The following is a 47,540-nucleotide window of genomic DNA, read 5'->3' on the forward strand; positions in this document are numbered from 1 at the left end:
GGGGGAGGGGGGGGGGGGGGGAGGGGGGGGGGGGGGGGGGGGGGGGGTGGGGGAATTAGGGCTGGTTGCGGCGATCGAGGTAGTCCTTGAGGGAGAGGGAAGGGGCTGGGTTAGGGCGACGGCGGAGTGGAGGTGGGGTGTTTTTGGGGGTAGTGCGGATGTCGATGCGGCCGATGGTGACGGTAATGGGAGACGGGAGAGTAGGGGCAGACCCGTGTGTCTGCCCTAGCGAGGAGGATGGGGAGATGAGGGGATGTGGAGTGATGGGGTGGGGGAGTGGGGGAGTCGGAGAGACCGTAGGGTGGGCACTGCCCACCGACCTTCCACTGCCCACCGGCCTCACCCTAGGGCTGGATGATGGGGGGGAGGAGGAGATGACGGGGGGGAGGGTAGCTTCAGGAGAAGGAAACTGAGGGGCCGACGGAGGAGCTACCCTCGGGGAGGCGGTGTCCAGTGGCTTCACACTAGAGGTGGCTTGATCTACCGTAGGGTGGGCACTGCCCACTGGCTTACCGTCGGGGCTGGAGGGTTGGGGGAGCGGGGGAGATGGGGAGGTGGGGGAGTGGGGAGATGGGGAGGTATCGGCTGGAGAGTTGAGCTGGGGAGATGGGGAAGGCGGAGGCGTAAGAGAGTGGGGGAGTGGGGGAGTAGGAGAGACCGTAGGGGGGGTAGTGCTCACTGGCTTCGCGCCAGAGTTGGCCGTTGGGGCAGCCGGGGAGAACAAGTCCTGCGATCGCGCTGCAGCCTCTGAAGGAACCGAGTGAGTCACCGCTGGGGTGATAGAACTTATGACATTCGAGGCAGGGGGTAGGACCTGGGTTGGAGCCTGGGCTGCGAGGGAGGCCGCTGGTTCAGTTTTGTCCTGGTGGGGCTGATCTGCGGTGGGAACATCACTAGGGGCATCACGGGTGGACTCTGCCGGTGATGCGATCGCAGAAGACAGGGATGGTGGATTTACCCTTGGTAGCAATGGGGAAACAGAAGGGGGTGGGGTGGGGGCTATCACTGGCGGCGATTCTCCATCGGAGCTAGGTACGGCCTCTAGGGGTGGAGCTGCCTTTGGTTGGAGGAGGTGGGGAGTGGGGGAGTGGGGGAGTGGGGGAGATGGGGGAGATGGGGGAGATGGGGAGGTATCGGCTGGAGAGTTGAGTTGGGGGGAGAGGGAGAGCGGACTGGCAAGCGATCGCGCGGTAGTTTCGGTGATTTCTGCGATCGCGCCTTGGGGGCGATCATCCACAGCAATAAAGGGATTCTGGGCTAGGGATACCAGCGGCCATTCCGAAGATTGCAACGCTAAGGGCTGGTCCTGGGCTACTGGCTCTGGGATCCATTGACGGCCTCGCACCCCCTGCAATGAGTGGGGTTGCCACAGGGAAACCCCAGCGATGTCCTGGGGCAACCCCGGCTCAGGACCAAAGCGAGTAACGGTTTGGGGCCGCACCTGGGATGCCGCTTGGGGTGTTTGCCATCGCTGGATCAGCCGTTCAACCATTAGCCCACCAGTCCTAAATAATACTGTCGTCGCTGGTTCGACATGGCCAGAATGTCAGCCTCGGCCCAGCCATAAACCCTGGCCAGTTGGTGGGTATCCAGCAGCAGCCGTTGGGCATAGGCGGTGATTTCCGCCCAGAGAAATGCTCCAATGTCAAAGGCCACCTGCCAGTTATGGCCACAGGCCGGGCAGGTGAGGTCGAGGGTAATGTCAGCTTGGGGATCGGCAGCGGCGATCGCCCCCTCCACCTGGGCCAAAACCGACGAAGCCAAATTCCCCACTGCTATCGGCTGATCTCCCTGGCTAGCGGCCAGCACACAGCGCTCTAGCAACTGCTGCCGAGCCGCCGCAGAATCGCCCAGGCCCACCGTCGCGGCTAGATCCAGACTATTAGGCAGCCGAAACTTTAGACGGATCCCATCGGTTTCCCACTCCACCGGGTCTACCAACGGCACTGAGGGATCCCCGGTGCGAATATCCCCCACTTTCAGGGCAAACTCCAGGGTTTCCTGGCAGCTAGGGCAGGTCGCTACGCTGTCTAGGGTTGGGCCAAAGGTGAGCTCTCGCAGGGTCAGCAGATAGCCATCCCGCCGACCAATACTTAGACTGGCCAGAATGTCTAGGGGCTGGTCAGGTAGCGCAAACGCCAGGCAAGTCAAGACCCGATCAAGGGGGTGCTGCCCTTGACCTAGTTCCCAAATCTGGACGATATGCGCGGCTGTCAGTGATTCCATAGATTGATTAGGCTGGTTCTAAGAAGCTGGGTTCAGAGGGTTCCGTTACCTCGGTATCCCGTTCCCAACCTTCGTTTTGCAACTGAATGCTCTGAATGGCCACCTCATTGGCGCTGGCGTCTAAATCAGGCATAGCCGTGAATTCGGACACCCAACAGCGGTAAATGCGATAGGCGATCGCCACCTGCCCGGCCTCATTCATCAGCTCTAAAATCAGATCTTTACGAAAGTCCTGGAGGGAAACTTCAGCCCCAAGGCCAGAGCCAAAGTTCCAGACTTTGTTCGCCCACTGCTCAAATTCTTTGTCGTGGGTTACCCCCCGCTCTAGGGTAATGGGCTCGTATTTAGATTGCCCTGGCGAATGGCGAGGGCTGCTCGGGTCGCCCCCTTCCCGGTGGGTGACCACTTCGGTGGTGCGCTTCAGGGCACCGACCTTGCTGATACCAGCTACATAGCGACCATCCCACTTAACGCGGAATTTGTAGTTTTTGTAGGGATCAAATCGTTGGGCATTAACACTGAACTGGGCCATGGTTTTCTCCTAAGGTTATATGTGGAGGGGGTTTAGAGGGTGGTGGGCGATGCCCACCCTACGAGGCTGCTTTCTGCCTTTAAGTTTCGAGCTGTCCAGCGATTTGTTGGAATTTCAGGATCACAAACTCGGCTGGTTTCAGGGGGGCAAAGCCAATCAGAATATTGACAATGCCACGATCAATGTCGTTTTGGGTGGTGGTTTCACTGTCGCACTTGACGAAATAAGCATCTTTAGGGGTGGTACCCTGAAACGCCCCCTGGCGGAACAGATTGTTCATAAACGCCCCAACATTCAGGCGAATTTGCGCCCACAGGGGCTCGTCGTTGGGCTCAAATACCACCCACTGGGTGCCGCGATAGAGGCTTTCTTGCAGGAAAAGGGCCAGGCGACGCACCGGAACATATTTCCATTCTGACGCTAGGCGATCGTCACCATCCAGGGTTCGAGAGCCCCAGGCTACATTTCCATAGACTGGAAAGTTACGTAAGCAGTTGACCCCCAAAGGATTGAGTTCGCCATTTTCACCATCGGTCAAATTTACTGTTAACTCTCGAACACCGTTCAAAGTGGCTTCTGTTCCCGCTGGCGCTTTCCAAACGCCACGGCTACTGTCAGTCCTGGCAAACAGACCAGCCATAATCGGGCTGGGTACAAAAGTTTCTAAACGATTTTCCTTTAATGGATCAGCTAGCTTTACCCTAGGAAAAAATACGGCTGCATTTTGTTTAGCATCTCCGGCTGCTCCACGGATTTCATCAACTCCATCAACAGCAAGGCTATGACTAATCCAATCCATGGGAGGATCAATCAGCAACATAGCCCGTCGCTCCAGGCAATACTGAGCAGCTGCTGTCCATGTAGTCAGAGAAATATCAACATCTGACCTGACTGGGGGAATACAAAGAATGTTGAATAAATCAGCTTTCTCCAAGGAAAAGAGACCAGTTTTGTCTCTTTGACTGCCAATATACTGATTATCATTTCTAGGATCAGTTCCGTTAGATCCCTCAGTGGAAGGGGTATTTATAGAACTTGGCTTTCCTTCTTCATCTCTAGTCTCATTAGGTCTAGGGCTACTGTCGCCACCAAGTATTGCCTTGACGCGCACAAGGGATGACTGGCTTTCTATCACGTCGGAGACAAACCGACTTGCCATTGGATCCATCGATAAATTCCGAATGGTTTCGCTAGCGATTTCTTCTCTATTTTCGATGAATTTCACTGTTAGGTTAAAAGTCTCTTCAGGAGTGGCAGTGGCGTAATCTACACTTATTTCCAGATTGTTTCCCCAAGCTCCTTCACTCGCTGCGCTGAGAACAACTGGGCTATCATCTAGGGAAGTAGGCAAACTATACTCGGCAGTTTTAGCAGAGTTATCTTCGTCAACAACATCATCACTCTCAGGATCATCTGGATCAGACTTTTTCATAACTGTGTTAGAAAGACGCACAATAATGGCATCATTTCCCCCATTCAAGAAAAAATGCTGAACAGCATAACTCATGGTGCTAGTGCGTGACAGTCCACCAAATATACGCTCATAGGAACCAAAGTTCTTAATGCGGACCGGAGAATTGGTTAAACCTCTTGGAGCATAGCCAATAAAGGCTGTAATGGATGTAGCGACGCCGGTTATGGTGCGGACACCGCTGGGAATTTCTTGGACGTAGACACCGGGATAGGTGGGGGTAATGGCCATGGTTTGAGTCCTTATTTTCAGAGTGTTAGAAATACCGGAGATCTTTAATGCCTAGATAAGTAATTTAGTTGGCATTCATGAATCTGGGGGAATGATATTACTCAGGGTCTGTTTAAGCTGGGCAATCTCTTGATCCTGTTTTTTGACCTTGGCGGACAGTTGCTTAACCACATGACGATGCTCCTGAACGGCTTTCGTTAACAGCGCGATGACATCCATCAACTTGACTTTCTGATGATCATCGCTCGCCAACAAGTCGGGCACTTCTTCAGCGATAAAGCCTGCATGCGTGTTGCTACTGCGATCGCTCTTATAGTTAAATTTTACTGGATGTAACTTACTAAGATTTTCAGCTACTTCTTGGCTTGTAAACTCACTAATATTGTCTTTTAGTAAACCAGAGGAAATTTGATAATAGTTGGAGCTGGTTAAACCATGTCTTACCAAAACATCATGGCCATCAATTGTAGTAGTGACTAAGTTCATCGATTCAAGTCGGTCAGCCTGTAGAGTTTTAACTCTAAAGTCTTCATTGGAATCACCATTGAGACTAGCTTTTTGGCTAAGCGTATCATTCACCTCAGCTGCTCTGCCGTCAACGTAGGCGGTGAGGGCCTGTTCAGTGACCAGAACATCATCTCGACCGACTTCAGGGATATCATCCCCTGAAATCTCATTGATTATGGCTGAGTTGAGATTAAGCGACATACAACTCAGCGTTTTCGCACTAAAATCGATACTGTTGCTACCGGTTTGATCCGCTTTCCCATCCAGACTATTGGTCAACTGTTCTACTTCACTGTCAACATAAGTTTTAACAGCTCCCTCAGTGGGTAACGTATCATGGCGTAAGTCTTGCAGTATTCCATCCTCTGAAATGGCATTAATCTGAGCCATGTTCAAGTTCAGGGAGAGGCAACTCAGGTTCTGAGCCTTGAAATCAACATTTTCATCGCCATTTTGATCGGCTTTGTCATTCAGACTATTATTTAAAGACTCTACTTGACCAATAACATAGCCTTTTACAGCACCTTCAGTAGGTAACGCATTATTGCGGGCATCCCCCAATGACTCGTCATTGGAAATTGCATCCACCGCAAAAGCATTCAGTTCTAGGGTGCGGCAACTGAGGGTTTGAGCCCTGAAGTCAACATTATCATCACCATTAAGGTTTGCTTTGTTGGCTAGCTTGTCATCAAAGTCACTAATTTGATGATCCACATAGGTTTTAACAGCCTTCTCAGTTGGTACAGCGTCGTCACTCCTATCGTGCAATGTGTCATCGGTAGAGAACTCATTGATCGCTGTGCCCAATTCTAGTTTTGTGGCTCCATTAATCTCTAGCGGATACTGGGGATCATCAAGCCCAATACCCACAGGGCCGTTGAGAAAGACAAAGCTCGTTTCGGGCTCGGCTACAAATTGAATTTGCTTTGGATCAGAAGGCTGACCATCTGGGGTCGTACTGGCTTGCATCACCCCATAACGAACCGGTTCCTGCGTCCCTGATTCATCATTGTCCGGCTGCAGTAACACTTCAAACCTTTGTCCCTGAAAGGTTTCCGCGAAAAACTCACCTGTAATATCTAAGTCGGTTGTTCTAATTGTGCCTTCTACATCCAAGGCGCTTTGTGGGTCGGTTTTGCCTACGCCCACATTGCCGTTTTTCAGGACGATGAGACGAGCAGCCTGGGTATCGGCCTTTTGTTCAGTTTCAGGATCAGCCTCTAAGCCCATGACAGAAAACTGACCACGAATTTCAAGGTCTCCAGCAATTTCGCCCCCTTCTCGGTCCAAGGCTCGCAAGAGAGGGGGAAACAGAATGCGCTGATCGTAGACCTTAGGTATGGAGTCCTCACTGGTAAAATCAACGACGGCCAATAGGGCGTACTGGTGTTCGATGCCATGGGGGGGCTGGGGTATCGGGCGGGAAATGGAGACCCCCTGGTTGCTGACATCGTCATCGGCGCGATCGCTGGGCCACTCAATATCATTAGTGGCGGCCCGAGCTGGAATCAGCCAATAATCGCCAGTCCGGTAAATGATGGGTACTGTTTTCGCTGCCTGATCGCTGGCGGTGTCGCCATCGGATTCAGCAGGCTCAGAGGCCTCTGTCACAGCAAACTGGACTTTGATGCCGTTCTCTAGCTCGATCCAATTCGACGAAATGGCCAGAACCCCCTGACGGGTGTCGGTGACCGTGTGATCCCAGCGGCGCACCTTCGACACATTTTTGGGGATACTGCCGCCGACAATTAGGGCATCATCAAACTCCAGCTTGGTGTCAGTGGCACTTCTCAGGGGCACCAGCAAGCCAGGTTCACCCCTGAGTTCTTGGGCGGCGGTCAGCAGCTCTAGCCACTGCCCTGGAGTAGAGTCAGCCCAGGCATCTTGGCTGGATTTGCTAATGCGAATTACATTGCCTTCGATCGCCTTCACTGGACTGACCACGCTGCCGTTATTGCGCGACCATTTGAAGGTAACGGCCTGGTTGCCATTGCCATTGCCATTGCCATTGGAAGTAACTGGGTCATTGCCATGGTGAATTTCCACCCGGTAAAGGTAGTTACCCAGGCGGCCATTAGACCCAGTTGTACCATCGGGGCAGAGTCGGGCACAGGCATTCATCCGGGGGGCGCGATCGCGCTCAGCCTGCTCAAAATCTCGCCAGGGCTGGGGCCAATCGGTGGCGATCGCCGCTGGTACCTGCAGTTGATTAACTTGAATGGTCTCGTCAGGTTGCCTCAGCTTTAACTGCCACACGGTTTTGGTGCGGGTGGTGGTGTCAGGCACATTCAGGGCCACGTCCCGCAGGGTGGGGTCATCCACCGCTGTCACCGGGCGTTCCCACACGTCGAGGTAGGCAAAGTAGCGTTGCTCAGACAAGCGGTCAAACCCCTCGGATTCCTCGTCCAGGAGGTAATCCGGTTGAGAGGTATAGGTAACGATACGCCTCATTTGAGTCACGGTCACGTCATCCAAAGCGCCATCCACCTGGATTTCGCGATTGCCTTGATCGATAATTTTTTTGATCCGCCAGCCGATCAAAGAGGCCGAGGGTTCGGTCGAATTCGTTCCGTGAGTCCCTTCATCGCCAGCTAACATCAGCCAGTCCCCAACTCGCAGTCGGCGGCCATCAATGGTCAAGCTAGGGGAAACCTGTAACCGCTGATTGTCTAGCTTCCTGACCGTAAAGCTGGATTCGGGGGCCAGTTCACACAGCACCCCCCGGGTATAGAAGTGCCCCGGCAGTAGAGCAATGTCGGTGGCAGATGGATTGCTAAGGGGAGGCGTAGCGATCGCCCGCAGCTGGAAACTGGTATCACTGGGATCGCCCGTAAACGGGTCTACCTTGGAGGCCCCACTACCCGCCCCAATCATGTCAGTGACGTAGGCGCGGCGCAGGTGATTTTGAATGTCGGCCTGCTCGTTCCAGTCGGCATCGAGCTGGAGACGACCCTGCTGCATGCGGACACTGGTGTAACCTTTCTTGGGGTCAAATGTAGACCGAGTGATATCGCCTGCCATGGGGTTCCCTCCTTACGTCATGTAGAAAATGCCAGCGGCTAACCCAAACCGCAGATACTCATCGAGGCTGGCGAGTAGGTTAGCTTCTCGCTGGGCTTGTTTCAGGGCATTAAATACCCCCATTTCAGCACCGTCTTCGGCCCCAGTGCGAATGACGCTAGGGCAGGTTTGGCGCAGCTGCATATAGCCCGGTTCGCCATAGCGGGTTGAGGTAAAACTGGGCTGGAGCTGGTTGAGAATATGTAGTTTGGTAGCCAGGTCCAGCCGTCCCTGCTGGATGGATTGCCAGATCAGGGCCGGGGAATCGGCCTCTGAGTCCACCCACCCCCGCAGTAAAGCCCCCGCCGCTGTCCCCAGCCAAATCTCGCCAGTGGCGTCATCGATGGTCAGGGCCGTGATATCAGTTCCCCGAAAGTCGAGGCCCATCCTCTCCCAGCTTTGGCCTTCGTCCTGGGAGCTAAACAGTTTGCCATCTCGGCTGCCAGCCAGCAGGGTAGGTGGCACACCGTTGGCTGGGGCAGCGTTAGCGTCCTGAGCATCATCATCCTGGGAGTGGCGAGCGGCCAGAACGGTGATATCTAGGCTGGTGAGGCCGGTGCTGAGGTTCTCCCAGGCATCGCGATCGCGCTCCAAGCCAAAAATCCCCCTGGGGGTAGCCGCCAGCAGCCTGCCGCCGGGGGTGACGACTAAGGCACTGATCAGCTTCTGGGGCATACCTTGATTGACTGGCTGCCAGCGGTTGTCGCTCCCTAGGCGAAACATGCCGCCCCCAGCGGTACCCAGCCAGAGCTGCCGCTGCGATCGCACAATGGCCGTGAGCCGGGGGGTGGTGAGCCCCATACTCAAGGGCTGCCACTGTTGCCCATCCACAGTGCCCCGCCACAGGCCGCTGCCATCGCTGGTCACCCATAACCGCAGAATGGTGAAGGACTCGGGGGGTTGCTCGCTGTCGGCATCCCCAGCCTCTACGGGGTCTGTTTGATCGGGTCGCTCATTGTCCTCAGCGGCAGCCGCTGTAACCACAAGTTCCGTGTCAATGTTGATCACAACGGGTTGAGCCTGGTCCACCCCCATCACCTCACCAAAGGGGGCATTGACGGTGACGGTGGCATCACCCGGATTGAGGGCAACAATGGTCCGGGTTTGGCCAATGGTCTGGCGGCTGGCCCCGGTGGTGAGTGCCCGTTCCACGGTCAGGGTATCCCCCACTTGCAAGGGGGCTAGGGCGGTAGGGGACTGAAGGGTGACCTGTCGCCCCCGGGCCGTGAGGGTGGTGCCTGACGGGAGCTGCCGCCCCAGGGATTCTACCCGCCAGGGTAAATCTTGGATAGTGATTACATCCCCCGGCTGCAGGGTTTGGGAAAAGCGGGTACCGATGCCCACCAGGGCGATCGCGGTGTCGGGCCCAGCCCCCAACCCTGTCGCCGGGAAGCGCACCTGCCCCTGACCGAGATGGGGATCGAAATAGAGGGCGGTGATCGCTCCGTTGAGGCTAGGCAGGGGCAGCGGCCGCCAGTCAAAGACCGGTTCGGTTTCTGGGCCTGCGGTCCAGGGATCGCCCAACACCCGGAATACCCGACCGGTGGTGGTGCCGACTAAGGTCTGCCGTTGATCCGTAGGGATAGCGGCTTGGGGATCGGGCCAGGGGTAGGTGGTCAGGGCGGTGAGGGACAGCTCCGGCAAATCGCCGTTCATCTCCTCCCAGCTAAAGTCTTCTGTCCCAGGGGATCGTCCCAAACGAAACAGGCCGTCCTTGGCCGTTCCCACTAACACCTGACCCTGGGAGGGAACCATCCCCAAAGCGACAATACCGCCAGGAATATTGTCTAACGCTTCCGCCAAGGCTAAATCTGGCTGGCACCGGTAGCGGCTGGGGGTACTGGAGGCCACCGGTACATAGCAGAACCGCAAACAGCCCACCTGGTGCCGCCCCACGGTGACTTTCTCGGTGAACAGGCTATCACTGGCCTCCAGCTCCCGAGCACTGGTGCGGCCCAGCACCGTCGAGGCTTGCACTGCCAGGGCGGTGCCGGGGGCGGCAATGGCACCTTGGCTAGACCCTGCACCAGCATCAACCACACTTTCGGCAATGTGCAGCCGGGCTACCGTAGCCGCCAGGGTAATGGGGCCACAGATGGTGCGCTCTAGGTAGATTTCTAAGCGATCGTTGTCCACGGACTCCAGCCGGATCTCCCCCCAGTAGTGGGGACTGTCATGCCCTGCCACGGCAAACATCTCGGCCAACCCCGCCATCAATTGGTGCCAACTGGTCTGCAAAAACTGGGTCATGGTCAACGATGGCCCCTGCCGCTTTAGCCCCAAGTCCTGGGCAATCAGCTGCCACACCATAGCCAGGGCATAGGCCACAAAGGCCAACAGGGAAAAATCTCCCAGGTCACAGTCTCCCTCGGGATTAGCGGTGGATGCCACCTGCAATCCACCCAACTGGGGCACCAGGGTACAGTGCTGGAGGGTTAATCGGCCGAGACTGCCGGGCAAAATCTGGAGTTTGCCCTCCACCAGCAGCCCATTGAGGCTGATTTCAGCCGGAGCCAGGTCAGCTTGGCTCCAGCCCTGGATCGCGATCGCCCCTTGCACGTGTGGCCGCACCCCATCGGCCGCTAGCAGCTTTAGGCGGGCACTGGGGGGCACCGCCAGGGTTAAATCACCGACGTAGGTGGCACTGTCGCGAATCACGATCCAGCCGGTATCTACCCCTTGCAGCCTGAGGGGATCGGCGCTGTTGGCCTGGGGAGGATCTACTGGAATCAGTCCCCCATGGGCGTTGGTCTCCGAACGGGCGGTGGAACCAGTCCCTAGGGGCCAGCCCTGGTTGGCCTGGGCCGCCAGAAACACCAACAGAGTCCGGCCCGCGAAGGGAGCCAAATCCAGGAACTGGGGCTGGTCCAGGGTGAGGGGATCGTGATCAGGAATCTGCAATGCCCCTGGGGACACCTGCAACGTGGTGCCGCTGATGGATACGGTTAAATCGGTACGGCTGATGGCAGGATCGCGCCCCACCCGTTCGGCCTCGGTCTGGATGGATTCCACCGTCACCGACGGCACATCGAGCCGAGCCAGGGGAATGTGGGTAGCTCGCAATGCTTCTGCATCAAAGGTCAACAGCAGTTGAACTCGCCGCCCACCCCGCTCCGAGGGCACCATCACTACCCAGGGCTGGCTGCCCTGGTAAGGGGCCAAATCCAGAGGGTAGGGTGCAGTCAACATAAACGGATTCCCCTGGGTATCCACCGCCGTGCCGGGGGTGATCACCGTTTCTAGAGTGCCGGGGCGAGTCTGGAGGTCTAGCCCCTGTAAAATCCCTGGGCGCAGGGGCTGGGTCTTCACTGGTGATACGACCCCTTGCAACTGAAGTTGATCTGTAAACGTCAGTTCCGCTAGAGGGAAAACCGTGTCTGGGGGATAGCCCTTTAGGGCGGTTTTGGGCCAAAGCCCCAGTTCCACTGGGTTCCCCTGGGGGGTGGGCTGGTAAAACAGCACCAGCACCCACCGCTGGTCTGGCTGCTCACGGATCACCGACTCGAATCGCGCCACCACATCTAGCCGCCAAGGGCAAGCCAGGCGCAGGGGCCGCCCCTCTCGGTCCACCGCTAGGCCAGGGCCAATGGTCAGGTCGTTGGGGCACAGGCCTCGGCTCACCCCTAGCCCTCGTACCCAGCCGGGACGAAATTCTGGAGGGCGATCGCGCTCTGACTCCCGCACCTGCACCACCTGTACCGGCGGCACCGCCACCAGGGCCAGGGGAATATGGGTGCCCCGGCGCAGGCCATAGCGCACCGTTACCGTGCGGTTCCAGGCATCGATGGCGGTGGCCAGGGGGTTCGGATCGGCGCTGGTGGCCCGCTGTACGGACCAGTGCCAGAGGGAAAGAGGGATTTGGGCCGGGTCCAGTGCGTCCGGCAACGCCCCAATGCGGTTATAGGGACCGCCCCCCAGGTCATCGCTAAAGCCATAGAAATAGCTGGCCTCCACCCGCTCCGGTTCCAGGCCGGGGCGGAAGACCAGGTGTCCCCGTTCCGGGTCCACCGCCACCAGGTAGGCGGGCGGCTCGCCCTCCCCCCAGGGGATAGCTTTAGCTCCGATATCCCCCAAATCCGCCATCAGCATAGTTTCTGGGACCAAGGGCTGGGGCTGACCATTGATGAAAATCTGGAACACTGGGTCACGGTCGAAGTAGCTCCCTCCAGCCAGGGGGGCCTCTCCCCGGTTCAGCCTTTGACGCCGCTGGGCCAGCTCATCGGCTAGCACCGGTCGCCGCAGGGGAGCCGGCACATTAATCTCCTGAGCCAGGGTGACGATGTCGGTTTTGGTTTGGGGCTGGTTAAACAGGGGCATCGGGGGCAAGCCCACCGGGTTAACGTTGTAATAGGTATCCCCCTGGTCGGTGGCGATCGCCCTCCCCTGCACCCGCCCTAGGGGATAGCTCTGAAGTCGCCAGACATACAGCCCCACATTGGGTACGTTGTAGCGGCCCCCCACCTGGGGCGATCGCACGTCCACGGAATAGGCCGCCTGCTGCTCGAAGGGGGTGCCGATTTGCTCTAGGCGATCGTTGGCCCGTAGGTTGACGGTGGTGCTTTCGGGCCGCAGGCGGGCTAGGGTTTGGCTGGTGTTGACTAAACGGCTAAACTCTACCGCCCGCGATCGCCAGCCAGTTACATCCTGGGTCAGCTGCTCCAGAATCGGTGTGGTGCCCTTGCGCCGCCGGTAGGCCAGGGTATTGGCCACATAGGCCCGCCGCTCCTGCTGACCATAGGCCCCGCTGCCATCGGCATACAGTTCTCCCACATCCAGCAGGTCGCCAATGTAGGGCACCACCCACTGGGCACAGGTTTCAATAAACCAGTCGTCATAGAGCTGGTCGATGTCCTGCTCCAGGGCCTGAAATTCCTGCTGGGCGATCGCTAACAACGCCCGCAGGGGTTCCCCCTGGGCCCCATCGCGAATGCGATAGATGGCCGGTAGCAAGCGATAGAGCCTATCGTCAGTGAAGGGAGGCAGGGTCATAGGGTGGAGACAACGGAAAATTGCAAACCAACCGGGCTAAGCAAAAACAACTGGGCAGGCTGAATGGTTTCGGTATCGGGGTCATAAACGGCGGTGCGAGCATCGAGACTGACATTCAGGGTGCGGCTGCGGCCCACTCGATAGAGGGCTTCTAAATCCACCGCAATCACCCCCTCCACCGACTGCAGGGCCGTGATTACCTCTGCCGAGGTCACGGCCTGACCAAAGCCTCGGCCCTGGAAAGCAAATCGGTCCACCAGCCTCTGAATCATCTGGGGCTCCACCGCTTCTACCAGGTAGCGAGTATCCAACAGCACCCGGGCCTCGACATTGAAAAATAAACGCTGGTACGAGGCCACTTGCACCTGCTGGGTGGGGTCGCGGGCCTGGTCAATGGCCGCTAGCAACGACTGGTACAGGGCCGAGGTTTCCGGCACCGGGTCACCGTCAGCCCCGGCAATGGTGATGTGCACCACCGGAGCGCTGCCATCCCACAGGGCCACAGCCTGGGCCTTGGCAATGCCCACAAATCCCTGGGCAAAGTCTTGAAAGTCTTGAAGGGAGACAATTCGTCCCAGGGTACGGGCGGTGGGGGGCGCATTGGTGCGGGCCGCATCTAGGGATTCGCGATCCGCTGCTCCGCTGGCGGCCAGGGGGTTAATCACCTCGGCAATGCCCTGGGGTCGGGTCTTGAGAATACTGAGCTGCCCCGCCTGAACGTTACCCTCTCGACCAATGCCGCTGCGGTAGCGGGCGGTGATATTTTCCTGGCCACTGGGGGGCCGGGAACCGCGCACCCCATCCCCAAAGGTGACGGTGGTGGTGCCATCGTCCTGAATGCGAATGATATAGGCCTGGGCCTGGGGTTGCAGGGAATACAGGGCGCTGACCTCCTGCCACAGCACCCCGTCCACCCGCACCTCCAGGGTGCTGTCCGAGCCTCGGGCATTGGTGGCGGCCACATAGGTCAGAGGTGGCTTTTTCAGGACAAAGGTGGGGTTGCTGGTGGTGCCATCGCCGCTGCCCAACACCTCCAGGGCCGTTTCCCCATGGGTAGCCGGGACCACATTGGCGGCCACGGTGACGGTGATCGGGTCGTAGCTGTAGGTCAGGGGTGCTTGCAGGATCACCACCGGCTGCTGCTGCTCCGTCGGCGGGTGTTTGATCTGAGCCTGTTCGCTGACCAGGGGAGCGTCCTCCTCGGCGGGCAGCAGGGGGAAGATCTGCTCGGCGGTGGTGTCGAGGCTGCCGAGGAAGCCGTCTTTATCCCGCAGCTGCCAGCGTTGCTCGCTATCGGGCTGGGCGGCAATCGGCTGGGGAGCCTGCACCACCTGCATCCGGTCATGGCGCTGCACCGGCTTCACCGTTAGCTCATCGGTGGAACGCAAAAAGCCAATGCCCCCCACCAGCAGGGTGGACTGGCTAGGCCGCAGCAGGGCGCGCACGTCCGTATTGGTTAGGTTGAGGCTGGCGCTGGTCCACAGGTCCCCCTGGTTGATGGAGCGAAATACTCCACGGGTGGCGGTACCAGCCCAGAGAGTGCCAGGGTCTTCGTCCATGTCTTCGTAGAGCAAACAGCGAATGTTGAGGTCGTCGAGGTTGGCGATCACCGGCTGCCAGCGATCGCCCCCGTCTTTAGAGCGAAACATCCCACTACCGGCGGTACCGGCGTAGAGAGTGAGGGTGCCCCCCGCTTCCTGGTAGGCCAGGGCGGTAATCTCCAGATTGGTCAACCCCGTTGCTATGGTGAAGCGGGTATTGGGGGATAGATCAGGGCGGAAAGGGGCATCCACCGTGAACGGAACATCAAGAGCGATGGGATTTGAACTGGTAATGGTGCGGGTTTGTCCCGCCGCTGTAATCACATCCCCCGATCGCAACATTCCCCCAAACTGAGTCCCACTCCAGGTGACTTGGGTGCCATCACTGGCTAACGTCCCTCGCCCCTGGCGAGTTTGGGTGATCTGCTCCCAGGTGTTGCCCTGGTCCGTGGAGCGAAAGATCCCGTCCCCGATGGTACCGGCATAGATGCCCTCATCCACCACGGCGATCGCATCCACATCGGTATTGTTTAGCCCCGTCGGCTGCCAGCGCTGGGCTATGGGTTGACCCTGGGGGCCGTCAAAGTTCAGGGAGGTCAGGTTGAGCTTAAACAGGCCGCCATTCACCGTCCCGGCCAGCAGCCAGGACCCTTGCAGAGCCAGGGCCAAAATGTTGGGGTAGGTCAGGGTGTCGCGCCCCACCACCTGCCAAGCCGTTCCCCCATCGGGATCATCAGCCACTGGCCCATGGACAAACAGCCCTGCTGGGGTGCCCACCAGCCAGTGCCCCCCCTCCGTTCTGAGGATCGCCTGAATCGGCAACCTGTCCGGGCCATTGGGTTGATCCAGCCCGTCATCAAAGGGTACCCAGGTGCGGCCACCACTGGCAGAACGGTACAGCCCCGCCAGGGTGCCCGCCAGGAGGGTGGTGCCATCGGCACTGCTGGCCAGGGTGGTGACCTGGGAATTGACGAGGCCAGTGTTGCTGCGGCTCCAGTTGGTCGGCTGTAACCTTTGCCCTGCGGTGGGGGTGGCGAAGAGACCGGCTTCGGTGCCGACTAGGAGGTGGGGGGTGGAAGAGTGGGGGAGGTGGGGGAGGGACAGGAGGACTCGACCGGTGACGGGGGCTAGGCCGGGGTCGAGGGCGTCCCAGGTTTCGCCCTGGTCAGGGGAACGGTAGATGCCCTGGTCGGTGCCAGCGTAGAGGATGCCGTCCTCAATGGTGAGGGAGAGGATAGCGCGATCGCAGAGTCCATCCAGCTTCTGAATCTCTTCTCCGGTAACTTGAAATATTCCCCGACCCGTACCTACAAACACAACATTGTCCCGTTCGGCCAGGGCGTAGACCGCCGGATGAATCTGCTGTTCCCAAAGTGCTGCCAGCAAATTCCAGCTCTGACCACTATCTTGTGAGTAGTAAAGCCCCTGATCTGTCCCGGCAAAAATCTCAATGATGGACTGGCTTTTTCTGGAGAATAGACAATAAATTTGTCGATCTTGATGGTCTTTCAAATACTCCCAGGTTGTTCCGGAATCCGTAGAGCGGAGAAAACCCCGATCTGTGCCAGCCAGCCAGACGGTACCGCCAATATTAAAAGTGGTCGGCATTGCTTGATTAGGAAATTGGTTGAGAGCAAAGATCTCGTTAATCAAGAAAGTCTGCTGGCTTGGTTCTTGGATAACAATCCGGGTTTGTGATACAGATTGATTTTCTGAATTTTCTTCTTCGTCTGCTGGCGGAGCTTCTACTGTTGCAGTGATCACCGTCCCTACCGGCAAATCCTCTGGCTGAATTGCATCAGCAGTCCTGATCGTGATACCGCTAATATTGCTGATGTTGATGGGCGCTTCAGCATCGACGGTGCAGGCGGTGAAGCTCAAAACCGTGACCCCGGTCGGCAGGGTAACCTTGACCAGATTGCCACCGGGTAGCTCAGCCCGGTACAGATCCAGATCCGCCCCTACCAGCAGGAGGTTAGGCTCCGAAAAAATGCTGTGAACAGCTTTGAACCGCAAGGGCGATACAGATTCCCAGGTGGTTCCATCGAAAGAGCGATAGAGCCCTTCGTTGGTGGCGGCTAGCAGGTCTTCCTGTATATTTGCCAGGGCGTTGATGGTGAGATTGTTGAGGCCGGTGTTTCGAGGTTGCCAGTGGTGGCGCGATCGCAACACACCCCCCACATCACTCAGCCCCATGCCCATGGGCTGACCACTAACCATCACCACCTGCTTGGGTTGCAGGTTGGCCACAAAGTCTTGCAGATACAGGGTGTTCTCCACCAGCGGGTCGGCAAAAATTTCGTGCTGCCGTTCCTCCACGGTTAAGGGTTCTAGGGCCAGGGGCAGCTCGGTACTGCGACCCAGCACCCGCGCACTGCGCAGGCCAAAGGCGGCAGGGTCAAGGGCGGGGGTAACGGCTAGACGGGTAAGTTTGCCCGCGAGGCCAAAGTCCTGGCGATCTACCGTGGCGATCGCCTCAATCTGTCGCACTGCATAGCGAGGCTCTGCCCGCTGTTCGGGATTGTTGGGGTTGCGATCGTCCACCAGTACCACCCAACTGCCTTCTAACCACTGGGGATACAGGGTGTCGAGATCCATCCGGCGCGGTTCTTGGATAACAAAATTGGGCCATTCCAGCTTTTGCAATACCGGGGTAGCTAACTCATGATCATTGGTCAACCCTGAATTGGGTTCATCAGCGGTGTTGCCAGCTCCGGAGTCAGTCTCTTCAGTAACAAAAAAGCCAACAAACTGACTACCTACATAAATATTCGCCTGATCGTCAGCCTCAACGGTTATAACACGCAGAGAAACAATGGCACCTTTCTGCTGTTTACTCCAATTTCCTGATGCATCTGCCCAATTAACAGGATCCTCATCTGAGGATTCTACAACTGTCCTATAGAGCCCATGATTAGTTGCAGCGAAGACATAGACTGCATTTCTTCGCTTAGAAGCAGCAAGAGAATAAATAACAGCATTCTCATCAGGGAATCCAATATCAAAATCAGCACTTAAATCCTCAGATTCAAAATCAAAATAAAGTGAAGACAAGAAGTATAGTCCTACATTTGTGCCAACCCAGACATATGCACCATCATCTTGAGAATCGCCATTAGCCAGGAGCGAGAAAACGCTCGAAGAATCTGATAAGCCTTCTCGAATCAATGGCAGTTGACGCCATGGAGAAGCATGCGAAAAAGTATTAATCAAATCAAACTTAGAATAATAGGCACCAGCTTCGGTGCCAGCAAACACATAATAGTCATATTCCCCTGGAGGATTTTCAATTAACTTCGTCGAATAAGCCAAGGAGAAAATAACTTTGTTCCTGACATCTCCTTCACTACCTAGGACATGCCAACTTTGGGCATAATCTCTAGAAAAGTAGAGGCCATCATCAGTCCCAGCAAAAATATGCTTTCGTCTAAATAACTTCTTGTCCCGATTGTCATTTGCAAACACGTAATAAGAGACGGGAGAAGAAATCTCCTTAGAGAAAGCTGACTCAAGAGTGAGTTCAAAATCGTCCTCAACTGAAACCACTTTCTTCTCTATTTCTTGCTCTACATTGGCTTTCAGAGTGGCCGACCAGGAGCCCCGATCAATACTTGGCCAAGTGTAGATAATGTTATCTGGCAGCAGATCAGTGAATTTTGAGCCTTTGCCAATCACTGTTTTACCTACAGCTTTGATAGTGCCAACTTGACTCTCTCTAGAGATTAATGGGTTTAATGTGCCTAAATCTTCTAAATCTATGCCGTCAATAGCTATACTTTCAATAAATTTGCGAATTTTTGTCTGAGCAATTAAAGGTGATATCTCTGCTACTGGCACTTCTAAGAGTGATAGAGTGGTAAAACTCGGAAGCGGTTGAGTTAGGGTCGTTCTTTCTGTAACCGTTATCTCCATACCATTGATCGAAAAGTTCGACTGAATCGTATGGTTTATAGTCAAAGAAACTGGCTCTGCATCTGACCTTGAGTCAGGAATTCTTATATCGAAAGGTGGATCAAATTCAACACTAGAGTTGTCATCATCAGTCCTGCCCATAGATCGAGCTTCAGAGCTTTCGCCAACTTGAATGACTAGCTCAAGTCCTGTATTCATCTCTTCTAGATCTACTGCTGTATTGGGAAAAAGGCTAAAGCTATTTAGGATATCCTTGATTTGTTTACACTGCGGAATTTTAACTACTGTACCATCAGCCTCAATCTCAAGCCACGGGAAAAGAACAACTGGGCTGCCCGAGATTTTTAGATCAAACCATCCATTCCCATCATCGGGTAGAATTTCCCTAGGAAGATTGATTTCATCTGGAGTGATATTAATCGCAAGGGTATTGGATTCCTGAAGTTCTACATGGGTTGTAAACTTTGCCATTGGCTCTAGATCGAGGAAAATAAGGTTGGAAACTCGTTCCTGAAGATCTTGAATAAAATCCTCTACCCCTGCTATACCTTGAGCTTCCTCAAAGCTATATGAGTTTTCCAATAAAACACTGATGGTGGGACTAAATAGAGTTTGGGCTGTTTCTTTAATTGGCCCTGTAAGTTGAATAAGAGATCTAATGAGACTCCCAACCGATCTGTCAACACTAACTACATCTTCTGACGAAGCCGCAGCAGCTATACTCAATAAATCTTCAATGGTCAGAGTCGATATGACGCTAGCTTTTGCACTATAGGAAGTGCCTCCTGGCAAAAATTTGATCGCCTTTTTGACTTTAAGTTCGAAGTCATTTGTAACATCATCAACTTCGACGGCACCAGCCCCAGAGCGAGCAGGTGAAATATAGTCGCCCACCGAGATATCTGCTTTGAACGCTGTTCCCAGGCCAGTGATTGTTTTACCACTGTTGCTAATTGCTCCTAGACCCTGGTGGGTTGTGATGGAATAAGTTAACAGCGATCGTACGACTGTATCTGGAATGCTGGTATTGACAGGTTCCCATAGTTCAGTTTCATCGGCAGGAGTCGGCTCAACCTTGCGGGAGCTAATTTTTCCAATGTTAATTGCGACCCAATTCTCACCATCATCTTTTGAACGAAACACGCCACCATTAGGGGTTCCTGCATAGATGGGATCCCCTTCACTGTCAACGTGTAGGGTTTGAATCCGTTGATTGGTAAGTCCACTATTGACCGCTTGCCAGCTTTGACCGTTATCTTTGGAGCGAAAAATACCTTTCTCTGGAGTGCCAGCAAAAATAATGATCTCTCCGTCTGGGCCATATTTTGTGGCCAGGCAGGTAACATCCTGATCAGGCAAACCCTGACTGGCCGCTGTCCAGGTCAGCCCATCGCTGTCAGAGCGAAACACACCCCCTGCGATCGCGCCGCCGCTTTTTTCCACCGCCGCCAGCTTGATCGCCGCTGGCATTTGCTCCCAGGGGGGCGCATTAAAGCCAAACAGACGGGCCTGCTGCCGAAAGGCCAACACCTGGGGTCGTCGCAGCGGGGTGGTGATTGGGGGCAGGGACTGGTGCCACCGCACCCGGGTATAGCCTGCGCTGGTGTCCGGTTCCACCGCTTGCAGGGGTAGCAAAAAGGCTTGGGGATCTGGCCCCCGATCCACCAGTAGCAGCAACTCGCCAGGTTGTAGCTGGGTGCTGGCCCCCTCTAGGTAAAGCTGTCGGGTGTGGGGCAGCACTTGCTGGGGTCGAGCCGGGCGGGGGCGCAGGTTATTCCAGGCCAGGCGAGCGGTAAAGTCGGCTGTGGTTTCAAAAATTTGGGGCAGTTCATCTTTGACCGGCACACTCATAATTTGGGTGTAGGCCGGGATCGGCACCACCGTGGGCGAACCGGGGGCATCTTCCACCACAAAGCTGAGGTAGGTGCTGGCGGCGACACCGGGGTCTAGTTCGTAGGCGATCGCCCGGGCCAGTTCCAACACCGATCGCCGTTCCGTGGCGGTGCGCAAAAAGCCCTCATTGGCGATCCGTTCTTGGTAAAAGGTGAGTACGTCGGCCACCACTGCCCAGGCATCCAGCAGGGCAATGGCCGGATCGCTGGAGTCGCGGGTGGTGAGCTTAGCCAGGGGAGCCTCCCGCTCCACCGTCTTCAGGGCCTGGGGCAGGGCCGCCAGTAAGCGCTGGCGAAAGCTGTGGTAGTCGCCAATCCGGTAGCTTAGCTGCGACAGGCCGGGGCGGTTGTGGGTAGTGCGATCGCGGGTCATAGGCCCCCCTCTAAGGTCAGGGTCAAGCGACCGTTTTCAGGCAGACTGGGCAGATTATCCAGTTGGGCAATTTCCAGCCGGTCAAACCGCAGTACCCCCGTAATCAAGCCGTCCTGACCCGAGCCATCCCAGCGGCGAAACCGGGTCACCGTCGCCGCCTGCACCCCCTCGACCGCCATGGCCCGGGCCACCACCTGACTGAGGTACACTGGCTGACCAAAGGTAAAACGATTGGGGTGGAAAAAGCCCACCTGCTCGTTAGCCAGCACCCGGTTGCTGAAGCTATCCAGCAGGGCGGTCTGCACCGTACTCCGGAAATAGTCGGGCTGAAGTTGCACGGCGATTTCAATGTCCAGGGGCACAAACTGGGGGCTTTCAATCGCCACATCGTGGCCAGTGAGGCGAAATTCTTCCAGGTAGGTTAGCAGTCCCTGGCGAAAGTCATCGTCTAGGGGGCGACCATCGCTGCGATCGACAGCAAGGAAAATGGTGGGCCAACTGCCGGTCCAGCGGCGACTGGCCACGGCCCGTTGGACCCCAGAATATTGCTCGGCCAGGGCTTCGTAGTCAGCCTCAGTCACCGCCCGTCGCCGCACCTCTCGAAACGCCTGGGGCGCATCCAGCCGCACCTGTTCTAGGGGTTCGGGGTCTTCCCCGCCCTGGGCCGGTAGGGGATTGGTGGGGGATAGGACCGCTGCCAAGGCAGTGAGCTTCGACCGATCGTCAAACCCCAGATTCTCAGACCGCAGGACAATATTCACCAGGGTATCGGCCCCCACATTGCCCCCCTTGCCATTGCCGGTGCGGTAGCGGGCATAGAGGGCTACCTCGGGCTCAGGCTCCCGGCCCAGTTCCCCGTCCCCAAACCGCAAGAAGGCCCGACCGTCTTCCTCGGTTTCCACCACAAAGTCCCGGGCAAAGCGATCGCTAATTAACAAATCCTGCTGGGGCTGCCACTGGGGGCCACCGGGTTGGTCATCGCTGGGTGCTTGCTTTTCCCATAGCGCGATCGCCGGTTTGACCTGGCGCAGCGACCACTGCATAGCCGACTGGGCCGGGGCCTCTGGGTCAAAGGGCTGCCACTGATCCCGGGCGGTTTGCACCTGCCCCTGGCGGGTGAGGGGATGTTCCGCCAAGCGAGGCCGCTGGTGGGGAAACCAGCCCCGATTGCCTCGAATATCCTCATTATTTTGTAGGTGGCGCGATCGCCCAGCATCGGCCAGCACCACATTGCCATAGGCCACACTCAGGGGCTGCTCAAACGGTACCCCCTGGGGATTGACGCCAGAAATCGGCAGCTCAAAGGGCAGGGCATCAGCATCGGCCCACTCGATAGTGAGCAGGGATTCCCTGGTCAGAGGGTCGCGGCTGCGCTGCACCCGGGTCAGCCTGACGGCATGGCGATGCTCGCGGTTGGCGTCTCGGGCCTCACCGCTGGTGGCACCTCGCACTTCTTGCAAGATCAAAACCCGGCCCACCGCCAGCAGACTATCGGTATCCTCCAGACCGTTAGCATCATGGGGAGGATCGGGATCCTTCAGGGTGGCCCGGGTGGCCCCCCGGGGTAGCCCACATTGCTCATCCCCCCAGGTGTACAGGTGTAGTTCATCCAGGGCCGGGTGCAGGGTGAGGTCGTGCAGGGTTTCAAACACCTGAGAGCCTTGGCTCATGGCCCGCAGGTAAGCTTCACTGTTAGGCTCAACGGCCCCCGCTGGCAACACCGTTTTACTCAGAAATTGCACCCCCGGCCGCCCTTGCTGTGGATCGGGACCTAGCAGGGTAATGCCCGGCTTGATGGTCTCAGGCACCACTCCCTTCAGGCGTAGCACCACCCAGGCTCGGGCATTGCAGCCATCGTGCATAAGATAGTCCAGCAGGCGGCTATGGCGGCGCATGGAGACCCGGCGGCGGCAGGTACCCAGGTAAGCTTCCGTGGCGGCGGCATCCTGGTAATAGCTCAGGTGGTCGGCGGCATAGGCCAGCAGCTCCACCACCACCATGCCCGTGTCGGCCGGGTTGTCGGCGGGCCAGTCCGGCAGGGTCACCGACAGCCGATCCAACATAAGTTGACGAAAACTGCCATAGTCTTTTGCCAGGTAGTCAATCACCGGGGTCGGCAGGGCCGGATCCCCTGGCGGCGGCGGCGGCTGACAGTCGAACTCGCTGACATCATCGACCCAAAAGCAAAAGTCAACGGCCGCCAACTGCGGGTCAATGCCGGTTGGTGGCTCTGGGCGTGAGGGGGACTGCACCAGGGTTAGGGTATAGGGGGAATAGTCACCGGGCTGGCTGAGGCGCACCCGCAGTTCGTGACCAACGCTGCTGACCGCTTCAATCCCGAGGCTTTGCAGCCGGGTGCCACCGCTAATTAGCACATTGTCGGCGGTGAGGGGGGCCAGGTCCGGGGGCACCCCTTGGGGACGGTTGGACCCAGCCAGATCATGCAGAAACGTCACTACCAGGGTGCGCTGGTCGCGGTCCACCTCCAGGTAGTCGATACCGTTCACCGGCGGGGGTCCCGGCTCCCCCCCCTGGCGCACCAGGGCACGGCGGCGTTGATTTTTGCAGCGGTATTGGACGCTCATATCACACCTCCCGGGTAAACTCAGCCAGCTGCCGTTCCTGGGTGCGCCGCTTGATATACTGCACCGTCACCGTCAGCCGCGAGTCATCACTCTCCACTTCCACCGCTTCCACCTGAATCACATCCTCCAGCCACTGCTCCAAAGCTCCCTGCACCATAAACTGGGTGGCCGCCGCCAGTTCTGGACTGTTGGGGGCAAATAGCAACTGCTGAATTTCGCTGCCAAAGGTGGGTCGGTTCACCCGCTCCCCTGGCCCCGTAAACAGCACCTGCTCAATCAGCTGGCGAATGTGGTCATCCAAGTCGGCCTCGGCCACCCGGCCGCGACCATCGATCGAAAAGGGATAGCGAATGTTTAAGGACATAGGGGCAGTTCTCACATCGCTTTGACACGGGCATTGGCCACAATCACCGTTAGGGGGGTGCCGGTCGGCACGCAGATGGCCTGGCTACTCTGCAACAACACCGGCATCCCCATCACCTTGACCCGCAGGGCACCCATGATCCAATTGCCGACAATACAGGGGCCGACATTGGCCGGAGGCGGAGGGTTGGCACAGCCCGCTACCACATAGGGTGGCCCTTGGGTCGTCACCGGCATGCCCATCACCCGCACCCGGGGATTGGGTACCGGGGGCTTGGCCTGGCCGCCATGGGCGCAGATGACGGTGGAACTGGCATTGAGCAAAAAACCTGGCATGGTACCCTCTGGCTACAAATGTGAATGGAGATACGTCGGACAGGTTAGATCACCTCCAGGGCACCGTTGTTGACATTGACACTGGCTGGGGAAAGTTTGACGTTGGCCGCACCATTGCTGAGTTCGATGGCAGCAGGGGATAGCTTGACTGTCGCCGGAGTGCTACTGAGCTCGATGCCGGAGGAGGACAGCTTCGCGGTAGCGGGGGAATTGGCCAGCTCAATCCCGGAGGCGGTACTGAGTTTGACGGTGGCGGGGTTACAGGTGAGGTCAATGCTGTTACTGGTGAGTACGGCCTCGATGGCACTCTGCTTCAGTTGAATCTTGTCGGCGGTCAAGGTCACCGTGGAGGTATCGCCATGTTTCAACTCCAGGGTTTGCCCGTCGGTAATGAACCTGGCGGTCATCTTATTGTTGTGGTTGAGCTCGATGCCAGCCGGGTTGTAAATCAGCTTCAGGGGCTTGTCTACCACTGGTTTATCCACCTCCAGGGTGACACCTTCTTTGTTTTTTTCACGGCTAACGGTGAGGGTGACCCCTGCCGTCCTAAACACCTGTACCTCCTCAGGTTGTTCCACCTGGGCGGCCTTCGGTAGTTCCCCCTCGCCCCAAAAGCAGCCACTCCAAATCGGGTAGTCAGGATCGCCCCCTTCAAACTCCACCCAGATGTTGGTGTTTACGGGGGGCACCATAAACAGGCCAATGTCTTGACCGGCGTAGGGGGTGCAGGGCATGGCCCAGCTGTGCCGCCCTTCCCCAAAGATGGCGGGTACTTGTACCTGCACCCGACCCAGGTGCAGGGGGTCTTTGGTGGCAGTCACTTTGCCGCGATATTTGCCAAAGAACTGTTTCATATCGCCACTCGCTCCACAGTGCTACCCAACCCGTCCCGGGTAATGGTGAATTTTTGTTTGTATTGGCCAGAGCTGAGGGTATGGGTGACGCTTTTGACGTAGTACAGGCCGTCGTAGCTGTAGCCCACCCCCCGCAACCCCACCAGGCCCCGCAGCTGCAACACATCTCCATAGCGAATGGTGTCCAATTCGCCGCTGACGGTGACCACATCATCCACAGAGCGATCGACAACCGCCTGCACCAGGGCATCGGCCTGGGCAGAGTCACGCCCGGTTTCCCGAAACTGGGTGGTGCGCCGGAGGCGATTGTCCTCTAGGGCTGGGTTGGCAGACAGGGTGGGGCGATCGCTGCGGGTTTCCTGGGCTGGTCGCACTTGGTTGGTGTGGCGGTCTTGCACCTGCCCTTCCACCTCGGTGGCGGCCATGGCATCGTTCTGAAAATTGACCGACGTCAGGTTGGTGTAGGAACCCATGGTCATGGTCAGGGCCTTTTGGGGACGAGTCTGCCGCTGGGGTGGCCCCCAATAGGCGGTGCTGCTGCCCGCCACCGGCCCCGGCACCATATAAAACACATGGGCGAAACGCTGGCCAATCTGCTGCAAATAGGCCAGGTCAGTACCCTGCTGGGATGGAATCCGCTCATTTTGGGTGGGGCGATCGATAAAGCGAGGGGTGATTACCCGGGGTATAACCCCGTAGGTGGCGTAGCGTTTCAAAATCATCCGAGCAATGGTGGCTTCGTCCTGGGCCGCGTGTTCTTCGGAGCGTTCTTCGAGATCCATCAGGGCACTGACGTCTTCGCCGGTTAGGGTGAAGGTGGACTGCCCCGGCTCTGGACTGGGCGAGAGCTGCTGGTTGGTAATCACCCCATCCATCAGCACCTGGGCCGCATGGCCAAAGCTGACCACCAAGCTCACCCGGTTAAACACCTGAAATAGGGGATTTTTCACCAGCTGGTAGTCTTTGATGTCATTGCGATCGCGCCGCCCGATGCCAAAGACCATTTGAAACCCCGATCGCCCCTCGTCGGTGTGGGTTACCTCCACACTTTTCAGCGCCTCCACCACCTGCCGAGGCACTGGCTTAGGGACTGATTTACCCATCAAGACTGTCAGGTTAATGCCTAAGGCCATGACTCCCCCTACACCTGTGGCCGGGGAATCCGCAACACCCGCCCAGTTTCTGCCGTCAGATCAGCGGGGTTCAGGGCATCGTTGGCGTCGCACACCTGCCAAAACTGCTCGGGATCCCCCAGGCCAGCATAGGTGATCAAATCCAGGCGATCGCCGTCAATTACCGTCACCTCTTGCAGTAGAGGTACGGTCTTACCCTGGGGGACAAACCGCCGCCGTTTATAGGCAATGGTGCGTCCGTCGGTGGTCTTATACTCAGCGGTGTCGATGGGGTAGTAGCGGCTGGTATGGTCAAACACAGTGAAATCCTTGGAAAAGGCAATCAACATCAAATCAACGGCGGTAAACGTCAGGGTCACAATCGAATCGTCATAACCGCACCCCCGTCACCGCCGACGGATTCGTCAAACGACCCTTGCGGGCCATAGATTCCAGATTTTCGTGGTGGCCCAAGAACAAGCGAGCTCCCCGCTCATTCCAGGACAAATCACTGTAGTTAAGCACCCGCAGCCCTAGGGCCACCTTGGCCCGAATTGGGTTGAGGTTGACATCGTAGGCCTGCTCTTCGATGCTGAAATCGGTCAGCCGCACCGGCAGAACTCGCTTTTTACCCCACACCAGCAGCGTAAGCGGGGCCTGCACTGGAATAATTTCCAGTCCGCCCTGATCAGCCAGCTTCATATTGGCCTTGACAGCATTAACACTGGGGTAAATCAAGGTTTCTAAAGCCGCTAGTTGAGGGTAGATCCCCAGTTCTACAGCGTCGGAATCAGCCTGCTCTAGCTTGTCAGTTGCATCAAATTCAATCTCCAACTTCAGGGTCTCAATTGGAGCACCTTCCAAGCGCAGCCCTTCTTCCCTGGCGGCATCATCTCCCTCGGCCATTTGCACCTGCAATGTCCGGCTGAGAGATTCAGGGTTGTATTGAAACGCGATCGTACTAACAATTTGATTTGTGGCCGGATTCAGGGCAACAATCGCACCCTTCGGCAACTTAGGGGAACCAGGAAAAGTGGTCACGGGGGCAGTGTCCTTTCCTAAGAATATTCTCGTGCGATCGCGTCAAATTAGTACGACAGTCCAATCAAGAACTGCCCTGGAAGGCGATCGCAGCTACGGTAGCGTCGGATACAGGAAACACTTGTTAGGCGGGTGGTCTAAAAAACTAGGTTTAGCCACCTACCAGGCGATATGGCCCTAAACTTAACTCCATTTGCCCGAACAACAGTTGAATTGTTGAGATATCGTTACCAAAGCTGATAATCGTTTATTTTTTTAGGGCAAATTTGTTTGCGTAAACACATATTCAGTGGGGTGAGCCATAGGCCGTCCATTCACACCACCAAGGCTGCCAACCGCTTCAGGATTTGCAGCACTTGCTCTAAGTCGTCATTTTGACCTAGCACAAATTGTTTAGACTTGGCATAGTAGGGCGTTTTTTGGCGCAGTAGTTTGGTAAAGAGAAAATCTGTACCGTTGGTAACAAGGCCGTATAGAGGCAGATCCTGGGTAGGAGCGGCTAGCATGTCAGACAATACCTGAGGAATACCAACCTTCAGAGAAAATTCAGCCCGCTTCGACTCAATCACCAAAACCCAAAGTCGCTCTTTAATGACCAGGATGTCGATGCGACCACGTACTGCTAAGTCGCCATCAATGGCTTCGATTTCCACAGCGTCTTCAGTGCTGACGTAAAACGGCGGCAAAAAGAGACCAGCCAAGTCCAGCAACGGTGCCACAATCGCTAGCTTGACCGTATTTTCTAAAACCGATCGCCGCTCTAAATTGGCGGCAATGGCTTTGACCCGCTGGAGTCTTTCTTGTTCGGCTGTAGTTAGGGCAGGCAGCCCCCGCTGCCATTCTGGGAAAAAGTCAGGGGCGAAGGACTGCTGTAGCTGAAACTGTTGCTCTAGGTCGTAGAGGGTGATTTTATCGGCGGCAATGGTTTGGGTCACCAGCTTTCTCCCCGAGACGGCCTGATGCTGATCTTAACGCTAAATAAAGAGCCGACCATTTTGCAAGGCTTCTAGGGTTCTACAGCCGCGATCGCTTCCTCTGATGAGCTCACCCCTTCTATCACCGCTAGAATAATATCGTCAACCCGTTCTGTGATAACGGTTAGAGGGGTTTCCATAGCCCAAATTCAACCCAATTCGCTGACCTTACTCAAAAATGAGCGAACCGGGAGTTTTAGCTTTAATTTCTGAGTGTGACACTTTGACGTGCGGAGAGTGGGGTCCGGTTGAACACCTCGACTTCTGAAAAAGGAATTACGTTGACCAAACAAGAGATGGTCAGTATTGAAGACCGACTGGAACAAAATCCGTTGTTACCGAAGTACAACATTCTGATCCGTCCGGCTTAACTGGTAATTTCTTTTCTTGCGATCACCTTGGGTGGTTGTAACTCTTAAACCACATGGGTTACGCTGCACTAAACCCATATTACAAGATCAGCGATCGCACTGACTATATATCGCCACCAGCCCAAGAAGCCTTCGATTGCACTGATCCACAACCTACTGCCTTCGATTTAATCTAAACTCACGTTACTTTAGAGTGATGCGAGAAGGGTAAGCGTACCTTCCATGAGAGATGACAGTTCTTTCTTACCTAAAGCGGTTACGCCAATACCTTCGCCGAATGTTGTTATAGATGTAACCCAGAGTCCTAATTCGCCCATAGTAAAAAGCTGGCTCATTGCGCCAAGACGCATAGCCAGGATCGTCAGTATACGGATGATACTCAGGATCGTCATGAACACTGCGATGGAATCCTGCGCTCATTTCATCAAGACGACTGAAGAAATCTTGATCAACGTGATGAAGCTCTACTCGCTCACCGCTAAGTAGGACAGCAGAAAGACCTGCTTTTGACCGCTCTCTATTTGTCCGACCTTGTGGGTCGTTAGGCGGTCTGAAACCGGGAGGGAGCATTCGTTCTGGAAACTGAGGCCCAAATGTATTCCTAAACTGAGTTAGATTGAGAACTTGCCCCTGTTCAATTCGTTGTAGATCCTGCCCATCCAATCTTGGTGGAATTGGTGTGCTCGAGGGTGTTTCTTCAGCAACTTCGCCATGCCGCTCGTCAGTTGTTCCAAAAGGAGGTCCTTCTTCAATACGCATTGCTCCAGCATGAGGACCTTCACCGAAACGTTCTTCTACTTCGTTTTGTTCTGTTCCCTGCACAGTGAAATCCACTGGATCGCTCATGGCGGCTCGGACATACCAATCCTCGTCACGTCGCTCGATATCTAAGCGGGAGAATCGATAGCGACTTCTCAAGCTGCTGATGGCGCTAGTAAATTGGGCTTCGGTCAGGGGTTGACCTTGAGAGCGGTCTACCAGTTGGGCGAGCGCTTCCATACCTCCCATGCGATTTTGGGCTTCTTGTGGGCTGGCAGGGACGGGTTCATCCCCCAGTCGGCGAGGGCTGGCCGGATCATCAGACGGAGAGGTTGTCTGGGCTGTTACGGTGGGGTCGGCGGCAGCACCCTCGGCTTGATCTTCCTGCCATTCTCCAGCGGTCTCCTGTTCACCCTGACTCTTGGGGGGTACATGATCATTCATCAGATCAGTCATAAACTTGCTGGAGTCAAAGTTCACTTCACCGAACTGAATTTCGGGCAGTTCTCCAGACCCAATCACGTAGTCCACATCAGCCCCAATGCCAAATTCACCCGGCAAGGGATATTCAAGGTCAAACAACGGCCAGGTCCATTTCTTGTTGGGAGCAGGCGACCACCAGGGACTATCGAGTTCCACAAATAGGTCGCCGCCTAACCCAAGGAAGGGCTGAGCCGCGATTTCCATGTGTCCCTTAATAAAGTATTCTCCCTGGCGGCCCTCCTGAGGGTCGGCGGTTTCGCGATAGCCAATGGTGGGAGTTGCTTCGACATAGCCCTGAACACCTGCTAGCCCATCTAGTCCAACACCAGTCTTAATGTCGTGCTTCATGAGCTGAACCCCGACCCCCCCTTCAGCTCGCATCCGTAGACCAGCAAACGCAGAAATATTGAGGGTAGCTTCCATCTCAAAGTTCTGCAAGACATCAGGGTCAGTGGAGTAGCGACCTATGATGGCAATGTTGTAGATTTTACCCGGTCCTAGCTTTGCCAGAGCCTGCATGCCGACGTTGGCAAACACAAAGACGTTGCCGACTAAGGGCACCCCATACAAAGTACGAACTTCAATACTAAAGATGTCGTAGATGTAGTCCCGCTGGGGGAATAGCTCGATTTCGGCTGGAGGGGCAATTTCGCCCACAACGGTGATGTGCCCTTCATTGTCAATAATCACCTGGGCTTGGCCGGTCATCCATTCGGTGAAGGCAAAGTTGAGGTTGCCAAATCCGGCAATCGCTCTGGGACCTGGTTGGGGATCTGCCGTTACGCCAGAGGCTTGGGCGGCGGAGTCAGTGATGGCATCTGGCGACAATTCATTTTTGGCGACATTGCGGGCCGTTTCTCGATCTGTGACCAGTAGGGTGACTTCGCCGCTGAATTTTTCGGCCTGGTAGCCGACCGTGCCCCGGATATCGAGAGTGCCGTTGTGGAACTGGGCAATGACTTGGCCGGAGAAGTTAGCAATTTGAACCGGAATATCGGTATTACCATTAAGATTGCCTGCTGCATCTTGTTCAATGCTGATCTGGGTATCTGTGAGATGGGGAACACTAATGTTGCCGCTGGCAGAAAAGGTAGTAGTTTCATTACTCAGCCCAAAGCTGGCTGTGCCATTGATGAAGCCGCCGACGCGCACGGGGAAATCTGTCATTTGTAACGAAAGGGCGCCAGCTTGCAGCTTGTTTTCGACTCGGGGAATGCGGCTGATGTCAAACCCTAGCCAGCCCATTTCCTGAGCATGATCTTTAACCCAGTTAGGTAGAGCAGCCTGGTTGCCCGCTACCGTTTGATTGCGAGCAAGGGTAATGTAGCCGTCAATAGCATTATTTTGTACGCGGACGGCAAGAACAGGCTCAACCCCAGCCGATCGCAAGGGCTGCAATGCCCGATGCATTAGGGGAACGGGTTTGTATGCCGCATTCCCACGCCCAGGAGTTTGATAGGTTTCTCCTGATTTTCTGACGGGAATGGTACCTGCGGCTAGATTACCCAGTTGCACGTTGACAGCCCCTCCATGTCGCCCTTGGGTTTCAAGGTAGTCTGAGATCGCAGCGCTAGGCTCAAAGGTCGCTGTCACTAGCGAAATGCGATCGCTCGGTGCCTTTTTGGAAATGTCTGAGGGTGTAGCTGGAATATCTGCTGCTGCTCTGCGGGCAATGAGGTGAGAATTGGTCGTTCCTATGCTTGATAGGGCGTTTGGGGAGAGGGAGTGTCCTGTGACAACCCGGTTAGCGACTGTTTCAGCCTCTTGTTCTGAGGCATCGGTGGGTTGGCTCACTGGCACACTGGAGCTTGGCTTGCTTTGAGAGATATGAGTTTTGCTTGCACCCTGCTGAATCGTATGAGCCAGTTCATGAGCGAGGAGGTGCTGTCCTTTGGCGCTATGCGGTTGATATTGGCCTGCACCGAAATAAATATGTTGACCGCTGGTAAACGCCTGGGCCTTCAGGTTTTGGCTCATCTGCATCGCATCGGCATCGGTATGTGCTTGCACCTGGCTAAAGTCAGCCCCAAACCGCGTTTCCATAAAGTGGCGGGTTGAGCTAGGCAGGGGGTGGCCACCGCCCTGGCCCAGTTGGCTGGTTAAGGTGGGCGAGGCGATCGCCGTGGCTGCACCAGCCGGCTTCATTTGCACCAGCTCGTCGTCATCGTCTAGGTCGTCTAAGGGCTCCCGTTGCAGCTGGTGATCGGCTCCTAGAACCTGGCTAATGGATGGAGGCGGACCCAACGCCTTGGTCTGCACCAACTCGTCGTCGTCGTCCAGATCGGGCATCGACTCAGACTCGATCGACTGCCGTTGCAGGCCAGGGGCTGGCTGGGGAGTTGGCAGCCCCCCCGGCTCTGACATACCCATTACCTGGTCAGCAACCCGATCGGCCTCTTGTTCGTACTTGTCGTTGGCTGGCCCCACCACCAGCTTGGGCTGCACCAGGGGCATAGCGCCAGAGCTAACAGGCACCCCAGCAAAATTTTCTTGAAAGGCAGAGGTAGAAAACTCCGATGGGGTCGGCGATCGCCCCTCTAGCCCATCCACCTCAAACTCATCGCTGGTCAACGGCGATCGCGTCAGCACACTAGAACTCACCAGCGTATCCGACTGGGGGGCTGCTCCCCCCGGAGCTTGTACCCTTGTGGCCACGAGCTTACCCTCGTGTAAGTTACTCAAAACCTAGCTAATCTCTGCGTTGCCCCTACATCCTGGGCATAGATAAACGCACACAGGCGAACACAATTGCCTCAAGTTTATCACCTGCTTTCTGGGGGCTTCACAAACTGACATGATTGGTATTGGCCCTATTTCAGGGGGAAAGCCTGCTCTTGGTTGCGATCGCCCTGGGCCACGGTCAAAAACTAAGGCATAATGGGCGAAATTACCATGAGGCTAGCCATGTTGTCCTTGGTTTTCTCTCTGATTATTGGACCAGCCATCTTAGCGTTTCTACTCGGCCTCAGTGCCCATGGGCTCAAGAAAATGACCTCTTCAGTGGAGTCACCACCATCCTCGGGCGACTCCGGCTCACAGACCACGGCCTTACCCGCTACCGAAACAGAGACAGCTGAGGCGTCTTCCCTCGCTTAGGGAAGCTATGCCTGTCATAGAATTCAGGAGTCAGGAGTCAGAATAAAAGAAGGGCCTGGATTCTAACCCTTGGATTTTGGCTCCTGGCCTATCCAAAGTTTCTTAGCTTAAATTTCACGCCTGACTGACCACTGGTGTTCGGTCAAAAAAATAATGACAAGAGATGCGACTTAGGGTTCAAGGCTCACGGTGAGTGATTCAAGGATAGCCGTAGACCATGCATCTCAGCCCTGCTGACCCGTCACTTCTGGCTTGACAGACTACTAGTACTCCACGGCGGAAATGGCACTGCTATTTCTGGACGGCAAAACCCTGGGCACATAGGGGATTCCCTTTCTGCCTTTTGCCTTCTTACTTCTGCCTTACTTTACTAGTCAGAACCGTCAATGTCTTTTTCTAGGAAGAAAGGCATTTCATCTCCCAGCTTAATTCCCAGGCGTTGTTCAAAGATCTGGCGGAACGGCACCTGGGCAGGCAGCTTCATCCACTCAGGCAGCACCCGGTCAAACTGTTTTTGGGTCCAGTCCAAAAACAAAAAGAAGGGTGATACCGCTAAAATGATTAGCCCATACAGCAGACCAATGGAAACCTGTTGCGGGTGAGGTCGGCTTTCAACCCAACTCCAAAACCGCCATCCGCTGCGAAAACTGGCGATCCAGATCCAGACAATGAACGATAGGGCAAATAGGCCAATCAGTAAGAGCAACCATAAAATTTTCCCTACCAGCATTAGGCTTTGGGAAACAGTGTAGGGAAACTGATCTCCCCCTGCACTAGCGCGGTTTGAAGACGACAAAGGGACAATCGTACTATTAACCATGGGGGCAAATCCCAATTCTGTTGCCAGGATCTTAGCATCCGTTATGGGTACAGCTGAAAATGTAATGTTCCTTATTGGAGTCCTGACGGGAGCATCAATGCAGCATGGTTAGAAACCGGATTTCTACACCGAGCCTCTAACGATCTTGACCATCGGAGGTGTCCTGGGACGGTGGTAGGCCCGTAATTTGGCGCTCGGTTTGGACGACAAAATCGCGCACCAGTCGCTCGCTAAAGCCGGCCACAAACGAGATAGCGATATAGAGGTAAATACTGCGATCGCTTCCCTCGGCTCCCTCCTGCCGACCCAGGGTAAAAATGCCCGACAAAATTCCCGATTCAATCACCGCCACCAAAAAGAAGGCAAAGGTCATGCCCACCACCGGGCGAAAAAACCCCACAAAAAACAAGTCCAGGGGCTTTTTTTCTGCCCCCTGAACTAAGTCGCTGGACCGGACAATAACGCTGACGAACCCACCGAGAGCCCCCGCTGAAACCACCGCCAGTATCAGGGGTAAATCCACTTCGTTAGCCGTGTCTATCAAGCCATCGATCACAATCTGGAGCAACCTGTCTTGTTCTTCGGGCTCCTCCTCTTCAGATTCAGCAGTCTCTTCTTGGGGAGTCTCTTCCTCGGGAGCCTCTGCATTGGCGTCTTCTTCGCTATCTAAATCAGCGTCGGTGTCTGCAAAGGACTCGTCTACCAGGGCTTGCCCTTCCTTAATCAGCCCCCGCTGGCCCTGCACCTCGGCGTCAATCTGGTCTAAAAGCGCTTGTTGCAACCCCCAGGACGGCATCGCCGGAATCGGATCGTCTAGGGCCTCCACCGACTCGGGTCGGGTCATTTTGTCTAGGGTCAGCAGGAGCTGGGCCAGATCGCCATAGTCCCCTAGGGTCTCTAACTGCGTCGTTAGTTCGGCTTCATCCTCTGCCTGAAAGGGAGCTATCCCCAGAGAATCACGCACTGGGTCGAAGCGGTCTTTTAGGTTATCTTGCCGTCTTCCTGCCACCTGCCGGTGATATCCCAACCATGAATTGGCCGACTCTGCTCCATCCCGAAGCAGACGGTCATTGCGATTATTAATTCGCTCTAGTCTGGTACCCACACTACCAAGGTTGTTTTCATAAAAAACGGCCCGGCGTCGGTCTAGCCGCCGTTCCTGGCGCACCCTCTCTAAATCGGCTTCGGTGTTTTCTAGCTGTTGCTCTAAGGTTTGAATCCGCCCTACCCCCAGAATGATCACACCGCCGTAGGCTAAGGCAGGTAGGAGGGAAAAGATGATCAAAAACCAGCTCAACCCTGACAACAGCCGGTTTTGGCCTGAACCCGATGCACTCAAAAGCGATTGCAGGGGAAACGGATGCTGCCGGGTGATTAATCTCAGGTGGTTACGAATTTTGCGGGCTAGGGTGAGCCCTTTAGCCGGAGTATCTGGCGGTGGTGGCAGAGGTGGCGCCTGCCCTGGTAGAGAGGGCGGGAGGTCTGGGGCGATCGCGATCGATTGGCCAGCAGCATCTTGGTTAAATACCCCGGGTAACAGAGCCGATACCGCCAGTTCTAGCTCACTAATGTAGTGGGGATAGTGGCGAATGCTGGACATCAGACTGAGTAGCCGGGCCAGTTCCGTCTGCACCTGGGGCGGCACCGTTTGGCGGCTGAGACACTGTTCCACCTGGTGGGCTAGGCGATTTAGCCGCTGGTGGGCGTCCGCCTCGGTGTGCAGTTTGGCCAACACCTGGACCAATTCCTGGCGGGCTTGATCAGAGAGGCGATCGGACATCAACGCCACCGTCAGCGGCTCGATCAGCAGATCTGGGTTGGTGTATTGGGCCAGGTCAACCGCCAGTCGGTGCAGTTGGGCTTGCACATCGGCATTCAGTTGTTGCCGCTGTACCGCCAATCGCATCCGGCCAACCAGAGCGGTCAGGGCTTGCTGCACCTCCGGCTTCAGGGGGGGATACTGGCTGCCCTGTGCCATGGACTGGTCTGGGGTTGGCGATGGGTAAAACGAGCCATTCCCGAGTTCCCCCTGATCAGGCTGAGTTGCCATGACAATGCCCCACGACTACCGGTCAAGTCTACCGGACAGGTCCTAAAACGGGGGCTACCACAAACAAACTTTGCTGACCGCAATGTTACCGCCAAAGCAGACGGCCACGTCAGAATCGGGATCATGACGACGCTGGCCATAGTCGCCCACATAGTAAAACTGCCCCTGCTCTACCTTGAACTCGGTCGGTAGGGGCTGGGTACAGGTGGTGCAAAACACCAGGTCTGGATCGCGATCGCCCGGTTTCAGATGGGGCAAATTCACATTCCAAAAACAGCCGGGGGGCAGGGGTTGAGTCATCAGGCTGGCAATCACCTGACTGGCCAGACGGCTGGCCCAATCCCAGTCGATGGAGCGGCGGTTTTGGATGTAGTGGGAAATGGCAATGCCGGGTTTGCGCAGCAGGGCGGCCTCCCTCACAGCGGCCACGGTGCCAGAGACATGCAGATCAGCGCCCATATTGCCGCCAGCATTAATCCCCGAAATCACCCAGGTGGCCTCGGGGCAGAGGTGGCACAGGGCTACTCGGGTACAGTCGGCGGGGGTGCCGCCAATGGCAAAGGCGCGATCGCGGCGTTGGTCGATGGCGATCGGCCCGCCTCGATTGATTTGATGGCTACATCCGGACAGGTGTTGGTCAGGGGCCACGACCCAGGGGCTGTGATCAGCTAAAGCAGCTTGCAAGGCAGCTATGCCTGGGGCATCAATGCCATCGTCGTTGGTCAACACTAGGGTCATTGCGGTTAGGGACAGGAGTTAAGATCACCAGTCGATATTAGTCCATCCCCCCTAATCTAATCATCCGAGGCATCCGAGGCTTGCTCTTGCTCGTAAGCCGCTAAAAGTTGAGCCATTTTGCGGCGAATTTTCAAGTGAGGCTCAACCCCTTCATAGGCATAGCGATCGAACCCCCCTTGCTCAACCAACTGCCTCAAATAGTTGACCCGCTCCCCAGGATTGGGGTGCGATGCAAACCACCCCACCCCTCGATTGCCGAACTCTTGCTCTAGGGTCACCATCAGGTTGTGTAATCCATCGGCGGCATAGCCCCCGGTCGCCAGCAGCTTAGTCCCCAACAGGTCGGCCTGGCGCTCCATATCACGGGAATAGCTGGCCACAATCAAGTTAGCAGCAATGTTAGCCACCTCCGGGATGGGAATAAAGGCCGCCAGACTCGCCGTCAGGTTACCCTGGGTCACCATTTGAAACCCATGGGACAGGACCGCATGGGAAATTTCGTGACCGATCAACCCGGCCAATTCCGCCTCTGAATAGGAGCGGGTAATGGCACCAGCGTTAATGAAGACTTTTCCCCCTGGTAGGGCAAAGGCATTAAGGCTGTCGTCCATGATCACTTCAAAGCTGTAATTAAACTCGTCTCGACCGGCCAGAGCCGCTAATTTTTGGCCCATATCGTTAACGTAAGCCCGAATTTCGGGATCTTTGACCATCGGGAGTTGCCGCATCGCCTGTTCCGCCACCTGTTGCCCCAGCCCACTTTCCCCCTGCATCAGTAACATGCCAGAGTTAAGGGCGCTAAAGGGGCCGAGCAGCCCACCGGTGAGAATATAGCCCGCAGCGCCAGTAATGATATTAGACACTAGATTGCGGGTCAGGGTCTGGTTCATCTCTCCCCGAAAGCGGTCTAGGTTTTGCCGGGCCAGTTGGGCCATGGCCTCCTGGTCGGGATGGTCAGGGTTGAGTATAGCGAACTGGTTAGCGGTGATGGCCGCTTCAATCCACTGCTCCTGGGCCATCTGCACATCCACCTGGGCCTTCAACAAGTCAGGTTGGTAGGGGTACAGGGTGAGGGCGTCATCCAGCAGGGCAAGGGCCTCCCGAGTCTGCCCCTGATTTACCAGGTAGCGGGCGTACATGGCCTGGCCGGGCAAAAACTCCGGATAGTCTTTAACCAGCAGTTCCAGGGGCACCCGCACTCGGTTGGTAAATCCAGAGTCAGCCCCCGCCTGGGCTTCTCGCCAGTAGACCCGCCCCGCTGGGGGCAGATCCTCCGGGTCGGTCAGGGGAAAAATGCGCCCATTCTCAGGATCTTCCGCCAACCAGGTGGCGTCTTTAGCCAGGCCATAGAGGGTAGCCGCCGCCGCCTTGTCGCCCGCCAGGTAACGTTGGTCCCCCGCCATCAGCAGCTGACTCCGTCGGACCTGGTCTGGCTCCAGATCATCCAGCAAGGAGTTGGTCTCGGCTTCAGGGGAGGCGGCGTCATCCTCATCCGTTGGTCCAGCGTCAGGGGTTGCCGTGTCAGCGGCTGGGTCTTCCGGGCTACCAGCCGGGGACGGGTCAATAGGCACAACCGGGGGCAGCCGCAGGGTGCCGTCAGGGGGATCTAAGTCAGGGGTGGGCAGCACCCGCTCAGGGGCTGAGGCTGGCTCCCCATCCCCTGGCTCTAGAGAGGGCTCAGAATTGTCATCGGTGGATTCTCCATTCCCCAGGACCGGCTCAGTTGCTGCCGACTCGGCCCTGAGGCCTCCATTCGGGGCTTGAGCCAGCCCTGGTGGCACGCTCCATAGCAGCCCCTGGCCACCCAAAAGCGCCACTAAACAACTCACTAGCAACGTCGACAGGAATCGCTTTGGTGCTCTCACGGGTGCCTCCTTGAGCTGGGCCTGTTCACCTGACGTTCCCAAAACAATGACGACGGCTATAGCGGCCAGTCCATCTGGTTTTGCTTCGGGAATACTGCCATCCTGACAAATGCTTTGCCAAGGCAGGATCGCTGATCCTATAATTTTTGTTAAGCAAAACCTGTTGTAACCTAAGACCTTAGCGAGATCTAATCACCGTGGAAACTTTTCAGCCCTGGCTTAACTTTGTCCATCCGATTGTCATGTGGCTGCTGCTGGCTACAACCCTTTATGCACTGTATCTAGGCATTCAGGCCCGCAGAACCCGCCTGGCCGATGCTGAAACCCGCAAGCAGCTGATTAAGGGCAAGTTTGCGGTCAAACATCACCAGGTGGGCTCTATCTTACTGGCGTTTATGGTAATTGGCACCGTTAGTGGAATGGGGGCCACCTATTTGGAGGCGGGTAAGCTTTTCGTCGGTCCCCACTTGCTGGTAGGGCTCTCCATGGCTGCTCTGATCGCCACATCAGCTGCCCTGGTGCCCTTTATGCAGAAAGGCAGCGAGACGGCTCGGCTGACCCATATTACTCTGAATGTCGTGCTGACTGGGCTGTTTGGCTGGCAGGCGCTGACCGGCATGCAGATCGTGCAGCGGCTGTTGTCTAATCTGTAGAGCCAGACGTGACGGGTCAACAGAGGCGCGGTTCACGGTCTACGGTTCACGGTACATGGTTCGCCTTGAACCGCTTACCGTGAACCTTAAGTCAAATCTCCTGTCATTATTTTCTTGACTGAACACTAGTGGTTTGTCAAGGCTAAAAATGAGGGTGAGCGCTTCGCAAAAGCCCTGTATCTTCAGAGAGGTTGCCTCAGCACATCAGGACTTATCGTCCCCTCCTGGGAGGGGTGCCCGGAGGGCGGGGTGGGTTCTTCGGCCTTTTGCCTTTTGCCTTCTCTCTTCTGCCTTTTATCATCAGTCTTCAACCCGGTAGCCAAAGTCTTCCAGGCGGCTGCGGGATTGCCGCCATTTGGGCACCACTTTAACGAATAGCTCCAGGTAAACCTGGCCCATTACCAGTTTTTGAATCTGCTGACGGGCGTCAGAACCGATGGTCTTCAGCATGCTGCCTTTTTTGCCGATCAAGATGCCCTTTTGGGAGTCTCGCTCCACATGGATGGTGGCCAGAATGCGGGTGATGTGGGGGTCTTCCTCGACTCGATCAATGGCGATCGCCACAGAATGGGGCACCTCTTCGCGAGTGTTGAGCAAAATCTGCTCCCGAATCAGTTCTCCCATGATGAACCGCTCCGGCTGGTCGGTGACCAGGTCTGGCGGGTAGTAGTAGGGGCCGGGGTCAAGTTGGTCGATCAGGGTCTGTAGGAGGGTGTCCAGGCCAGTTTCGTCCAGGGCCGAAAATTTCACCAGGGGCCAACCCTGGGCATTGGCCAGGGTCTGGTAGCTGGCATCGAGGTCAGCAAAGGCTTGGGGCTGCTGGTCAATTTTGTTGATGCCCAAAATCACCGGTCGCTGGCTTTGGGTTAGCAATTCAGCCACAAATTGGTCTCCCCGCCCGGCCTCGGCACTGCCATCCACCACAAACAGGGTGGCATCCACCGAGTCGATGGCCATGCGGGCATTTTTCACTAGAATTTTCCCCAACTCATGGTGGGGCTTATGGATGCCGGGGGTATCCACAAAAATAATTTGGGCCTGGTCCGTGGACAAAATGCCCCGCAGCCGGTTGCGGGTGGTTTGGGCGGTGGGGGAGGTGATCGCCACCTTTTGTCCCACCAGGGCATTCATCAGAGTCGACTTGCCCACATTGGGGCGGCCCACAATGCCCACAAACCCCGATTTAAACCCCTCCGGAGGAGGGGGGATGGTGCTAAAGCCGACTGGGTCAAAACTATCGATCATGCTAGTAACCCGTCACGTGAACCACCACGTCCCGAGCCGAGCCCCGCGCCCGGTGTTCCCACAAATACAGCCCTTGCCAGGTACCCAGGGCCAACCGCCCGCCCATCACCGGGATGGTTTCAGAGGTGTGGGTGAGCACAGTGCGAATGTGGGCGGGCATGTCGTCGGGGCCTTCGGTGCTGTGGATGTAGTGGTTGCCCTCGGGCACCAGTTTGGCCAGAAAGTTCTCTAAGTCCACCAACACGTCGGGGTCGGCATTTTCTTGGATGATTAAACTGGCGGAGGTGTGACGCAGAAAGACCGTACACAGGCCCGTGGTCACCCCCGAGTCCCGCACCACCCGGTCCACATCGCTGGTAAACCGCTGGAGGGACTTGCCTCGCGATCGCAGGGTCAGCACCTGTTGATAGTGTTGGCTAGTGGCCGTTCCGGAAGTCATACACAAAACCCTATGTCAAACCGTTCTTTATTGTGTCAGATCTAGATTGTGTCAGATCGAGGTCCATCCGGCAGATTTGCTCTGGGGGGACCCAGTAGCGTCAGGGGTGCCTTAGACACTCTAGCGAGATTTTACCGTTGCTAGAACAACTAGAAGCCGCTGACCTGGCCCACCAACTTGACCAGGACGACACCAAAGCCTTTGCCTCGATCGTGCTCCCACCAGCCATGGAGAATCAGGCCGTCGATCCGTAGATTATGCCTATCTTGCCAATGCTATAGCGTTGGCACCACTTCCCTGAGCGTCCCTGCGCTGAGTAGCAGAAGCACCATCGTAGGTATTCCAGGCAGTGCCCTTGCCCCTGTGGAATACTGGAAGAGTCAAGTCCAAACCATGATGGTATGCCCATCCCTACGATAGACCGGAGGTTCCTATGCCGCCAACCGCGATCGCCACCCCCGACAAAGCCACCCCGCTCCTGTTTGAAGGTCTCACCTGGAGAGAGTTCAAAGCGATTGAGCAACTGCTAGATCGCCCTGGCTATCGGCTCTCGTTCTTAGATGGCGTTTTGGAGATTCGGCGGATGCCAGGGGAACCCCACGAGACCGTCAAAAAACGCATTGCCGCTTTGCTAGAGCTTTACCTGCTGATGGCTGGGTTTGACTTCACCCCCACTGGCTCCATGACCCTGGAAAGTGAAGGCGGGGCCGTCAAACGCGAAGCCGATGAGTCTTACAAACTGGCCCCTGGGCGCGATCGCCCCGATCTGGCTATTGAAGTGGTGTTTTCTACCGGCGGCCTTCACAAACTAGAGGCCTACCGGCGATTGCAGATTAAAGAGGTCTGGTTCTGGGAAGACGGGGTTTTAGAGGTCTACCATCTGCGAGGCGCGAACGATGCCCTGAGCTATGAAAAAGTGGCTACCAGCGAAGAGGTGAGTGGAATTGACTTAGCTTTACTGTTGCGCTGTATCAATATGGCCAATCACGTCGAGGCGGTTAAAACCTTTCAGCGATCGCTGCGGTCATAGGTGATCTCTGGAAAACAATCTCCCAGTGGTGGGCCGAGCCCACCCTACCCTAGTGCTGGTCGGTGGATAACGTTGGGAACTTCTTTCCTATAGAGATCTCCATAAACCTAGACGCTCTCACTCAATTTAGGTATCCTGCTGTGTCCCCTGTGCAACCGTTACTAAGTAGTTTGCCATCGCCGTTGAGTGCCGCCGGACAGCAGCGGTTTTGGTACTGGCGGGGGTGGCGGGTGCGCTACTGGTTTAACCCCGGGCCTGGAGGAATTGAAGACCGGCCTCCTTTGCTACTGATTCATGGGTTTGGGGCTAATTTAAACCAGTGGCGGCACAACCTGCCTGCCCTCAGCCAGGGGGGGCCTGTCTATGCCCTAGATTTGTTAGGGTTTGGCGATTCTGCCAAGGCCGCTACCCTATACGGGGCCGATCTATGGGCAGACCAAGTGGCTGACTTTATCCAGACAGTGGTCGGGGTACCGGTGGCCTTGGTGGGGCATTCCCTGGGGGCCTTAGTGGCTTTAACCGTGACCCACTACTTCCCCGACTGGGTCAAACAACTGGCGTTGATTACCGTCCCCCTACCGGCGGCGCGGGAAGACTTGGTACCAGGTTGGATAGCGGCGTTATCTTTAAAGGTAGAAAGCTTAGTGGCTAATCCGTTGCTGCTGCGATCGCTGTTTTCTGTGGTCCGTCGCCCTAGTTTTCTGCGGCGAGCCCTGAGGGGTATCTACACAGTGCCAGACCAGGTGGATGAGGACCTGGTCACCCTATTTGCCCTGCCCCCCCGCGATCGCGGAGCCGCTAGGGCCTTATGTTACCTGGTGCGATCGCGCACTAACACAAGCTTCAGCCCTTCCATTAAAGCGATGGTGGCCGAGCTCACTGTCCCCACCCTGCTGCTCTGGGGAGAACTAGACCGGGTCGTGCCCATCAGCCAATCCCAAGGACTCGCAGCCTTGAGTCCGCAAGTCACCTTTATGCCCCGGCCCGGCGTCGGTCACTGCCTCTACGACGAAGCCGCCGAGGCATTTAATGACGCGATCGATCGCTGGCGACAGGGTGAAGTGCTGAATAATGAAACGTCAGGCTAACATCCCCCCATCTTCCCCACCGCCCCCATCTTCCCCATCCCCCCTTGGGCTGAGCAAAGTCGAAGCCACCTCCCCCCTCACACCGCCTGCCGATAAGACATCCCCAACATACCGACGATCGCAGCGACAGCGTAATCCCGATAGGCCAGGGTATCAGGGCCAAACTGATCCGGGGTGTTGGCGTCTTTAGGTAAGGCTAAGCCCACAGTCGCTAAGGCCTTCACCATCGGGGTAGCCCAATGGTCGTCGGGCAGATCGGTAAAGGTCCGTACCTGGTTGGGGTCTACGGTCAGCACCTGGTCGAGGGGAACCGTAGTTTTGTCAAAATCCACCCGAATGGCATAGCGTAGGGCCTGGTGCATAATCGCGGCCAATTGGGCGCGACTGAGGGGGGCTTCTGGCTGAAACTGGCCCAGGTCGTCTCCAACCACAATCCCCGCCTGTTTGGCGAAGTACACCTTGGGGGCACTCCAGCGATTGATATCCACATCCGCGAAGGGGGCCTGGGTCAGGTGGTCAGGAATGGTGATGGCTTCGTTTTTTTTCACCTTGTGGGTCAAGGCTTCTACCACTAAAGACACCGCCTGTTCCCGGGTCATGGGTGAGGTGGGCTTAAAGCTGCCGTCTTCATAGCCCTTGACCAGCTTATAGGTATGGGCCGCCTGCAAAATTGCCTCAGCATAGGGATTCCCCTGGATATCGTTAAAGGGTACGGGTTGGGTTGGCGGGGGGGCTTCTAGCTGGGTAAGGCGAGTTTCGACCAGGCGCACCATGGCCGCTGCGGCTACATTTCGCTGGGCCGGTTGGTCAGGCTTAAAGGCTGTACCAGTTTCGCTATAGGGGCTGGCCAATCCGACCCTGGCTAGGGTGGAGATCATTTCCCTGGCCCAGTGGTCATCTGGCACATCATGAAAGGCAGGCTGGGGGGGCTTGGTGGGGATGATTGCTGTGATCAGCGGCACGGACTGGCCTAGGTTGGCCTGCACCACAAACTCTAGCCCCCGGTAGACCATAGCCATCAGCTGAGCTCGACTGAGTTTATCCAGGGGCCGAAAGTAACCGTCATCGTCGTCACTGACTAACCCGGCTGTTTTGGCGAACTGGATTTTGGTGGCATTTTCCCCGGCAGTCACATCAGCAAACGGAGGCGGGTCACTCAGGGTGTCAGGAATTTGGATAGCGTCAGGGTCAGACACCAACGTTTGCATCGCCTTAACCACCATGGCGACAGCCTGCTCGCGGCTGACGGGTTCGCTGGGACGAAAGGTTTGGTCGTCGTAGCCGGTGATCAGCCCGTACTGGTTAACCGCCTGGATAATCTCATCTTTGTAAACATCCTGGCCAATATCTGAGAAGACCTTGATCGCCCCTGGGCGGGGTTTTGCTCCTGGCACAGCAGCCCTGGGGACTTCGATTAACTGGACTAACAGGGCGGCGGCGTAGTCCCGCTGGGCGGGAGCCTCGGGGCCAAACTGGCTGCTGCTGTCCCCCAGGGGACTGGCTAGGCCGTACACCGCCATAGACCGAATCACCGACTCTCCCCAATGGCCACTCAGGTCCGTAAAGGTAATGCCAGCGCTCCTGGGCTCGATCACATCTTCCAGGGCGGTTGTGGGGCCATAGTTCAGTTCCACCAGCCCTTGTAGACCGTTGTGAACCATCGCTACCCACTCTGCCCGGGTCATGGTCGCATCGGGGTACACCTGGCCGTCATCATCGGCAAAAATTAGCTCCAGTTGTTGGGCTAGGGCAAACTGCGGCGCCTGGGGATGATCGGCGGGCACATCGGCAAAGGGGGCCTTAATAACGGTTTCAGGTAACGCGATCGCCTCGGGGTGGGCCGCCATTTGGCCCAGGGCATTAATCAGCCAGGTGATCCCTTGGGTTCGGGTGACGGCTGCTTCCGGCTGGAAGCGCCCCCCCCCAGTACCAGTGACAATTTGATAGGTATGGGTGGCCTTTAAGATTTCTGGGGCGTAAGGGTTGCCTTCAATATCACTAAAGCCCTCGGGTTCGATGAGTTTTACCGCTTCAGGGGCTACTTTGGCCGCCCCTGGCTGTCGCCGCATAAAGGCCTGTCCCCCCGTCACCTGGGGAATCAAGGGCTGAGCCAACAGAGCATTGGTGTCTGGCTCACAGCGGTTGTCTAAAAAGATGGAAACATCGCTAGCTAAGGTCTGGTCGCTGGCTTTGGCATCCCAGGTGGTGGCCACCCGATGACCCATGCAGTACACATAGTGCACTGTGTCGTTGGCCCGGGGGTCAGCTTCTACGGGCTGCCAGTGGGCATAGTCATTCCCCATCACCCGCTCGAACAGGCGGCTGGCAATTTCACGGTTGTACACAAAGTGGCTGTAGCGGGGATCAACCTTAGAAAACACCACCTTTAGGGCAATACACAGATGATTGCGGTAGATGCCAATCAGGCCAGTGGTCTGGACCGGAAACACCCCCCGTAAGTAGCTGGTGCCATAGACATACAGATCGGTTTGATTATCGGGGTTGGGCTGGTGGTGATGGTACGGCCCCAATACCCCCTGCACCACATCAGGGGATTGACCAAGAAGAGATCGGGTGGCAATGCTACTCATAGGGGCTTGTTTAGGGGGTAAACGACCGTAAGTAGACCTAAGCATAGGTCCAGATCACCCAGATTGTAATCATTCTTCCGGTTTTCGCCAGCATCAAAGCCAAATCACCCTAGGGAACCAGACATGAGTGAAACAATTCATCTCCGCCAGACCTGGTCGAGTCGGGTTTGGCAGACTTCAGCAACCGCCGCTGGCTTAGCCTGAATTATTCACAGATCAGATCAAAGCAAGCTACGGCAGTTGTAGTATGGCTCGATGTGGCCATACTAGGGAGAGACTATGGCGATCGCAGCGGTCCAATCATTCTTAAATCAGCTCTACCATGAGCTAAAGGGGCTCTCAGAAGGCAGAGTGGCCACCTACATTCCTGAGCTGGCCAAGGCTAACCCCGACTGGTTTGGCATTAGTGTGGTCACCCTGGATGGCCAGGTGTTTGAGGTGGGGGATGTAGCCCAGAAGTTCACGATTCAATCCATCTCTAAGGTATTTGTCTACAGCATGGCCCTGGAGGACTATGGGCGAGAGAACCTATTAAAGAAAGTCGGCGTTGAACCCACGGGCGACCCGTTTAACTCCCTCATTCGCCTGGATGAAGACTCGAAGCGGCCCGACAACCCGATGGTCAATGCCGGGGCGATCGCCACCACTAGCCTGATCACCGGCCAAGACCCTGCCGATCGCCTCAACCGGATGTTGGCCATGTTTCAGCGATACGTAGGGGATGAGGTGTTTGTGGATGTGTCCACCTTTGTGTCAGAGCGATCCACGGGCCACCGCAACCGGGCCATGGCCCACCTGATGCTCAACTTTGGCCTCATCGATGAACATATTGATGAAGCCCTGGACCTGTACTTTCAGCAGTGCTCGGTGCTGGTCACCTGCCACGACCTGGCGGTGATGGCCGCCACCCTAGCCAACAAAGGGGTGAACCCCCTGACCGGTGTTCAGGCAGTGGGGGCTGAACATGTGCGGGATATTCTCAGTGTGATGTATACCTGTGGCATGTATAACTTCGCTGGAGAGTGGGCTTTTCGGGTGGGGATTCCAGCCAAAAGCGGGGTGTCTGGGGGCATTCTGGCGGTGGTGCCCAACCAAGCCGGGATTGCCGTGTTTTCCCCTCCGTTAGATGGCCACGGCAATAGCGTCCGTGGCCTCAAGGTGTTTGAGGCCCTGTCCCAGGAGTATGGCTTCCACCTGTTTGACTTATCCTTGGGCCACTGTCGGTTTGCCCAAGGTTTGCAGCAGACCTAAAGTCGAACTGGAGTGCGATCGCATTCAAAGGCCTTGACCATACCTGTTGTATAAGGCTCTAGCAACTGCCGCTGACGGGCATCTACCCGCCGTAAGATCTCATCCATTAACATTTCATTCCATCTCAGAACCAGGGGCCAAGCGATGCCGACACTCTCTAAGACCATAATGCACAACGCCACGAGCTCATGCTCAACCGCCGTCAATCTTCCTTCCAAAACACAAAGCCACAGGTAAACCTGAAACATATCCAAATCGCGCAGGCAGGAATGTTGGACAGCTACATTATCGAGCTTTCCCCGGCGACCGTAGTAGTTAGGGAATCCCTTGATCAAGGCTCCATTGACCGTCGCCGAGATATCCCGCATCATCGGCAGCATCTGCTTAACCAAGATAAATTCAGGAGAATTCAGTTCATAATTGGCGGCCGCACTGCACAGGCGCTGTAGAGGTAGCGCTACTTGCTCCTCAATAAACTTAAAGTAGGGCGTGATCAACACTTGTTCAACAGGCGTCAGTTGCTCTAGAAATAAAGCATTGCTGAAATTTAATTGCGTTGTAATAAATCCGAGGGTACGCCAGTCTTTAGATATCCGATGCTTTTCTTGAAACTCTAATAGTAAAGGCTCTAGCTCAGCTGCCAGCTTTTCAATTTTTGGCATACCCCAGGCAGAGAGGGCTGATTCGCCATAGGTTGCTCGCAGTTGCTCTGGCGAAGTGATATGGATGGGAAGAGATTCTTGATAAACTTCTAGGAGCTTTATATAGATATTTGTAGAGGCATCTGAAAGCTGTTTAACCTCATTGAGATCTAAGACGTTAGGTAAAGAAGTGAATAAATCTTTGACCCGGATTGCAGCCAATCGACAAGTTTTACTGATCAGATGTTTGTGCAGTTTATTTACGGTTTGAGCTCGACCTTGAGCAGAGGAAGCGGAGCGGAGATCATGATTAACAGTGGTACCCTGACCTAGGGGCAATGTTGATATAGCGGTTCTCATCCGGGTGAGGTACAGTAGCAGCGGAAAGTAAACCAGCTCCGAATATCATTCAAAGACACCT

At 56.1% G+C, this 47,540-nt stretch carries 29 protein-coding genes; 5 read left to right on the forward strand and 24 right to left on the reverse strand.

Annotated features, from left to right (window positions below; translation table 11 throughout):
• Positions 1 to 55: 55 nt before the first annotated feature.
• The 16 genes from E1H13_RS17345 to E1H13_RS17420 form a co-directional block, all read right to left on the reverse strand.
• Positions 56 to 1,492 (reverse strand): hypothetical protein, encoded by a 1,437-nt coding sequence (locus E1H13_RS17345; protein WP_169614962.1) that lies wholly within the window; start codon positions 1,490 to 1,492, stop codon positions 56 to 58.
• Positions 1,492 to 2,226: a phage baseplate protein gene (locus E1H13_RS17350; protein ID WP_169614964.1), complete on the reverse strand. Its 735-nt coding sequence runs from the start codon at positions 2,224 to 2,226 to the stop codon at positions 1,492 to 1,494. The genes E1H13_RS17345 and E1H13_RS17350 overlap by 1 nt, the downstream gene beginning before the upstream one ends.
• A 7-nt stretch (positions 2,227 to 2,233) precedes the next feature.
• A complete protein-coding gene (locus E1H13_RS17355; RefSeq protein WP_169614966.1) occupies positions 2,234 to 2,758 on the reverse strand; it encodes a phage tail protein in 525 nt (174 codons plus the stop codon).
• 79 nt (positions 2,759 to 2,837) lie between these two features.
• Positions 2,838 to 4,460 carry a phage tail sheath C-terminal domain-containing protein gene (locus E1H13_RS17360; RefSeq protein ID WP_169614968.1) on the reverse strand — a complete coding sequence of 541 codons (1,623 nt, stop codon included), beginning with the start codon at positions 4,458 to 4,460 and terminating at the stop codon, positions 2,838 to 2,840.
• A 75-nt stretch (positions 4,461 to 4,535) separates the two neighbouring features.
• Entirely contained in the window at positions 4,536 to 7,988 is a 3,453-nt protein-coding gene (locus E1H13_RS17365) for a DUF6519 domain-containing protein (protein WP_169614970.1), read from the reverse strand.
• A gap of 12 nt (positions 7,989 to 8,000) precedes the next feature.
• Positions 8,001 to 13,016 carry a hypothetical protein gene (locus E1H13_RS17370; protein WP_169614972.1) on the reverse strand — a complete coding sequence of 1,672 codons (5,016 nt, stop codon included), beginning with the start codon at positions 13,014 to 13,016 and terminating at the stop codon, positions 8,001 to 8,003.
• Complete coding sequence (locus E1H13_RS17375; protein WP_169614974.1) at positions 13,013 to 20,734, reverse strand: putative baseplate assembly protein; 7,722 nt, start codon at positions 20,732 to 20,734, stop codon at positions 13,013 to 13,015. Before E1H13_RS17375 ends, E1H13_RS17370 begins: the two co-directional genes overlap by 4 nt.
• The gene (locus E1H13_RS17380) at positions 20,731 to 23,319 is read right to left on the reverse strand and encodes a putative baseplate assembly protein (protein WP_169614976.1); all 2,589 of its coding nucleotides are present in this window, start codon (positions 23,317 to 23,319) and stop codon (positions 20,731 to 20,733) included. Before E1H13_RS17380 ends, E1H13_RS17375 begins: the two co-directional genes overlap by 4 nt.
• 1 nt (position 23,320) lies before the next feature.
• Positions 23,321 to 23,683: a GPW/gp25 family protein gene (locus tag E1H13_RS17385; protein WP_169614978.1), complete on the reverse strand. Its 363-nt coding sequence runs from the start codon at positions 23,681 to 23,683 to the stop codon at positions 23,321 to 23,323.
• Between the two features lie 11 nt (positions 23,684 to 23,694).
• On the reverse strand, positions 23,695 to 24,018 hold the full coding sequence (locus tag E1H13_RS17390) for a hypothetical protein (protein WP_169614980.1): 324 nt from the start codon (positions 24,016 to 24,018) through the stop codon (positions 23,695 to 23,697).
• 44 nt (positions 24,019 to 24,062) lie between these two features.
• On the reverse strand, positions 24,063 to 24,872 hold the full coding sequence (locus E1H13_RS17395; RefSeq protein ID WP_169614982.1) for a phage baseplate assembly protein V: 810 nt from the start codon (positions 24,870 to 24,872) through the stop codon (positions 24,063 to 24,065).
• Positions 24,869 to 26,005: a hypothetical protein gene (locus E1H13_RS17400; RefSeq protein ID WP_169614984.1), complete on the reverse strand. Its 1,137-nt coding sequence runs from the start codon at positions 26,003 to 26,005 to the stop codon at positions 24,869 to 24,871. Before E1H13_RS17400 ends, E1H13_RS17395 begins: the two co-directional genes overlap by 4 nt.
• Positions 26,006 to 26,013: 8 nt before the next feature.
• On the reverse strand, positions 26,014 to 26,364 hold the full coding sequence (locus tag E1H13_RS17405) for a hypothetical protein (RefSeq protein ID WP_347404178.1): 351 nt from the start codon (positions 26,362 to 26,364) through the stop codon (positions 26,014 to 26,016).
• Positions 26,365 to 26,374: 10 nt separating this feature from the next.
• Positions 26,375 to 27,025 (reverse strand): hypothetical protein, encoded by a 651-nt coding sequence (locus tag E1H13_RS17410; RefSeq protein ID WP_169614986.1) that lies wholly within the window; start codon positions 27,023 to 27,025, stop codon positions 26,375 to 26,377.
• Positions 27,026 to 27,339: 314 nt separating this feature from the next.
• The gene (locus E1H13_RS17415; protein WP_169614988.1) at positions 27,340 to 27,960 is read right to left on the reverse strand and encodes a restriction endonuclease subunit R; all 621 of its coding nucleotides are present in this window, start codon (positions 27,958 to 27,960) and stop codon (positions 27,340 to 27,342) included.
• A 653-nt stretch (positions 27,961 to 28,613) separates the two neighbouring features.
• Complete coding sequence (locus E1H13_RS17420) at positions 28,614 to 32,267, reverse strand: DUF4157 domain-containing protein (RefSeq protein ID WP_169614990.1); 3,654 nt, start codon at positions 32,265 to 32,267, stop codon at positions 28,614 to 28,616.
• Between the two features lie 249 nt (positions 32,268 to 32,516).
• On the opposite strand from E1H13_RS17420, the gene E1H13_RS17425 reads away from it, so the two are divergent.
• Positions 32,517 to 32,708: a hypothetical protein gene (locus E1H13_RS17425; RefSeq protein WP_169614992.1), complete on the forward strand. Its 192-nt coding sequence runs from the start codon at positions 32,517 to 32,519 to the stop codon at positions 32,706 to 32,708.
• Positions 32,709 to 33,078: 370 nt separating this feature from the next.
• Here the strand turns inward: E1H13_RS17425 and E1H13_RS17430 are convergent, their stop codons facing one another.
• The 4 genes from E1H13_RS17430 to E1H13_RS17445 all read right to left on the reverse strand — a co-directional run bounded on the left by E1H13_RS17430 (position 33,079) and on the right by E1H13_RS17445 (position 38,181).
• The gene (locus E1H13_RS17430; protein ID WP_169614994.1) at positions 33,079 to 33,528 is read right to left on the reverse strand and encodes a hypothetical protein; all 450 of its coding nucleotides are present in this window, start codon (positions 33,526 to 33,528) and stop codon (positions 33,079 to 33,081) included.
• 136 nt (positions 33,529 to 33,664) lie between these two features.
• Positions 33,665 to 35,578: a hypothetical protein gene (locus E1H13_RS17435; RefSeq protein WP_169614996.1), complete on the reverse strand. Its 1,914-nt coding sequence runs from the start codon at positions 35,576 to 35,578 to the stop codon at positions 33,665 to 33,667.
• 54 nt (positions 35,579 to 35,632) lie between these two features.
• The gene (gene surE, locus E1H13_RS17440; protein WP_169614998.1) at positions 35,633 to 36,316 is read right to left on the reverse strand and encodes a 5'/3'-nucleotidase SurE; all 684 of its coding nucleotides are present in this window, start codon (positions 36,314 to 36,316) and stop codon (positions 35,633 to 35,635) included.
• 56 nt (positions 36,317 to 36,372) lie between these two features.
• Positions 36,373 to 38,181 (reverse strand): M48 family metalloprotease, encoded by a 1,809-nt coding sequence (locus E1H13_RS17445; RefSeq protein WP_347404179.1) that lies wholly within the window; start codon positions 38,179 to 38,181, stop codon positions 36,373 to 36,375.
• Between the two features lie 191 nt (positions 38,182 to 38,372).
• Between E1H13_RS17445 and E1H13_RS17450 the strand changes: the two genes are divergently transcribed.
• Positions 38,373 to 38,834 carry a DUF4079 domain-containing protein gene (locus E1H13_RS17450; RefSeq protein ID WP_169615014.1) on the forward strand — a complete coding sequence of 154 codons (462 nt, stop codon included), beginning with the start codon at positions 38,373 to 38,375 and terminating at the stop codon, positions 38,832 to 38,834.
• A gap of 300 nt (positions 38,835 to 39,134) precedes the next feature.
• Here E1H13_RS17450 and era read toward each other — a convergent pair whose 3' ends face one another.
• Together era and E1H13_RS17460 are read right to left on the reverse strand one after the other, a co-directional pair.
• Positions 39,135 to 40,079, reverse strand: coding sequence for a GTPase Era (era, locus tag E1H13_RS17455; RefSeq protein WP_206070638.1), 945 nt, complete (start codon positions 40,077 to 40,079; stop codon positions 39,135 to 39,137).
• Between the two features lies 1 nt (position 40,080).
• The gene (locus E1H13_RS17460) at positions 40,081 to 40,518 is read right to left on the reverse strand and encodes a secondary thiamine-phosphate synthase enzyme YjbQ (RefSeq protein WP_169615000.1); all 438 of its coding nucleotides are present in this window, start codon (positions 40,516 to 40,518) and stop codon (positions 40,081 to 40,083) included.
• Positions 40,519 to 40,951: 433 nt separating this feature from the next.
• On the opposite strand from E1H13_RS17460, the gene E1H13_RS17465 reads away from it, so the two are divergent.
• Together E1H13_RS17465 and E1H13_RS17470 are read left to right on the forward strand one after the other, a co-directional pair.
• Positions 40,952 to 41,548 carry a Uma2 family endonuclease gene (locus tag E1H13_RS17465; RefSeq protein WP_169615002.1) on the forward strand — a complete coding sequence of 199 codons (597 nt, stop codon included), beginning with the start codon at positions 40,952 to 40,954 and terminating at the stop codon, positions 41,546 to 41,548.
• 140 nt (positions 41,549 to 41,688) lie between these two features.
• A complete protein-coding gene (locus E1H13_RS17470; RefSeq protein WP_347404180.1) occupies positions 41,689 to 42,636 on the forward strand; it encodes an alpha/beta fold hydrolase in 948 nt (315 codons plus the stop codon).
• A gap of 77 nt (positions 42,637 to 42,713) precedes the next feature.
• Here E1H13_RS17470 and E1H13_RS17475 read toward each other — a convergent pair whose 3' ends face one another.
• Complete coding sequence (locus E1H13_RS17475; RefSeq protein WP_169615004.1) at positions 42,714 to 45,227, reverse strand: S-layer homology domain-containing protein; 2,514 nt, start codon at positions 45,225 to 45,227, stop codon at positions 42,714 to 42,716.
• Positions 45,228 to 45,506: 279 nt separating this feature from the next.
• On the opposite strand from E1H13_RS17475, the gene glsA reads away from it, so the two are divergent.
• A complete protein-coding gene (glsA, locus tag E1H13_RS17480) occupies positions 45,507 to 46,478 on the forward strand; it encodes a glutaminase A (RefSeq protein ID WP_169615006.1) in 972 nt (323 codons plus the stop codon).
• Here glsA and E1H13_RS17485 read toward each other — a convergent pair.
• Positions 46,475 to 47,479, reverse strand: coding sequence for a hypothetical protein (locus E1H13_RS17485; RefSeq protein WP_169615008.1), 1,005 nt, complete (start codon positions 47,477 to 47,479; stop codon positions 46,475 to 46,477). The two genes, glsA and E1H13_RS17485, sit on opposite strands and share 4 nt — an antisense overlap.
• Between the last annotated feature and the right edge of the window lie 61 nt (positions 47,480 to 47,540).

The organism is Nodosilinea sp. P-1105, from assembly GCF_012911975.1.
Classification (GTDB): domain Bacteria; phylum Cyanobacteriota; class Cyanobacteriia; order Phormidesmidales; family Phormidesmidaceae; genus Nodosilinea.

Coding starts and splice junctions, on each gene's coding strand:
- surE (WP_169614998.1), bottom strand. CDS start 36,316: ATGACCCTAGTGTTGACCAACGACGATGGCATTGATGCCCCAGGCATA.
- E1H13_RS17345 (WP_169614962.1), bottom strand. CDS start 1,492: ATGGTTGAACGGCTGATCCAGCGATGGCAAACACCCCAAGCGGCATCC.
- E1H13_RS17425 (WP_169614992.1), top strand. CDS start 32,517: ATGTTGTCCTTGGTTTTCTCTCTGATTATTGGACCAGCCATCTTAGCG.
- E1H13_RS17400 (WP_169614984.1), bottom strand. CDS start 26,005: ATGGCCTTAGGCATTAACCTGACAGTCTTGATGGGTAAATCAGTCCCT.
- E1H13_RS17385 (WP_169614978.1), bottom strand. CDS start 23,683: ATGTCCTTAAACATTCGCTATCCCTTTTCGATCGATGGTCGCGGCCGG.
- E1H13_RS17365 (WP_169614970.1), bottom strand. CDS start 7,988: ATGGCAGGCGATATCACTCGGTCTACATTTGACCCCAAGAAAGGTTAC.
- E1H13_RS17475 (WP_169615004.1), bottom strand. CDS start 45,227: ATGAGTAGCATTGCCACCCGATCTCTTCTTGGTCAATCCCCTGATGTG.
- E1H13_RS17435 (WP_169614996.1), bottom strand. CDS start 35,578: ATGGCAACTCAGCCTGATCAGGGGGAACTCGGGAATGGCTCGTTTTAC.
- E1H13_RS17460 (WP_169615000.1), bottom strand. CDS start 40,518: ATGACTTCCGGAACGGCCACTAGCCAACACTATCAACAGGTGCTGACC.
- E1H13_RS17485 (WP_169615008.1), bottom strand. CDS start 47,479: ATGAGAACCGCTATATCAACATTGCCCCTAGGTCAGGGTACCACTGTT.
- E1H13_RS17390 (WP_169614980.1), bottom strand. CDS start 24,018: ATGCCAGGTTTTTTGCTCAATGCCAGTTCCACCGTCATCTGCGCCCAT.
- E1H13_RS17380 (WP_169614976.1), bottom strand. CDS start 23,319: ATGAGCGTCCAATACCGCTGCAAAAATCAACGCCGCCGTGCCCTGGTG.
- E1H13_RS17430 (WP_169614994.1), bottom strand. CDS start 33,528: ATGGTTAATAGTACGATTGTCCCTTTGTCGTCTTCAAACCGCGCTAGT.
- E1H13_RS17355 (WP_169614966.1), bottom strand. CDS start 2,758: ATGGCCCAGTTCAGTGTTAATGCCCAACGATTTGATCCCTACAAAAAC.
- era (WP_206070638.1), bottom strand. CDS start 40,079: ATGATCGATAGTTTTGACCCAGTCGGCTTTAGCACCATCCCCCCTCCT.
- E1H13_RS17375 (WP_169614974.1), bottom strand. CDS start 20,734: ATGACCCGCGATCGCACTACCCACAACCGCCCCGGCCTGTCGCAGCTA.
- E1H13_RS17350 (WP_169614964.1), bottom strand. CDS start 2,226: ATGGAATCACTGACAGCCGCGCATATCGTCCAGATTTGGGAACTAGGT.
- E1H13_RS17370 (WP_169614972.1), bottom strand. CDS start 13,016: ATGACCCTGCCTCCCTTCACTGACGATAGGCTCTATCGCTTGCTACCG.
- glsA (WP_169615006.1), top strand. CDS start 45,507: ATGGCGATCGCAGCGGTCCAATCATTCTTAAATCAGCTCTACCATGAG.
- E1H13_RS17395 (WP_169614982.1), bottom strand. CDS start 24,872: ATGAAACAGTTCTTTGGCAAATATCGCGGCAAAGTGACTGCCACCAAA.
- E1H13_RS17465 (WP_169615002.1), top strand. CDS start 40,952: ATGCCGCCAACCGCGATCGCCACCCCCGACAAAGCCACCCCGCTCCTG.
- E1H13_RS17360 (WP_169614968.1), bottom strand. CDS start 4,460: ATGGCCATTACCCCCACCTATCCCGGTGTCTACGTCCAAGAAATTCCC.